The 56,793-nt window shown below is 68.2% G+C and carries 49 protein-coding genes and 1 pseudogene (1 of these 50 only partly in view); 34 read left to right on the forward strand and 16 right to left on the reverse strand.

The features are described 5' to 3' along the window. Positions 1 to 124: 124 nt before the first annotated feature. A complete protein-coding gene (locus D187_RS03930; RefSeq protein ID WP_211241452.1) occupies positions 125 to 1,021 on the reverse strand; it encodes a M12 family metallopeptidase in 897 nt (298 codons plus the stop codon). Positions 1,022 to 1,148: 127 nt separating this feature from the next. On the opposite strand from D187_RS03930, the gene D187_RS03935 reads away from it, so the two are divergent. Beyond that, positions 1,149 to 1,364, forward strand: a complete 216-nt coding sequence (locus D187_RS03935; protein ID WP_002622422.1) for a hypothetical protein — start codon at positions 1,149 to 1,151, stop codon at positions 1,362 to 1,364. 103 nt (positions 1,365 to 1,467) lie between these two features. On the opposite strand, the gene D187_RS49375 is transcribed toward D187_RS03935, so the two are convergent. Further along, on the reverse strand, positions 1,468 to 2,712 hold the full coding sequence (locus D187_RS49375) for a hypothetical protein (protein WP_002622421.1): 1,245 nt from the start codon (positions 2,710 to 2,712) through the stop codon (positions 1,468 to 1,470). A gap of 577 nt (positions 2,713 to 3,289) precedes the next feature. On the opposite strand from D187_RS49375, the gene D187_RS03945 reads away from it, so the two are divergent. The 4 genes from D187_RS03945 to D187_RS03960 all read left to right on the forward strand — a co-directional run bounded on the left by D187_RS03945 (position 3,290) and on the right by D187_RS03960 (position 7,250). Further along, positions 3,290 to 3,589 (forward strand): nucleotidyl cyclase domain-containing protein, encoded by a 300-nt coding sequence (locus D187_RS03945; protein ID WP_002622420.1) that lies wholly within the window; start codon positions 3,290 to 3,292, stop codon positions 3,587 to 3,589. Positions 3,590 to 3,691: 102 nt separating this feature from the next. Next, positions 3,692 to 5,458, forward strand: coding sequence for a hypothetical protein (locus D187_RS03950; RefSeq protein ID WP_002622419.1), 1,767 nt, complete (start codon positions 3,692 to 3,694; stop codon positions 5,456 to 5,458). Between the two features lie 95 nt (positions 5,459 to 5,553). Next, a complete protein-coding gene (locus tag D187_RS03955) occupies positions 5,554 to 5,979 on the forward strand; it encodes a DUF1801 domain-containing protein (protein WP_002622418.1) in 426 nt (141 codons plus the stop codon). 128 nt (positions 5,980 to 6,107) lie between these two features. Further along, on the forward strand, positions 6,108 to 7,250 hold the full coding sequence (locus tag D187_RS03960) for a zinc-binding dehydrogenase (RefSeq protein ID WP_002622417.1): 1,143 nt from the start codon (positions 6,108 to 6,110) through the stop codon (positions 7,248 to 7,250). Between the two features lie 35 nt (positions 7,251 to 7,285). Here the strand turns inward: D187_RS03960 and D187_RS03965 are convergent, their stop codons facing one another. After that, positions 7,286 to 9,118: an Ig-like domain-containing protein gene (locus D187_RS03965; protein WP_002622416.1), complete on the reverse strand. Its 1,833-nt coding sequence runs from the start codon at positions 9,116 to 9,118 to the stop codon at positions 7,286 to 7,288. A gap of 203 nt (positions 9,119 to 9,321) precedes the next feature. Here D187_RS03965 and D187_RS03970 point away from each other — a divergent pair, with 203 nt between their 5' ends. Next, a complete protein-coding gene (locus D187_RS03970) occupies positions 9,322 to 9,558 on the forward strand; it encodes a hypothetical protein (protein ID WP_043428328.1) in 237 nt (78 codons plus the stop codon). 3 nt (positions 9,559 to 9,561) lie between these two features. Here D187_RS03970 and D187_RS03975 read toward each other — a convergent pair whose 3' ends face one another. Continuing rightward, positions 9,562 to 10,254 (reverse strand): hypothetical protein, encoded by a 693-nt coding sequence (locus D187_RS03975; protein ID WP_043428330.1) that lies wholly within the window; start codon positions 10,252 to 10,254, stop codon positions 9,562 to 9,564. A gap of 217 nt (positions 10,255 to 10,471) precedes the next feature. Between D187_RS03975 and D187_RS03980 the strand changes: the two genes are divergently transcribed. The 4 genes from D187_RS03980 to ruvA all read left to right on the forward strand — a co-directional run bounded on the left by D187_RS03980 (position 10,472) and on the right by ruvA (position 13,739). Then, a complete protein-coding gene (locus D187_RS03980) occupies positions 10,472 to 11,599 on the forward strand; it encodes a response regulator (protein WP_002622412.1) in 1,128 nt (375 codons plus the stop codon). Between the two features lie 116 nt (positions 11,600 to 11,715). Further along, positions 11,716 to 12,465, forward strand: a complete 750-nt coding sequence (locus D187_RS03985) for a YebC/PmpR family DNA-binding transcriptional regulator (RefSeq protein ID WP_002622411.1) — start codon at positions 11,716 to 11,718, stop codon at positions 12,463 to 12,465. 93 nt (positions 12,466 to 12,558) lie between these two features. After that, entirely contained in the window at positions 12,559 to 13,131 is a 573-nt protein-coding gene (ruvC, locus tag D187_RS03990) for a crossover junction endodeoxyribonuclease RuvC (protein WP_002622410.1), read from the forward strand. After that, positions 13,128 to 13,739: a Holliday junction branch migration protein RuvA gene (gene ruvA / locus D187_RS03995; RefSeq protein WP_002622409.1), complete on the forward strand. Its 612-nt coding sequence runs from the start codon at positions 13,128 to 13,130 to the stop codon at positions 13,737 to 13,739. Before ruvC ends, ruvA begins: the two co-directional genes overlap by 4 nt. A 37-nt stretch (positions 13,740 to 13,776) precedes the next feature. Here ruvA and D187_RS04000 read toward each other — a convergent pair whose 3' ends face one another. Next, positions 13,777 to 14,424 (reverse strand): TraR/DksA family transcriptional regulator, encoded by a 648-nt coding sequence (locus D187_RS04000; protein WP_002622408.1) that lies wholly within the window; start codon positions 14,422 to 14,424, stop codon positions 13,777 to 13,779. 161 nt (positions 14,425 to 14,585) lie between these two features. Further along, positions 14,586 to 15,647 (reverse strand): MBL fold metallo-hydrolase, encoded by a 1,062-nt coding sequence (locus D187_RS04005; RefSeq protein WP_043428332.1) that lies wholly within the window; start codon positions 15,645 to 15,647, stop codon positions 14,586 to 14,588. A 213-nt stretch (positions 15,648 to 15,860) separates the two neighbouring features. Here D187_RS04005 and ruvB point away from each other — a divergent pair, with 213 nt between their 5' ends. From ruvB to D187_RS04040, 7 genes are all read left to right on the forward strand, one after another. Further along, on the forward strand, positions 15,861 to 16,892 hold the full coding sequence (gene ruvB / locus D187_RS04010; protein WP_002622406.1) for a Holliday junction branch migration DNA helicase RuvB: 1,032 nt from the start codon (positions 15,861 to 15,863) through the stop codon (positions 16,890 to 16,892). Beyond that, positions 16,889 to 18,376 (forward strand): hypothetical protein, encoded by a 1,488-nt coding sequence (locus D187_RS04015; protein ID WP_002622405.1) that lies wholly within the window; start codon positions 16,889 to 16,891, stop codon positions 18,374 to 18,376. The genes ruvB and D187_RS04015 overlap by 4 nt, the downstream gene beginning before the upstream one ends. Before the next feature lie 479 nt (positions 18,377 to 18,855). Continuing rightward, entirely contained in the window at positions 18,856 to 19,785 is a 930-nt protein-coding gene (gene lpxC, locus D187_RS04020) for a UDP-3-O-acyl-N-acetylglucosamine deacetylase (protein ID WP_002622404.1), read from the forward strand. Between the two features lie 50 nt (positions 19,786 to 19,835). Then, positions 19,836 to 20,921 (forward strand): thioredoxin domain-containing protein, encoded by a 1,086-nt coding sequence (locus tag D187_RS04025; RefSeq protein ID WP_002622403.1) that lies wholly within the window; start codon positions 19,836 to 19,838, stop codon positions 20,919 to 20,921. Positions 20,922 to 20,930: 9 nt separating this feature from the next. After that, entirely contained in the window at positions 20,931 to 22,211 is a 1,281-nt protein-coding gene (locus D187_RS04030) for a DUF4388 domain-containing protein (RefSeq protein ID WP_002622402.1), read from the forward strand. Then, positions 22,208 to 22,933 (forward strand): orotidine-5'-phosphate decarboxylase, encoded by a 726-nt coding sequence (gene pyrF / locus D187_RS04035; RefSeq protein WP_002622401.1) that lies wholly within the window; start codon positions 22,208 to 22,210, stop codon positions 22,931 to 22,933. The genes D187_RS04030 and pyrF overlap by 4 nt, the downstream gene beginning before the upstream one ends. Before the next feature lie 92 nt (positions 22,934 to 23,025). Then, positions 23,026 to 23,637, forward strand: coding sequence for a hypothetical protein (locus tag D187_RS04040; RefSeq protein ID WP_002622400.1), 612 nt, complete (start codon positions 23,026 to 23,028; stop codon positions 23,635 to 23,637). A 10-nt stretch (positions 23,638 to 23,647) separates the two neighbouring features. On the opposite strand, the gene D187_RS04045 is transcribed toward D187_RS04040, so the two are convergent. Further along, positions 23,648 to 25,243 (reverse strand): leucyl aminopeptidase, encoded by a 1,596-nt coding sequence (locus tag D187_RS04045; RefSeq protein ID WP_002622399.1) that lies wholly within the window; start codon positions 25,241 to 25,243, stop codon positions 23,648 to 23,650. 117 nt (positions 25,244 to 25,360) lie between these two features. On the opposite strand from D187_RS04045, the gene D187_RS04050 reads away from it, so the two are divergent. From D187_RS04050 to D187_RS04060, 3 genes are all read left to right on the forward strand, one after another. After that, a complete protein-coding gene (locus D187_RS04050) occupies positions 25,361 to 26,254 on the forward strand; it encodes a zinc dependent phospholipase C family protein (protein ID WP_002622398.1) in 894 nt (297 codons plus the stop codon). Between the two features lie 113 nt (positions 26,255 to 26,367). Beyond that, entirely contained in the window at positions 26,368 to 27,144 is a 777-nt protein-coding gene (locus D187_RS04055; RefSeq protein ID WP_043428334.1) for a sulfite exporter TauE/SafE family protein, read from the forward strand. After that, a complete protein-coding gene (locus D187_RS04060) occupies positions 27,123 to 27,569 on the forward strand; it encodes a hypothetical protein (protein WP_002622396.1) in 447 nt (148 codons plus the stop codon). Before D187_RS04055 ends, D187_RS04060 begins: the two co-directional genes overlap by 22 nt. 18 nt (positions 27,570 to 27,587) lie before the next feature. Here the strand turns inward: D187_RS04060 and D187_RS04065 are convergent, their stop codons facing one another. Further along, positions 27,588 to 28,826 carry a serine hydrolase domain-containing protein gene (locus D187_RS04065; protein WP_002622395.1) on the reverse strand — a complete coding sequence of 413 codons (1,239 nt, stop codon included), beginning with the start codon at positions 28,824 to 28,826 and terminating at the stop codon, positions 27,588 to 27,590. Then, on the reverse strand, positions 28,823 to 29,593 hold the full coding sequence (locus D187_RS04070; protein ID WP_002622394.1) for a 3-hydroxybutyrate dehydrogenase: 771 nt from the start codon (positions 29,591 to 29,593) through the stop codon (positions 28,823 to 28,825). Before D187_RS04070 ends, D187_RS04065 begins: the two co-directional genes overlap by 4 nt. 126 nt (positions 29,594 to 29,719) lie before the next feature. Here D187_RS04070 and D187_RS04075 point away from each other — a divergent pair, with 126 nt between their 5' ends. Further along, positions 29,720 to 30,079: a DUF6184 family natural product biosynthesis lipoprotein gene (locus tag D187_RS04075; RefSeq protein ID WP_002622393.1), complete on the forward strand. Its 360-nt coding sequence runs from the start codon at positions 29,720 to 29,722 to the stop codon at positions 30,077 to 30,079. 417 nt (positions 30,080 to 30,496) lie between these two features. After that, positions 30,497 to 34,039, forward strand: a complete 3,543-nt coding sequence (locus D187_RS04080; RefSeq protein WP_043428336.1) for a CHAT domain-containing protein — start codon at positions 30,497 to 30,499, stop codon at positions 34,037 to 34,039. A gap of 917 nt (positions 34,040 to 34,956) precedes the next feature. Here the strand turns inward: D187_RS04080 and D187_RS04085 are convergent. After that, positions 34,957 to 35,763, reverse strand: a complete 807-nt coding sequence (locus D187_RS04085; RefSeq protein ID WP_043428337.1) for a Uma2 family endonuclease — start codon at positions 35,761 to 35,763, stop codon at positions 34,957 to 34,959. A gap of 275 nt (positions 35,764 to 36,038) precedes the next feature. Between D187_RS04085 and D187_RS04090 the strand changes: the two genes are divergently transcribed. The 3 genes from D187_RS04090 (at position 36,039) to D187_RS04100 (ending at position 38,674) form a co-directional block, all read left to right on the forward strand. Beyond that, entirely contained in the window at positions 36,039 to 36,227 is a 189-nt protein-coding gene (locus tag D187_RS04090) for a DUF6184 family natural product biosynthesis lipoprotein (RefSeq protein WP_002622390.1), read from the forward strand. Positions 36,228 to 36,501: 274 nt separating this feature from the next. Continuing rightward, positions 36,502 to 37,401 (forward strand): hypothetical protein, encoded by a 900-nt coding sequence (locus tag D187_RS04095; RefSeq protein ID WP_155893164.1) that lies wholly within the window; start codon positions 36,502 to 36,504, stop codon positions 37,399 to 37,401. 376 nt (positions 37,402 to 37,777) lie between these two features. After that, positions 37,778 to 38,674 carry an OmpA family protein gene (locus D187_RS04100; protein ID WP_020917768.1) on the forward strand — a complete coding sequence of 299 codons (897 nt, stop codon included), beginning with the start codon at positions 37,778 to 37,780 and terminating at the stop codon, positions 38,672 to 38,674. 113 nt (positions 38,675 to 38,787) lie between these two features. On the opposite strand, the gene D187_RS04105 is transcribed toward D187_RS04100, so the two are convergent. After that, a complete protein-coding gene (locus D187_RS04105; protein ID WP_002622386.1) occupies positions 38,788 to 39,810 on the reverse strand; it encodes a hypothetical protein in 1,023 nt (340 codons plus the stop codon). Positions 39,811 to 40,254: 444 nt separating this feature from the next. Between D187_RS04105 and D187_RS04110 the strand changes: the two genes are divergently transcribed. Then, complete coding sequence (locus tag D187_RS04110) at positions 40,255 to 40,797, forward strand: GFA family protein (RefSeq protein ID WP_043428339.1); 543 nt, start codon at positions 40,255 to 40,257, stop codon at positions 40,795 to 40,797. A gap of 248 nt (positions 40,798 to 41,045) precedes the next feature. Here D187_RS04110 and D187_RS04115 read toward each other — a convergent pair whose 3' ends face one another. Further along, positions 41,046 to 41,642 carry a dihydrofolate reductase family protein gene (locus D187_RS04115; protein WP_002622384.1) on the reverse strand — a complete coding sequence of 199 codons (597 nt, stop codon included), beginning with the start codon at positions 41,640 to 41,642 and terminating at the stop codon, positions 41,046 to 41,048. A 189-nt stretch (positions 41,643 to 41,831) separates the two neighbouring features. Here D187_RS04115 and D187_RS04120 point away from each other — a divergent pair, with 189 nt between their 5' ends. Further along, positions 41,832 to 42,416 (forward strand): hypothetical protein, encoded by a 585-nt coding sequence (locus D187_RS04120; RefSeq protein WP_002622383.1) that lies wholly within the window; start codon positions 41,832 to 41,834, stop codon positions 42,414 to 42,416. 985 nt (positions 42,417 to 43,401) lie between these two features. On the opposite strand, the gene D187_RS04125 is transcribed toward D187_RS04120, so the two are convergent. Continuing rightward, entirely contained in the window at positions 43,402 to 44,163 is a 762-nt protein-coding gene (locus D187_RS04125) for a hypothetical protein (protein WP_002622382.1), read from the reverse strand. Between the two features lie 332 nt (positions 44,164 to 44,495). Between D187_RS04125 and D187_RS59495 the strand changes: the two are divergent. Together D187_RS59495 and D187_RS04135 are read left to right on the forward strand one after the other, a co-directional pair. Next, positions 44,496 to 45,339: pseudogene (locus D187_RS59495) on the forward strand (serine/threonine protein kinase); the annotation flags it as partial. Positions 45,340 to 46,393: 1,054 nt separating this feature from the next. After that, positions 46,394 to 46,927: a DUF1801 domain-containing protein gene (locus D187_RS04135; protein ID WP_002622380.1), complete on the forward strand. Its 534-nt coding sequence runs from the start codon at positions 46,394 to 46,396 to the stop codon at positions 46,925 to 46,927. Between the two features lie 13 nt (positions 46,928 to 46,940). On the opposite strand, the gene D187_RS04140 is transcribed toward D187_RS04135, so the two are convergent. Beyond that, positions 46,941 to 47,681 (reverse strand): alpha/beta hydrolase family protein, encoded by a 741-nt coding sequence (locus D187_RS04140; protein ID WP_002622379.1) that lies wholly within the window; start codon positions 47,679 to 47,681, stop codon positions 46,941 to 46,943. Between the two features lie 70 nt (positions 47,682 to 47,751). Here D187_RS04140 and D187_RS04145 point away from each other — a divergent pair, with 70 nt between their 5' ends. The 3 genes from D187_RS04145 (at position 47,752) to D187_RS04155 (ending at position 51,390) form a co-directional block, all read left to right on the forward strand. Then, positions 47,752 to 49,404: a DEAD/DEAH box helicase gene (locus tag D187_RS04145; protein ID WP_002622378.1), complete on the forward strand. Its 1,653-nt coding sequence runs from the start codon at positions 47,752 to 47,754 to the stop codon at positions 49,402 to 49,404. A 238-nt stretch (positions 49,405 to 49,642) separates the two neighbouring features. Next, positions 49,643 to 50,668, forward strand: a complete 1,026-nt coding sequence (locus tag D187_RS04150) for a hypothetical protein (RefSeq protein WP_002622377.1) — start codon at positions 49,643 to 49,645, stop codon at positions 50,666 to 50,668. A gap of 125 nt (positions 50,669 to 50,793) precedes the next feature. Continuing rightward, positions 50,794 to 51,390, forward strand: a complete 597-nt coding sequence (locus tag D187_RS04155; RefSeq protein ID WP_002622376.1) for a response regulator transcription factor — start codon at positions 50,794 to 50,796, stop codon at positions 51,388 to 51,390. Here the strand turns inward: D187_RS04155 and D187_RS58660 are convergent. Next, positions 51,379 to 54,429 (reverse strand): serine/threonine-protein kinase, encoded by a 3,051-nt coding sequence (locus D187_RS58660; protein WP_051256208.1) that lies wholly within the window; start codon positions 54,427 to 54,429, stop codon positions 51,379 to 51,381. The two genes, D187_RS04155 and D187_RS58660, sit on opposite strands and share 12 nt — an antisense overlap. A gap of 143 nt (positions 54,430 to 54,572) precedes the next feature. Between D187_RS58660 and D187_RS04165 the strand changes: the two genes are divergently transcribed. After that, on the forward strand, positions 54,573 to 55,844 hold the full coding sequence (locus tag D187_RS04165; RefSeq protein WP_002622374.1) for a sensor histidine kinase: 1,272 nt from the start codon (positions 54,573 to 54,575) through the stop codon (positions 55,842 to 55,844). Here D187_RS04165 and D187_RS04170 read toward each other — a convergent pair. Beyond that, positions 55,830 to 56,711 (reverse strand): SDR family oxidoreductase, encoded by an 882-nt coding sequence (locus D187_RS04170; protein WP_002622373.1) that lies wholly within the window; start codon positions 56,709 to 56,711, stop codon positions 55,830 to 55,832. The genes D187_RS04165 and D187_RS04170 overlap by 15 nt on opposite strands. Before the next feature lie 80 nt (positions 56,712 to 56,791). Here D187_RS04170 and D187_RS04175 point away from each other — a divergent pair, with 80 nt between their 5' ends. Next, a protein-coding gene (locus D187_RS04175; protein ID WP_002622372.1) for a MarR family winged helix-turn-helix transcriptional regulator crosses the window boundary here: on the forward strand, positions 56,792 to 56,793 show a 2-nt sliver of it. The gene runs 439 nt beyond the window's last position; only 2 of the gene's 441 nt are visible here; its start codon straddles the right edge of the window (only 2 of its three bases are visible, at positions 56,792 to 56,793); its stop codon lies off the right edge, out of view.

The following is a 56,793-nucleotide window of genomic DNA, read 5'->3' on the forward strand; positions in this document are numbered from 1 at the left end:
GGCAACTGCCCCGGTCTACCCGACAGGTACGACTCGGGGAGCGTGAGGTAGCGCCACCTCCTCTGCGGACACCCTCTCGGGGGCCTCCTCGCGCAAGAGGAGGCCGGACGCACGGTGGCGCGAACTACGGGTAGAGCTTGCCGATAACGCTCACGTCCGTGGTGCTCAACGCCTTGCGCTGCCCGATGGACTGACCGCCCAGCGTCTGGATGGTGGGCTGGCCATTCTTGGAGAAGGCCGTGGCGCCGTAGTGCATGATGGAGCCGTAGTCGTAGGCGATCAGATCATCCGCGTCGGTGATGTGCTGATCGAAGTTGTGCTCCTTGCCCGCCTCGATGTTCTCCCAGCGGATGATGACCTTGGCGTCCCGATCCTCACGGCTCTGCTCGTGCCACAGGCCGAGGGCGTGACCGATCTCGTGGATGGTGCTGCCCGTGTTGCACCCGGAGGCGAGGTTGACGAACTGCTGTCCTCCGCGCATGCCCACCGAGGAGCTGCAGCCGGTGCTGGGCCGGAAGGTGATGTAGTTGGGGTAGGTCGCGGCGTTGCTGGCGGTGCGCAGCACGAAGCGCACGCGCGTCTTCTGCTGCCAGTGCGCGATGGCGTCCGTCACCCGGTTCTGGCTGGGAAGGGTCGAGTCCACCGTGTACGGCACCAGGGCGTTGGTCCACCGGTATCTGGTGTTGGTGATGGCCACACCCTGACTGGAGCGCAGGTCCCCGGCGCGCGACTCCACCTCGCGGGTGAAGGCCTGGACCTCCTGCTCGGAACCCAGGAGCATGTCTCCCTCGAGCACGGCCTGCCCATCCACCACCGCGTAGGACACCTGGACCGGCCGGCCCAGGGCGCTCGCGGTGTAGCCCTTGCGCACGGGGGCGTTGGCGGGGACCCAGCGGGTCTCGAGCTCCGCCCCCATCTCCGCGGCCTCCGCTTCGCCCTCGGTCACCTCGGCGCCACAGCCCCCGAGCATCAGGGAAGAGCCCATCACCAGTCCAATCACCGTCTTCGCCATCGTTCGCATGCGATCATCCCGCTTAATTAGGAATTCGAGTAATACGCCCGAACCATGACAAGATGGCGTTCAAAGCTCAAGCGCTTACTTTCCCGGGGATGCGCTGCTGGCGCTGTGGCCCGCGCGAGAGGGAGCGGTGGCGCTCGCGGAGGCCGTGCGGGGCGCGGCGCGGTGTGGCCTCGCGCTCCAGCGGGTGATGCGCGAGCCTCTCATGAGGCAGTTCTTCCTGCGGCTGGATGGGCTGCCGGAAGAGGCCTCGGACGAGCTACTGCCGCGGCTGTCGGACGCCGTGCGCGCGATGCAGGAGGCCGGCCGCTGTTGGGTCACCTGGCCCCGAGCATCGACCTCATAGAGCCGCACCCGACGGTGGCCTCGATACGGGTGCCAAACTGCGCCCGCGAGCACCTGGAGCCCCCTCTCGACGCGCCAACACGGCAACGCGCCGCCGTCCGGGCTCAATGCACCAGGGAGACAACCTGGCAGAGGGACACCCGCACGTTCTCCAGCGAGCCCACGGCGATGTACGCCCGGTAGTTGTAGCTGCCCGGCGGTGTCGAGCCGCGACGGAAGACGACGTTCCACTTGTGGGTCGCATTGGCCGGTCTGCCGCTGTCGGGGAAGGCGAAGCGCCCGTAGCCGGAGCCGGACAGCCCGGACTGTGGCAGGTCCGGCGACCAGGCCCCCATCGCCGCCGCCCCGTCCGGCGTCGACAGCACCACCGGCAGTCCCTGCTCTCCAGGTCCCGCGGACAGGGGCGCGAGCTGACAGGTGCTCGGGTTGAAGGTGTAAAAGGCGGAGAACTCCCCGCCCAGGTAGCCGGTGGGCGCTTCGACCACCATCGAGCCGAGCGTCTCGGGAACGGTGACCAGGGTGAGGAACTCGATGACGTGGCTCAGGCCGCCGTAGCCCACCGTTACCTGCTTGTTGAGGGTGTAGTTGGAGAGCGCGGTGGTGTTACGGGCGCCGCCGCAGGGCCCCGCGCCTGATTCCTGTCCGGGCAGCAGCCAGAAGGCGGCCTTGGACTGCGTCCTATACACGTTGCCCGAGGCGCTGGCGCCCTGGAGCTGGCTGGTGGAGGTAGCATTCAGCCCGTCGTACTCCCCGCCCGCCTCGGTGGGGTTGTAGCACTCGCCCCAACCGTTGCCGGAGAGCGCCATCTGGAGCTGGCGGCCGTGGTCCCACGAGCTGATGAACTCGCGGCCGCCCCAGTAGAGGCTGTCCACCGCGCCCGCCACTCGGTTGGAGCCGCCCACGGCGATGATGTCGTTCTTCACCGTGTACCGGCCGTCATAGGCCCCCACGGACACGCCCACCCGCCCTTCCGACCGTCCATTGTTCAGGTAGTGCTGCAGCGCCGCGCTACAGTCACCGCCCAAGGCGCTCTTCAGGTCCGGGTAGAGATCCAGGTACTGCCGGGTGTGGAAGAGCGGGTGGGCGCGGCGGCACTCACTGATGCCGGAGCTCTGCCAGTGGTTGCGCGCCCCCTGCTCGGTGACGATCCCCGCCTGCAGCAGGTCGGCATGGGCGTTGAGATAGAAACGCCAGTTGAAGACGTCGGAGGCGAAGATGTCTCCGGTGATGGCATGCGTCCTGGTCACCGGCCCGGTCTCTTCCCGCGCGCCGCCCGGCATCTCGCCACAACCCAAGGCCATGAAACTCAGCACCACCATTCCCAAGCCCAGCCCTGATTTCTTCCACATAGCGGTATCTTCCTCGTTCAAGGATTCCACCTTGAATCCAATGTGCCAGAATACTGGAATTCGTGATGAGCTGGCTAGAACAGTTTCCGTACAGCCACCGGTTGCTGGCCGGCACGAGAGATGTCGGGCGGAATGCGCTCGCCGGCTCTCTGGAGTCGAGTGTGGCCTGGATGGCACGCACGAACGTTCGCTGCGTTCCGAAATGTCGGCCGCTCCCGGGCGGACCGCCGGTCACGCTCCTCTGGGGACGTCGAAGTAGTTTAGGACCCAAGAAAGACTGTGACATGAGCCCTCCATCGTCTTCGCCGCAGCGCGCAGCATGCCTCTCAACAGGCGAAGGCAGGTGTCAACGAACTCATTCCTGACACCTCGCGCTCTCTGGCTCGCCCCTATGAGGCCGTCTGATACCCTGACAAGCCAAGCTGGCCTGATCACAACGCAGAGCACGGCGCTGACGAATTCCATCGTCAGTGCATGTGATTCCCTCGACGGCGCGACGGATTCGGTTCCCGCCGCCTCCAATGGCACTGTGCAGGTTCCACAACCGGATGGCGACAGCATCAGGACGTCGGTCTTCATGCCGCTCCTGCGGCTGGACGGGCTGCCGGAAGAGGCCTCGGACGAACTGCTGCCGCGGCTGTCGGACGCCGTGCGCGCGATGCAGGAGGCCGTCTATGGCTTGGGCGGCAGCGTCAACCAGCTCCTGGTGGACGACAAGGGCCTGGTGCTGGTGGCGGCGTTCGGGCTGCCCACGTGCGCGCACGAGGATGACGCGGCCCGGGCGGTGAAGGTGGCGCTCCAGGCGCTCGCGACGCTGCGAGCGCAGGGGCTGAGCTCATCCATTGGCATCGCCACCGGTCGGGTGTGCTGCCACTGAAGCCAGACCCGGTGAGTGTCAACGGAGCACCCCATCGGAGACACGCACGAAGGCTAGGTGAGCGAGTGCTATGGTGCCGACCCTGCTTGAGGAGGGGTGTTCTTGAACGTGAAGACGTTTGGAGTGGTAGTCGGGGCGGCATGCGCGCTGGGTCTGGGCCTCGCTGGCGAGGCCTGGGCGGGCCCGGGCACGGTGGTCATCCCCACGGCGCCGGAGCTGGGTCTGTCGGTGCGCCTCGGTGGACAGGTGCGGATGATCCCGACGCTCGAAAGCAACTGGGACCTTGGCCTGTCCGAGCGGACGCCCATCCGCGGGATGGGGAGCCACGTGAACGAGGCGGGCATCATCGGCCACGACTACGTGCGGACGGAGGATCGCCTCTACTTCAACGTGAGCAAGGGCGATGACTGGGACTTCTTCATGGCGCTCGAGTTCGACAGCGTCCTGAACCAGCGGAGGACCGACCGCATCTCCAACCAGGAGAAGGGACTGTTCGATGACTTCGGCGTGGAGCGGTTGCAGGCCAGCGTGAAGCTGCCGTGGATCTCCTCCCGGCTCCATGCCGGGTGGGACACGGGGCCCTCGGCGGACATGGACGGAGGCGGGTTGCTCTACGTGGATGACGACCCGGGCCTCTGGCTGACGGGCAAGGCCGGCCCGCTGGCATGGAAGGCCGCGTACGTCCTCAAGAACGAGTCGCAGTTCGTCTACGCGGATCGCACCACGAGCGTTCCGGGGGCCTGTCCTCCCGTCATCAACGTGCCGCCGGGCGGCGGAAGCGTCCCCACCGGCTGCGCGCAGTTGCTGCCCATCGGGGCCTTCGATCGCAACTTCGGCGAGCGGCGCATCGGGGTCGGGCGGCTCGACTACACCCCGGTGGAGGGGCTGACCCTCTCGGGTCTCTACGCGGTGAACCACGCGCGCGTGCGCGGCCAGCCCCCCGCCACGGGAATCAACGCCCTCACCTCCGTCACCCACTACCCGGGCCTGTTGATCACCGGCAACCTGGGGGGGTTCAAGCCCATCCTGGAAGTGGCCGGGAGCTATGGCTCGGTGCGTTATCCGGGCACGGCGACAGACATCCCGGACTATCTCGGCAAGCCGATCAACGGCCGCACCTTCCGGGTCCAGTCGTTCGGGGCCTTCGCGGACCTGGCCTACGATGCGAGCGCGGCGGTCGGCTTCAAGCTCGAGCCCCACGTGGGCGCCTATTACCTGAAGGGCGATAGCAACCCCGGGGACGACATCCTCGGAGGCTATACGCCGGTGGTGGGGATGCCCCGGTTCACGCAGCGGTTCGGGGGGGAGAGCATGATCGTCGCCGACGGCAACATCGCCTATGGCAGCACGCTCTACAGCGCCTTTCCCGAGTTGTGGGGCAATCAGAGCAACCTGATGAGCAACGGGGCGGGTCTCTTCAGCAACGGCCGCTCGGACTCGCCCGGCCTGACGATGATCGGCGGGGGGGTGGACACCGAGCCCCTGAAGGGCACGCTGCGGTTCCGGACCAATGCCTATGCGCTCATCTACAACGAGCGTTTCCTGGTCGGCGCGCTCTCCGAGCCCAACAATGCCTCCTCCGTGGGCCTGACCGCCCGGGACTTCGGCATCAAGCGGCTGGTGGACGAGCGCCTCTTCGGCGTGGAGTGGGACAACGAGCTGACCTACATGTTCAACAGCGCGGTCTCGGCCAAACTCCAGTTCTCGTTCCTGTTCACGGGAGCGGCGGCCGAGCAGATCGCGGGTGCGCTCTCCGACCAGGGGAGTGGGGAGGCGGTGGAAGTCGCTGGCGTCTCGTTCGAGCGCGCGCGGCGGAGCGAGGCGGATTCGATGCGTCGAATCGCTGTCGAGTTGCTCTGGAACTTCTGAGGTGCCCGGCGTGGGGGCCCCCTGTGTCAGGCGACAACTCCGTTGACGCTCACCGGTGTAGAGTCCGTGGTCATCGAACATGCAAGGAGTGCATCGTGGCCGCCAAAGCCCCCCGTACGAAGCCCGCGAAGCGCGGCGCGTCCGCGCCTGAGTCCGTCGAGGACTTTCTCGCGGCGCTCGAGCACCCGTTCAAACGGGAGATCCTCACCCTCCGGCAGCTCATCCTCGGGGCCGATCCTCGTATTTCCGAGGGCATCAAGTGGAACGCGCCGAGCTTCCGGACGGAGGAGTACTTCGCGACCTTTCATCTTCGAGCCAAGGAAGGTGTGCAGGTCATCCTGCACCTGGGCGCGAAGAAGCGGAACGACCTGGCCTCGGGCATCGACATCCCCGACCCGGAGTCGTTGCTGGAGTGGCTGGCCACGGACCGGGCGTCGGTGCGGTTTCGTGACATGAAAGACATTGACGCGAAGGGGGCCGCCTTCGCGTCTGTCATAAGACAGTGGATCCAGTGGGTATAAGCCCCTGGCGCTCGATGGGGCTGGCCCGGCGCGGATTCACTTGATTTCACCTGGCTCCCTCGACAAGAGGACGCGCTCACGGCGGTTGCCGCGAAGCGTCTTCCAATAAACAAGAGGAGAAGATCCAGATGAACACCCAGAATCAGGAACAGGGGCTCCAGCTTCGCTCGCGGGTGAGCTCCCAGGGCGAACTGGAGTTGTCGCTGGCGAGGGTCGCGATACCGGAACCCGCTCCGGACGAAGTCGTCATCCGCGTCGAGGCCTCGCCCATCAATCCCTCGGACCTGGGCCTGCTGCTGGGTCCGGCCGACCTGTCCACGGCCCGGGCCGGAGGAACGGCGGAAAGCCCCGTGGTCACGGCGACCATCCCGCAGCAGACGCTGAAGGCCCTGGCGTCGCGACTGGACAAGGCCCTGCCCGTGGGCAACGAGGGGGCCGGCGTGGTGATCAAGGCGGGCGCCAATGTGCGGGAGCTACTCGGCAAGACCGTGGCCGCGCTGGGCGGCGGCATGTACTCCCAGTTCCGGGTCCTCAAGGCGGCCCACTGCCTGGTCCTGCCGCAGGACGCGACCCCGGCCGACGGCGCTTCCTGCTTCGTCAACCCGCTGACGGCGCTGGGAATGGTCGAGACCATGCGCCGTGAGGGCCACAAGGCGCTGGTGCACACGGCCGCCGCCTCCAACCTCGGGCAGATGCTGAACAAGATCTGCCTCAAGGACGGCATCGGGCTGGTGAACATCGTCCGGAGCCCGGAGCAGGTGGCGATCCTGCGCGACCTCGGCGCGGCCCATGTGTATGACAGCACCTCGTCCACGTTCACCGAGGAGCTGACCCAGGCCCTGGTGGAGACCGGCGCCACGCTCGCGTTCGACGCCATCGGTGGAGGGTCGCTCGCCGCGCAGATCCTGACCTGCATGGAAGCCGCGGCCAACCGCACCGCCACCACCTACAGCCCCTACGGCTCACAGGTCCACAAGCAGGTCTACATCTACGGCAAGCTCGATACGCGCCCGATAGAGCTCGCGGGCAGCTTTGGCATGGCCTGGGGCGTGGGCGGCTGGCTGCTGATGCCGTTCCTGGAGAAGATCGGACCCCAGGCCGCGCAAAAGCTGCGGGACCGGGTGGCCGCCGAGCTGAAGACCACCTTCGCCAGTCATTACGTCGCGGAACTCTCGCTGGCGGAGGCGCTGCGGCTCGACGTGATCGCCGTCTACAGCAAGCGCTCCACCGGCAAGAAGTACCTGATCAATCCCAACAAGGGCCTGCGTTAGGCCTCTGGAGCTCGCCCGTCCGGAGGAAGGGAGGCTCAGAGCAGCGCCCAGAGCCAGCGGAGCGAGCCATCGTTGTCCCCGGCTCGCAACGCCCGGAAGGAGACGCCGCTGAGCGTCGAGGGCACGGTCAGCGGCGTGGGCGAGAGCAGGACGGCGTAGGTGCTCGTGCCCACCAGGCGGCTGCCCACCACGGTGTCTCCGGCGGCCTGGCGCGCGGAGAGGAAGGACTGCATGTCCGCGGCGGTGCCCTTCACCACGTACTCGAAGCGTTGCTGGAAGCCCGTGCCCGAGGGGTTGCGCCGGACGTGAATCCGGTAGAGGCCCCGCTGGGAGGCCGAGGCCACGAAGGACACGTCGCGCGTCTTGAGGATGGACGTGTCGCGCAACCTGACGCTCGCCGTCGTCGGCAGGGGAGAGGGCAGGGCGTTGACGTCCTGGGAGAGGCCGGTGTTCACCACATCGGTGTAGGCGCCTTCCGCGCGGTAGTTCTGGCCGCTCACGTTGTTGGCGGAGACGTTGTCATTCAGTCGCAGGTGCGTGAGGGGCTCGGCGGCCGGGTTGCCCCCACTCACGAGGATGCCTGGATGCCCGATGGTGTGCGCGCCGCGGGTGATCCAGTTGCCGCGCACGGTGATGTTCTGGCTGGAGGAGGAGTTGTATCCGCCCTCGGAGGCCACGATGACGCCCGCTCCCGCCACCCCGATGGCCCAGTTGTGGTGGATGTCGATGTCATCGCCGCCGATGACCGCGTAGCCCCGTCCCCAGTCCGAACCCAGCATGGCGTTGTTCCACCACTCCATGGAGCCGCAGCGCGGCGAGGTGACGCCGTAGGTGACGCAGGCAATCCCATCATCTCCCCGGTGCGGCAGTTCGTTGGTGCCAGGCGCCTCGTTGAAGAGGAAGTTGTCCCAGACCCAGGATTGGGTGGCCCCTTGCGTATGGTGGATGTGGTCCGCCCAGGTGTGGTGGATGTAATTGCCCTCGACGTGGTGGCGCTGCGAGCCATAGAAGAAGAGCCCGGTGGCGGCCGAGTTGGTCACCTCGACGCCCACGACTTCCACGTCACTGGCGTGGTCGATGCTGATCTGGTTGTCCTCGAGCGCATCGAAGCGCTCCGTGGCGTCCGAGCGGAACTTCAGGCCGAAGAAACCGCAGCCGGTGTTGCCGCGGCAGAGGATGGACTGGCGCCGGCGTGTGCCATTCACCGTGGCGTTGATGTCCGCCTGGCGGTTGGGTGCCCAGAACTTCACGTGGTTCTTGGTGACGGTGAGGAGGTTCGTCTTGCGGAAGGACTTGCCCGGGGGCAGGTAGACGATGCCTCCCGAGGCGGGCAGGGCATTGACGGTGGCCGTCAGGGCCGCCAGGTCATCGGTGGTGCCATTGCCCACCGCGCCGTGGTTCATCGGATCCGCCACCGACATGACGCTGAGCGGGGACCAGCCCGTCCCGGAGACGAGGTTGAGCCGCACCGAGGCCGAGCGCCACTCGTTGGCGGGCTGACCCGCGGGAGCGTCCCAGGCCTTGGCGAAGACGTCGATGGCGCCTCGTGGCAGGCCGTCGGTGTTCCACGAGTAGGTGCCCACGCCGTCGAGCAGGGTGGCCCGGCCGAGGTACGTCCCGGGAGGCGTCCCCCGGAAGAACTCGATGTTCTGGATGGGTCCCTCGGCCCGGGCCTGGAGCGTCACCGTGCCGTGCACGGAGGCATTCGCGGGCGGCGAGGTGAGGGTCACCGAGGTCACCGCGAGGGAGAGGGTCCGCTCCGTCCCGGAGGTCTCCCCGGCGCTGGGCGAGCCGCCCGCGTCGGACAGGGGATCGCAGGCGCTCAGTGCGAGAAGTGCGAGCGCGGAGAGAGGAAGAGCGAGACGCATGCGAGGAGACCTCGGAGGAGGCAGGGAGGTTTGTACTCCATGCTCTTGTACATGGATTTCACGTTTTTGGCCGTGAAATCCGGGACTCCTGGTCTTGGTGAGGCCTTGGCTTCAAAGGCAATCACCCATGCCCAGACGGTGCGTTGGGCTGTCCTGGGCGGTCGCGTGAGGCGTGGGAGCCCCGGCCATGATTGAATGGCGTCGTGGCCGACTTCACCGAAGAGCAGCTCCACGACGCCCTCCACCGCGCGAGCGCGGAGCTGTCACTGCCTGGCTATTACATGGCGTGTGTGCGCCCCCTCCTGCGTGACGCGGAGGGGCGCTGGCCCCGGTGTTGTGGCGGCGGGTGCGAGCCCTGTACCCAGCAGCTCATCCGCGTGGCGCTGCGGACGCTGGAGCTGCTGGGGAGGCCTCGCGTGGCGCCCCTCCCGGAGGAGTGAACGTCAGAACAGCCGCACGCCCAGGCCCAGCCGTGCGCCGTAGCCCAACCGGCTCTGCGTCACCCCACGCACTTCCTTGAACACGTCCACGCCGAGCTGGCCCAGCAGCGACAGCGTCAGATCCTCGCCGAGGTAGATCTCCGCGCCCACGCCGGCCAGGGGCTTCACCCGCCAGGTGCCGCCCGGGCTCAGTCCGAGGTCATACGGCACTTCCACCGTGCCGAGCGCCGCCACCGTCTCCACCACCCGCCAGGTGGCCACCAGGGCGGGATCCACCCGCAGGAACCAGCCCCGCAGGTTCTGCGCGTCGAAGTAGCGGCTGCCCGGGTTGGCCGTCACTCCCAGTCCCAGCTCCGGCGCCACCGCCCACGCGCCCTCGCTCCACACCGGCCAGCGGCCCACCGCCTCCACCGTCGTCGACAGGTGCAGGTAGTCGAAGCGCGCCCGGGCGCCCAGCTCCCAGCCCGACAGTCCCTGCCGGTAGGACACGCCCACCTCGGGGGCGCCCACCCATCCGGCCACCGCGCTCCCTCCGTCCGGAAGCACCGCCGGGGCCAGCATCGCCCCGAAGTGCCTCTGGCGGTCCTCCACGCGCACTGCTTCCGTCTCCGACGGAGTCGTCTTCTCCGGCGCCGTCGTCCCCTGCGCCATCGCCACCCACGGCACCAGCACCCAGGCCTGCATCAGTCGCTTCATAGGGCCGTGCACTCTGGCGCTTCCTCCCCGGCTCCGTCGAGCGTTTCCTTCGCTGACCTATTGCGCTATACCCAACGATTTCAGGTGCTTGGACTTCACAGCGGGACCATTCCACGTAAAACGTGCGACCCGAGTGTTTCCTGGTAGGCTTTTTACCGGCATCTCGTATTTTTGGGCTGAAAGCGGACAGCGGATCATCCTCGAGCAGGAGTCGTCCATGGCCAACAGCACGCGCGTTGCTTCCGTCCTCGAGCCGGCGCCCACGGCGCCTTGCGCGGATGTCAGCCCCCGGCGCCGCGCCAACCGCTTCCGCCCCCGCGTCCTGCTCGCCGAGTCCCAGGGTGAGGTGCGCACCGCGCTCGCCCAGGAGTTGGTCGGCGCCGGCTTCGAGGTGGTCGCCGCCCCGGTCATCGAGGAGCTGCTCGGGGAGCTGAGCGAGGGCGGGCCGCTGCCGCACCTGGTGCTCGTGCCCACCGAGGCCTCGCCGGACGGTCTGGATGGATTGACGCTGTGCGAGCGGCTGCGCGCGGAGGCTCGCACCGCGTCGCTCCCGGTGTACGTGTTCTCGCGTGACGAGGCGTCCGCCCCGCGAGAGCGCGCCGAGGCGGTGCGCGTGGATGATCTGCTCGTGCAGCCGGTGGATCCCCGGGTGGTGGTGTCGCTGGCGCGGTTGAAGGCCGGACGGGGGGCGTTCGCGCCCGCCTACGAGGCGCATACCGTGCGCATGCCCCTGTCCCAGATGGTGCGGGCGCTCTTGTGCGGCTCGCGCTCCGGCCGTGTCGAGCTGCGGGACAACGAGGGCTGGCTCGCCTTCCGCCAGGGGCACGTGGTGGATGCGTCCTACGAGGGGGAGCGGGGCCTGGTCGCCCTGCGCCGCCTGCTCTTCTTCGGCTCGGGCGCGTACGCGGTGTCCTTCGGGGACGCGCTCGCCCAGGGCAAGCCCCTGCTCAGCCCGCGGGTGTTCACCTCGCTGCTGCTGCCGGCCGTGGAGCGCTTCACGGCCCTGTGCGCCCTGGGCATTCCGCTGTCGGCCCGGCTCTCGGTGGACTTCAAGCGGCTGGCGGACGCGCTGCACTCGCTGCCCGACGACGTGGGGCAGGTCATCCGCCTGTGCGACGGCCAGCGCACCGTGCACTCCACACTCCTGGAGTGCGGGCTGCCGGAGATCACCACCCTGGAGGTGATGACGTTCCTGTACGCGCAAGGGGTGCTGGTGCCGGCCAACTTCATCGCCGAGCGCGAGCCGCCCAGTCCCCGCGTCCCGCCCTTCTTCGAGCCGGGTGGCGCCCTGGACGAGGAGCCGTTCTCGGAGGCGTTCGCGGCCGTGGATTCCCGGGCCGCCTGAGCAGACAGAGGCCCTCGCCCTCCCAAGGGGTTTGACTCGCGCCGCGCGTCCGGGCGACAAGGCGCGGCGCTGTCTCCACCTCGCCGGGGGCATCCGCCTCCAGGAGTGTCATCCCCATGTCCGGTCACAACCGATGGTCGAAGCTCAAGCGGGCCAACGCCATCATGGGCAAGACCAAGGGCAAGCTCTACTCCAAGCTCATCAAGGAGATGACCGTCGCCGCGCGGTTGGGCGGGGGCAATCCGGAGGGCAATGCCCGGCTGCGCGTGGCCATCGCCGCCGCGCGCGAGGCGAACATGCCCAACGACAACATCCAGCGCGCCATCAAGAAGGGCACGGGGGAGTTGGAGGGGGAGAGCTACGAGGAGATCGTCTACGAGGGTTATGGCCCTGGCGGCGTGGCCCTGCTGGTGGAGTGCCTCACCGACAACCGCAACCGCTCGGCGGCCGACGTGCGCTCCATGCTGGGCAAGGAGGGCGGCAACATGGGCGCGGAGGGCTCGGTGAGCTGGATGTTCCACAAGAAGGGCGTCGTCACCGTGAAGCCCGGCCCCAGCGAGGACGTGGTGATGGAGAAGGCGCTCGACGCGGGCGCCGAGGACGTGCTGCCCCTGGGCGAGGACGGCTTCGAGGTGAGATGCGCTCCGGCGGATCTGCACGCGGTGGCCTCGGCCCTGGAGGGCGCGGGCCTGAAGCTCGGCGAGCAGAAGTGGACGTACCTGCCGCAGAACACCGTGCGCGTCGAGGGCGACAACGCCCGGAAGATGCTCAAGCTCATGGAGCTGCTCGAGGACAACGACGACGTGCAGAACGTCTACGCCAACTTCGAGATGGATGACGCGCTGATGGACTCGCTCTCGGGGTGAGGGGGCGGGGGGCGCACGGGTCCATCGACACGGAGCGGGCCGACGCGTTATAGGGCTGGCTGAACCCCTGTTCCGTTGTTCGCGGAGAGTCACGTGCGCGTCCTGGGCATCGATCCTGGCAGCCGCTTCATGGGCTATGGCGTGGTGGAGGATCGGCGCGGCCGTCTGGTCCATGTGGGCCATGGCGTCATCAAGGTGGACCCCGACGCCGCGCTCGAGCTGCGGCTCAAGTCGTTGCACGAGGCCCTCCTGGAGGCCTTCAAGCTCTACCGGCCCGCGTCGGTGGCGGTGGAAGGCGTGTTCACCTTCCGCAATGCGCGCAGCGCGCTCATCCTCGGGCATGCCCGGGGCGTGGCGCTGCTGGCCGCCGCCCAGGCGGGGCTGAGCGTGCACGAGTACGCGCCCGCCAAGGTGAAGCGCTCGGTGGGCGCCGGGGGCTCGGCGGACAAGGACGCGGTGGGGCGCATGGTGTGCACCTTCCTCGACCTGGAGGAACTGGAGCGCTCGGATGCGAGCGACGCGCTCGCGGTGGCGCTCTGCCACCTCAACCACTCCCGGGCGGGCGTTCCGGTGGCGGGCACGCGGGGCCGCACGCGCGCCCGCGCGACCCAGGCGAAGCTGGCCGACAAGCTCACGCCGTCCTACCGGCGTCCGGAGGCGCGATGATCGCGGCACTGCGTGGCACCGTGCAGGAGAAGAGCCTCGAGGAGGCCATCATCGACGTGGGGGGCGTGGGCTACCGCGTCTTCTTCTCCACGCTCACGCTGGGCCGGCTGCCCGCGGAGGGAGAGCCCGTGCAGGTGCGCGTGCGCACCGTGGTGCGCGAGGACGCCTTCGAGCTGTTCGGCTTCCTCTCGCGCCCCGAGGAGGAGCTCTTCCTCCTGCTCAACTCGGTGTCCCATGTGGGGCCGCGGCTGGCGCTGGCGGTGCTCTCCGGCATGGAGGTGGCCGAGCTGGTGGCGGCGCTCGGCCGGGGCGAGGTGGCCCGCCTCACGAAGATTCACGGCGTGGGGAAGAAGACCGCCGAGCGGCTCGTGCTGGAGCTCAAGGACAAGGTGAAGACGCTGCACCTGGAGCAGGTGGCCACGCAGCTGAAGCCGGAGGCCCCCGCGGCCAAGCACCTGGCGGACCTCATCTCGGCGCTCGTCAACCTCGGCTACAAGCAGCCCCAGGCGGAGAAGGCGGCCCAGTCCGCCAGCGAGCGCTTGGGTGAGGAGGCCGCCTTCCAGGCCCTCTTCCGCGAGGCGCTCAAGGTCCTGCGCGCGACGCCTTGAGGCCGGGTGTCGCTCGGAGGGCCGCTCGCATGGCGGCTCAGAAGTAGGTGACGCGCACCTCGGGCTCCGGTGCCTGATCCGGAACGCCCTCGCGCTTGCGCTGGCAGGCGGCGCAGCACTCCGCCCAGGGGACGAGCTGGAGCCGCTCGATGAGGATGATGGCGTAGCAGTCCTCGCACAGGCCGTAGATGCCCGGGGTCACCTCGAGCTTGTGGATGGCCCGCTGCACGCGCGGCAGCAGCTGATCATCCCGCTCCTCGCCGGACTCGGCCGCCTCGCGCAACTGCTCACGCTGGTCCTCGTCGATGGTGGCCCATACCCACTCCGGGGGCTGCTTGCCGGACAGGACGTAATGCAGCACGTGGAGCTGGTGCTCGGCCTCGCGGCGCTGGGCCTCGCGGCGCATGGTGACGAGCTTCGGATTCTCCATGAGGCGCGACAGGCGCTGCTGCACCTCGCGCCGCATCCCGGTGTCCCGGGTGATGTGCTCGATATAGGCCTGGGGCGAGACTTCCGCGGGTCCACACACCTGCTGGAGCACGCGCTCGAAGACGGGCTCGATGCCCACGGTCGCCGCGGTGGCGATCCAACTCGTGGAGGCGTTCAGCGCATCGAGGGTGGAGAGGATCGCTTGATGGATGTCCTTCCACTGCGGCGGGGGGCCTTCTGGGGAACCGGTCGTCATGCCTGGGGGCATCTAACCACAGGGAACCGGGAGACACACGAGCCCGCTTTTTCGCGGAGTTCGCCAGCAGGGTCCACCGCCGGGCCACCCTGGCGCGCCCGGCTGCCCCAGGGGCGAACCCCGAATTCCCAGGCGCCCGAGGAGCCGCGCCCCCGGTGAACTCAAGCGGCGGAGGCCAGGCGGATGCGGCCGTGCGCCGGCGCGGGCAGGGTGAGGGTGGGCGTGAGTCCGGGGGCCACCTTCGCTCCCGTCAGCAGCGACGAGGGGTGGAAGTTCACGAAGCACCCATCCACCCGCGAGGGCCCCGCGAACACCTTCTCGACGATCATCGACGAGTACTGCTCCAGTGAGCTCTCGCGGGTGTTGCCGTTGAGGACGACTTCCCAGCCCATCTGTTCGGCGAAGGCGCGCACGCCGGGGATGCCCGATTGCAGCGGGGTGTAGCTCTCGGTGGCGATGCCGTTCTCGCTCACCACGAAGATCTCCTGGTCCGTGGCCACCGCGAGCGACATGTTGCCCAGCGTGTGCCCGGGCGTCGACAGGAGCGCCACGCCCCGGCCGAGCCACGTGTCCCCGTCCAGCAGCACCACGCGCTCCCCGGGCACACCGTCGGTTCCCCCCGGCACGTACCAGACGCGCTCCAGCGGGTGCAGGTTCTTCACCGACGCCCACTCGGCCCGCTGCACCAACAGCTTCGCCCGGGGGAAGTACGCGGGCTGACCGTCGCCCCCGAGCCAGCGCCGCACGTCCTGCACATGCAGGTGATCGAAGGCGATGTAGTCCACGTCCCCGGGCCCGAGTCCCAGCGCCTCGAGGTGCCCCTGCACGGTGCCGTGCTTGCGCGTCATCACCTTGTCCGCGAGGAAGGCGCCGTACTTGCCGCGCAGCGACTTGTAGAAGGGCGCCTCATGCCCGCGCTCATAATCGCTCGGGTTGAAGAGCAGCACGCGCGTGGTCCCGTCCTCCTCGAACTGCACCACCTGCATGCGGTTCATGATCATCACGTAGGGCGCCGGAGAGAGCGCCGCGCCGCTGAAGGCGAACAGGGCCGGATAGGGGAAGGTGATGAGATCGCAGGTGGCGAGTGCCTGGACCGGGCCGTCCGCCGCGAAGGCCTCGCGCGCCTGCCAGGCCGCCCGGCGCAGCTTCTGCAACCGGGAGCTGGCGAGGGGCTCGGCGCGGGCATCGGAGAGGAAGGGCAGGGGGCGGAAGGAAGGAGTCATGGGGTTCACCGGGAAAACGCACGATCCAGGGGGAATGTGTCGCACGTTTCGAGGGGCGGCTGGATGCTCCCGGGCGCGGCGGGGGGGCCTCGGGTTCACTGGTAGACGGGGCCTGCGGGCAGGCGGCCCGGCGTCCGGTGAGCATCGGAGCGCATCATGTAGAGAGCCCTCCACCCGAGGGCCATTCTGGTAGGGTGGGGACAGAGGACTGGCATGGCGAAGCGGAAATCGGAAGACGCGCTCTCGGGCGAGGCGCTCAACGACGAAGTGCGGGTCGAGGCCTCGCTGCGTCCACGCTCCTTCGACGAGTACGTGGGCCAGAGCGCCGTCGTCGACAAGCTCCGGGTGTACGTGCAGGCGGCCCGCAGCCGTGGGGAAGCGCTCGATCACTGTCTCTTCTCGGGGCCTCCCGGTCTGGGCAAGACGTCGCTCGCCTACCTCATGGCCACGGAGCTGGGCGTGGGCATCCACGTCACCAGCGGACCGGCGCTCGAGCGCAAGGGGGACCTGGCCGGCCTGCTCACCAACCTCAACGAGCGTGACATCCTCTTCATCGACGAGGTGCACCGCCTCAACGCCGCCATCGAGGAGTACCTCTATCCGGCGATGGAGGACTTCCGGCTGGACATCACCATCGACACCGGCCCCGCCGCGCGCGCGATGAAGATCGATCTGCCGCCCTTCACCCTCATCGGCGCCACCACGCGCACGGGCCTGCTCACCTCGCCCCTGCGTGACCGCTTCCAGATCCAGGAGCGGCTCGAGTACTACGAGCCCAAGCACCTGGAGATGATCCTCAACCGCTCCGCGCGCATCCTGGGCGTGAAGCTGGATCGCGACGGCGCCCGGGAGATCTCCACCCGCGCCCGGGGCACGCCCCGCATCGCCAACCGGCTCTTGCGCCGCCTGCGCGACTTCGCCCAGGTGGAGGGCGATGGCACCATCACCAAGGAGCTCGCTTCCCAGGCGCTCACCCGCCTGGGCGTGGACGCCTCGGGCCTGGACGCCATGGATCGGAAGATCCTCCTGGCCATCCTCGAGAAGTTCGGGGGCGGGCCGGTGGGCGTGGAGACGATCGCCGCGAGCGTGGGCGAGCAGCGCGACACCATCGAGGATGTGTACGAGCCGTACCTCTTGCAGGAGGGCTTCCTGCAGCGCACGCCGCGGGGCCGCACGGCCACGCACCGCGCCTACACGTACTTCAACAAGAAGGCGCCCGAGTCGGCGCAGGGGACCCTCTGGTGAGCACCGCGCCCGTCGTCCATCCTCCTCGTGCCTCGCGGGTCCCCCGCGACTTCTATGAGGACTTCGTGCGCTTCTCCCAGGGCAGCCAGGCCGGCTTCCTCGCCGAGCGCGAGCGCTGGCTGCGCGCCCTGCCCGTGGAGGCGCGCGAGGAGCTGCTCTTCGAGTTCGAGATGCTCCTGCGCGGCCTGGAGCGCTATGTCCACCAGGAGGACAACGGCGTCACCGATGCCCAGGAGCAGCCGCTCGTCACGCGCGACTTCCGCGAGGAGCTCAAGGACATCCGCGCCACGCTCAGCCAGGCCATCCGCCTCGCCCGGCACCTGTTGGATCCGGACTCGGACCAGAAGCTGCAATTCCGCCGCTACGTGGAGACGCAGCTCGCCGATGACCGGGGCATGCGCTCGCGCATCGAGGGCGAGCGCAAGCAGGAGACGCCCCAGGAGAGCCTCTTCGTCCTGCGCCAGTCCTTCGAGTCGCTGCGCAACCTCATCGATCACCTGCTGCAACTGCCGGTGTGCGGCCTGAGCCTCTTCACCGACGTGGGCAACCTCGTGCTGCGCGAGATCGTCCTCAACCGCTACTTCCGGCCCTGCCGCCTCACCGAGTTCCGCCTGGAGTACGATCGGCTGCGCTCACCGCGCCTGCTGGAACTGCTCGCCACGGTGCCCGCGGAGACCCGGCCCCTCTTCACCACCGTCTACCTGGGCCTGTTCCGCCTGCTGCACTGTCTGGCCTACGTGAGCCAGGACGCCCAGGGGCCCATTCCCCGGCGCGTGCGCGTGCTGCTCGCCCTGGTGCGCAGCGAGGCGCTCAGCCTCGTGGGCTACCTGAAGAACGAGATCGCTCCCCGGGCGGGCCCCAAGCCGCTCCAGGCCGCGTGCCTGCGCGCCGCGCGCGACATCGCCCGCGAGACGGAGCGCATCGCCCGCGACATCCTCGTGGAGCTGGACAGGGATCGCGCCGCCGCCGCGCGCGCCTCCTACGCCTTCACCCAGCTCTTCCAGGCCCAGGTGGTGGCGCTCACCGAGGCGCTCTCCCCCGGCTCCGCCTCTGGCGAGGCCCCCTACGAGCAGCTCGTCTCCGCCACCGAGAGCGCCGAGCGGTTGCGCCGCGACCTGTGGGTCTTCTCCCAGTTGTGCCGCGCGGCGGAGGGCCACCTGCGCAACGACAACGTGCCGTCGGCCGAGGCCGTCATCTCCAGCATCGTGGCCTTCCTCGGCTACTTCCAGGACGGCAGCTACCAGTTGCTGCGCTACGTGGACTACGAGGCCTTCGATCGTTTCTCCGCGCTGCTCACCGAGCTGCCCTGGCCTCCCGAGGGGCCCGCCGTGCGCACCCGGCTGATCGAGGATCTGCGCGGCTTCTCCCAGGTGCTGGAGAACACCTTCGCCGCCGTCAGCCGCCGCGCCCAGCTCCGGGGCTTCAACTTCGACCGGGAAGAGGCGGAGCGTCTGCGGGATCGCTTCCTCGCCGAAGGCAGCTGAGCCGGTGGGGCCCGCAAAGGGCCCCGGTGGACGGTTTCATCCAGTGCGGGTTTCGTCCGGTTCGCGGCATTGCAACCGCGCTGGACTTCACGCTTTTTGCCCGCCGCCGTTTGATTCCGGCCCCCCGTCTGCGCTATCTGCGGGGCGTCCGTGACGCGCCAGGACGGCGCGTCGGCAAGTAAAAGTCCGGACACATTTGTCACGGTGGCGGGGCTGGTGCACGGCGGGTCGAGGGGCTGTCGGAGTTCCCAAGGACGGGGGAATTCCAGCGGGACGCCCGAAAACTCAATGAGTTCAAGCCCTTGGACGAGGGTTGACTCCCCACGGTTCTCCTCGCAGGTTGAAGGGGGGCCTGGTTTGGGTTTTGCATCGATACGCGGCGCGTCAGATGGGCAGTGAACACAGTGAAGGCCCGATCCCGGAGGTGGAATCCGGGGTGGGGCAGAGAAGCATCCGCATCGGCGAGGCGACAAAAGAACATGCCTTACACCTCCTTCAACCAGCGCACCCTCCTCCAGCCCGTCCGTTGCCAGGGGGTGGGACTCCACTCCGGCGCCCCGGTGAACCTGTCCCTGCTGCCCGCGCCGGTGAACCACGGCATCGTCTTCGTGCGCACGGACACGCCGCGCCCGGTGGCCATCCCCGCGTTGACGGAGTACGTGGTGGACACGTCCCTGGCCACCACCCTGGGCAAGGACGGCGTGAAGGTGAGCACGGTGGAGCACCTGATGTCGGCGCTGGCCGGCATGGGGCTGGACAACGTGCGCGTGGAGGTGGATGGCCCCGAGGTGCCCATCATGGATGGGAGCGCCGCGCCCTTCTCCTCCCTCATCTCCGAGGCGGGGGTGCGCGAGCAGGAGGAGCCGCGCCGCCTGCTGGTCATCAAGAAGACGGTGACGGTGACGGACGGGGACAAGGAGGCGAGCCTGTCGCCCGCCAAGGGCTTCCGCATCTCGTGCACCGTGGACTTCAAGCACCCGCTCATCACCGAGCAGTCCTTCGAGCTGGAGTTCTCCGACCGGTGCTTCGCCCGGGAGATCTCCCGCGCGCGCACCTTCTGCTTCCGCCGGGACGTGGAGATGCTGCAGAAGATGGGCCTGGCGCGCGGCGGCTCGCTGGACAACGCCATCGTGGTGGATGAGTTCTCCATCCTCAACCCGGACGGCCTGCGCTTCGCGGATGAGTTCGTGCGTCACAAGATCCTGGACGCCATCGGGGACATCTCCCTCTTTGGCCGCCCCGTGATGGGCCACCTCAGGGCCTTCAAGACGGGCCACGCGCTCAACCAGAAGCTGGTCAAGGCGGTGCTCGCCGACCCCAGCTCTTACGAGATCGTCCCGGCGCGCAAGCACCTGGAGCTGCCCGAGCTGCGTCTGCCGGAACTCGGGCTCGAGCCCATGGTGGCGTGAGAAATTTCTTTGCGACTTCGGGGTTTTCTCGATTAAGGACCCCAACCCATATGCTCATGCGCTCGACTTCCACCCTCCTGGCCGGTCTGCTGGCGGCCTCCCTGTTCTCCGGATGCAACAAGGAGAAGGCCCCGGCGACCGCCGGCGCTCCCACCACCTCCGCCTCCTCCACGGAGCCCGCGCCCGACACCGTCGTGGCCACCTTCGGCGACGGTCAGAAGATCACCTTCGGTGAGCTCAACGAGCGCATCAAGGAGCCGCTGGCCAACCTGGAGAAGCAGAAGTTCCAGACGCGCAAGCAGGGCCTGGATGGCTTCGTGGTGGAGAAGCTGGTGAAGGCCGAGGCCGCCAAGCGCAACCTCACCGAGGAGCAGCTGGTCAAGGCCGAGGTGGACGACAAGATTCCCCAGCCGCCCGACGCGGAGATCCAGAAGCTGTACGACGAGGCCAAGGAGCGGCTGCCCCCGGGCACCACCTTCGAGCAGGTCAAGCCGCAGATCGTCGACTTCCTCACCGGCTCGAAGAAGCAGGAGCGCGCGCGCGAGTACTTCGCCGAGCTCAAGAAGAACGCCAACGTGCAGATCACCCTGCCCGAGCCCCCGCGCCCGCCCGCCGAGCGCAAGGAAGTGGCCGCCACCGGCCCCTCGCGCGGCCCGGACGGCGCCCCCATCACCATCGTGGAGTTCAGCGACTTCCAGTGCCCCTTCTGCAGCCGCGCCGTGAAGACGGTGGAGGAAGTGCTCAAGGCCTACCCGGACAAGGTGAAGCTGGTGTTCCGCCAGTTCCCCCTGGACTTCCACAAGGAGGCCCCCAAGGCCGCCGAGGCCTCGCTGTGCGCCCAGGATCAGAACAAGTTCTGGGAGTACCACGACGCCCTGTTCGCCAATCAGAGCGCGCTCAAGGTGGAGGATCTCAAGGCGCACGCCAAGACGGTGGGCCTGGACACGGCGAAGTTCGACAAGTGCCTGGACTCGGGTGAGAAGGCCGCGGTGGTGAAGGCCGATCAGGAGGCCGGCTCGAAGGTGGGCGTCACGGGCACCCCGGCGTTCTTCATCAACGGCATCCTGCTGTCGGGCGCCCAGCCGGTCGACGAGTTCAAGAGCATCATCGACAACGAGCTGAAGGCCAAGCAGTAGGGAGTCCGCGTGGCGGCTCGTCCCAAGGCCTCGCTTCGTCCAGGGCAGGGCGGTGAGCCGGCGGTGCTCGAGTTGGAGCGCCCGCTCGCCGCCAGCCTCACGCCGGGCCAACCCCTCGTGGCGCATTTCCACTCGTCCGAGGGGGTGGTGTTGTTGCGCGAGCCCGCCGCCCTGGGCGGCTTCTTCGCCGGCAGCCTCAGCTCGCTGTCCGTGGAGGAGGTGCTCGGCCATGTCGTCTCCGGCATCCGCAGCGGCCAGCTCACCCTCCAGAACGGTCCGGTGCAGCGCACCGTCACCTTCCGGGACGGCCAGCCCACCTTCGCCGTCTCCAGCGTGCACCACGAGCGGTTGGGCTCCGTGGTGGTGCAGCTGGGGCTCGTCACGCCCGAGCAGCTCCACCTCGCGCTCGGCAAGGTGACGCCCTCGCTGCGCATCGGCGCGGTGCTCACCCGCGAGGGCTTCCTGTCCGAGGCCAACCTCTACAGCGCCATGACGTACCTGGTGCGCGAGGTGATGCTCAACCTCTTCGAGATGGCCGAGGGCAGCTTCCTCTTCCTCGAGGGGCGTCAGCCTCCGGGAGATCAGGTGAAGCTCCAGGAGCGCACGAGGGATCTGGTCATCCAGGGCCTCAAGCGGGGCGAGGCGGTGGCGCGGCTGCGCCGGCGCTTCCCGGATGAGCTGATGGTCACCACCGGTGCCGAGGCGCCTCCTCCCGGAGAGGAGTCGCTCTTCGCCCAGGCGGCCCCTGGCACCTCGCTGGGCGCGCTGCGCTCCTTCTGGGAGGGCAGCCTCTTTTCCTTCCTCACCTGGGTGGAGGAGCGCATGCGCGATGGCGCGCTCGTCATCCAGCTCAGGACGACCGTGCCGGCCGTGGCGCCCGTGGCGCCCATGCCCCGGCGGGCCTCGGGCACCTTCGCGGCGATTCCCCCGCCCGTGGTGGCCCCCATGAGCCCCGAGGAGCGCTTCAACTCGCTGCTCGCGCAGATCCACACCGCCATCCGCCTCGCGGGTGCGAACCCGGACCTGCTGCGCGGCTTCCTCGAGTCGCCCCAGCCCGGGCTGGAGGCGGCCTACGAGGGCGTGACGCTCGGGCCGGATGGTCGCCTGGACGTGGAGCGCATCCGGAGCAACGTCTCCAGTGGTGGAGAGGCGCTCGCGCGCGCCATGACGCTCGAGGCGCTCGATGCCTTCGTGTCCTACGCGCTCTTCTCCGCGCGCAACGTGCTGCCCGGAGAGATGTCCGAGCGGCTCTACCGCGGCTACCGCGACCTGCAAGAGGGACTGTCATGACGGAGGTACTCCCCGCGCGGGAGCGGATCGCGCTCGCCGCGGATCTCCCCCTGGACGAGGGCCTGCGCCTCTATGAGCGCGTGGCGCCCCACGTGGGCTACGCCAAGGTGGGTCTGTCGCTCTTCGTGGAGCATGGGCCCCCGGCCGTGGCGGCCTTCCAGCGCCTGGGCGCGCGCATCTTCCTCGATCTGAAGCTGCACGACATCCCCAACACCGTGGAGCTGGCGGCCGCGCGCGCCGGAGCGCTCGGCGTGTCGCTGCTCACCGTGCACGCGGCCGGAGGCGAGAGCATGCTGCGCGCCGCGGTGAAGGGCGCGCGCGAGGGGGCTCTCGCCAAGGGACACGCGGCGCCCCGGGTGCTCGCGGTGACGGTGCTCACCTCCCTGTCCGCAGAGGAGGTGGCGGCGGTGGGCCTGCCCGGCACGCCCGAGGAGGCGGCGCTGCGGCTGGCGCGGCTGGCCGTGGGCGCGGGGGTGGACGGGCTCGTGTGCTCGCCCCGCGAGGCCGCCGCCTTCCGCCGCGAGCTCGGGCCCACGCCCTTCCTGTGTACCCCCGGCATCCGCCCCGCGGGCGCGGCCGCGGGGGACCAGAGCCGCGCGGAGACGCCCGCCTTCGCCCGGCGCGCGGGGGCGGATCTGCTCGTGGTGGGCCGCCCCATCCACACCGCCCCCGAGCCGCTGGCGGCCGCGCGCGCCATCGCCGAGGAAGTTTCCTCCGCCTGACATCTCGCGGGGGCCCTCCCTTTCATCCCCCTGGCCGCTTCCGCTCCCCGTCCCCAGCTTGTGTCCCAGGCTATCCGGCCAGGGGAGAAGACATGGACGCAAGGCGGTTGTTGGGGTGGGGCCTGGTCGCACTCTGCACGGCGTGCAGCGGGGCGAAGCAGGCGGTGCGGGCGTCGTCCGATGAGGCGGTGGGCGGTTCGGGTCCCGTGGCGGAGCGCTCCCAGGGGTCGCAGCTGCCGCCGGAGTCCCGGCGCTACGTGGATCAGACCCTGGGCTTCGAGCTGACCCAGCCGGGCGGCGACTGGCTCCTGGATGAGACGGACGAGCAGACGCCCGAGGGGCTCGCCATTCCCGTCGTCCTGCGCCACCGCACGAGCGGTGCCCAGGTGGTGTTGCAGGTGGCGCCCGCGGTGGCCTCGCCCATCCAGTTCGCCGAGCGGCTGACGCTGGGACTACGCAGCCAGCCCGGCTTCGTCACCAGCGATCCGGAGCCGCTGCCCCTGTCCGACAGCGCCGTCGGCTTCCAGTTCGCCGTGGGTGACAACGTGCGCGGCCGCGTGGTGGTGCGCGACGGCAGCGAGGGCCACGTCTTCATGATGCTCGCCACGTGGCCGTCGGCCGCGCCGGACGACGTGCCCGAGACGGTGAACACCCTCTTCGAGAGTGTTCACCCGCTGCCCGTGGAGGTGCCCGAGCAGCTCTGAGTCCGGGACTTCAGCTCCGGGCGCGCCCGCCACGCGCGGGCTTCGCCTTGGGAGCCGGAGCCGTGGGGGCCTGCGTGGCCTCGCTGCCCTCGAGCTGCGCGGCGCGGCGCCGCACGTACTCCACGAGCGTGCGCACGCCCACGCCCGTGGCGCCCTTGCCGTTGTAGCCGCGCTCCTTGGGGCTGATGGAGGGGCCGGCGATGTCCAGGTGCACCCACGGCGTCTCCCCGACGAACTCCTTGAGGAAGAGCGCCGCGTTGGTGGCGCCGCCCCAGCGCTCGCCCGAGTTCTTCATGTCGGCGATCTCCGAGCGCAGCGCGTCCTTCTGCAGCTCCGTCACCGGCATGCGCCACATCTCCTCGCCCGCCGCGCGCGCCGACTCCAGCACCTCGTTCACCGTCGCGTCGTGGTCGCCGAACGCGCCCGTGAGGTAGTGGCCGAGCGCCACCATGCACGCGCCGGTGAGCGTGGCCAGATCGATGAGCGCCGCGGGCTTGTGCTCGGTGGCCCAGGTGATGATGTCGCCGAGCACCAGGCGGCCCTCGGCGTCCGTGTTCGTCACCTCCACCGTCTTGCCCGAGCGCGACACGAGCACGTCGCTCGGCCGGTAGGCGGTGCCAGACGGCATGTTCTCGCACGCGCCGATGAAGGCGTGCACGGGGAAGGGGGGCTTCATCGCGGCGATGACCTTCATGGCCCCGAGCACCGCGGCCGAGCCGGCCATGTCCGTCTTCATGTCCACCATGGAGTCGGAGGGCTTGAGCGACAGGCCGCCGGAGTCGAAGGTGATGGCCTTGCCCACCAGCGCCAGGGGGGCCTGCTTCGCGTGCCGGGCGTTCTTCGGCGTGTACTCGATGTGGATGAGCTGGGGCTCGTTCACGCTGCCCCGCGCCACCGCGAGGAACATCCCCATCTTCAACCGCTCGATCTCCTTGCGCCCGCCCACGCTCGCCTTGAGGCCTCCCTGGCGCGCCATCTCCTGCGCCGCGCGGGCCAGCCGCTCGGGGTTGACGACGTTGGGCGGCTCGTTGATGAGATCCCTCGCCCAGTTGGTGGCCTCGGCCACGCGCTGCGCGAGCGCCACCGTCTGCTCGAGCTCCTTCGTCTTCTCCCCCTCGGCGAGCGCCAGCTTCACCGTGGTCAGCCGGGGCGCGTTCTTCTCCTCGCGGGCCGAGGACTTGTAGTTCTCGAAGCGGTAGGTGCCCAGCTCCAGGCCCTCCACCACGGCGCGCACGCTGGCCGTGGCGTCCTGCCCTCCGGGCAGCGCGAACACCAGCGAGCGCACCTTGAGCCGCTGGGCCGTCTTCGCGGCGCGGCCCGCCGTCAGGCGCAACACCTCGGGGGTGAACCGGGCACGCGGGCCCAGGCCGAGCAGCAGCACGCGCTCCGCCTCGAACTTGCCGAGCGTGTGCATCACGAAGGTCTGCTCGCTCTTGCCCTTGAAGCCCTCCTGGGTGGCGGCCGGCAGCAGCCGGGCCTCGAGCGCGGCGTGGGCCTGGGCGAGCAGGCCGGGCGAGCCTTCCCCGGTCTCGCCTTCGAAGAGGGGAATCACGAGCAGCTCACCGCTCGCGCGGGCGAGTTCGCCGGAGATGAAACTGAAATTCATGCGGGGGGACAGCTCCTGAAGAAGGGGCGCGGGACTGTATCGCCCGGAATGTTTCAAGCAAGAAGGGTCGATCACTCCCGCGTTGCATTGCCCCGTGCGGCTGACTAGGTCCTGCCCATGCCTTCGCTGTTGCTCCACCTCACGGCCATCGAGCGGCTGGCCGCCAACCCCGGCGAGCTGCCCGAGGACTTCATCCGCGCGCTCTCCGAGGATCTGGCCTACGCGCGCTTCGGCGCCGCCCTGCCGGACCTGCCCCTGTGCGAGGGGCTCGTCGGGGGGCTGGGCGCCCACTTCTCCGGGCGGGACTGGCCCCCCTTCGCGCGCATGTTCCACGAGCGCGCCCCGGTGGCCCTGGGCCTGAAGATGGCCGAGCTGGTGGCCGCCGGCGCCCTGGTGGGCACCGAGGCCGGGCTCGCGATCCTCGCCGGCTACTTCACCCACCTGTGCCTGGATCGCGCGCTCCACCCCCGGGTGGATGAGCTGGTGCTACGCCACCGGCGCCGGGGCGAGCACGCGCTCGTCGCCCACCGGCAGATAGAATGGACCCAGACGCTCTTCTACCTGCGCGAGCTGCATGGGGCGGACCTCATGGGCAGTCCGCGCCTGCGCTCGCGCTTCCAGGTGACCAAGAGCGCGGGCATGCCGCTCAAGGGCATCGGCCGGGGCATCTACGAGCTGGTGCGGCTCGCCTCCCAGGAGACGCTGCAGCAGGCGCCCACCAAGGCCGAGCTGGACGGGTGGGTGCGCGGCCTGTACCTGGGCGGGCTCTACCTCTCCAGTCCCCTGGGCCGCATGCGCGCCCTGCCGGCCTGGTCCCAGTTGAGCTTCCAGGAGCTCTACCGCAACGACTCCTTCGACTTCGCCGCCGAGGTGGAGCGCGCCGTAGAGCAGTCGCGCGCGGTGCTGCGGCGGCTGTTGGCCTTCATGGCCCGGGGCATTTTCACTCCCCGTGCCCGCTCGCGCTTCCTCTCCGAGTTCCCAGAAGGCAACATCGGCGCGCGCGCCGCCTAGGGAGAGCCCCCCGACCTTGTCCCACGGTAGGGGGCAGACGGCCGATCGAGCCCGAATCCCGGGGGGAATGCTCCTATCCGAACGTCAAGGGGGCCCCTATCCTCTTTTTGGGTATGACGCTTCTCCTCTTGATCGCAGCGGGTGTGTTCGCGGGCACCATGGGTTCACTCCTGGGGGTCGGAGGAGGTGTCATCCTGGTTCCAACGCTCGTCCTGGGGTTCAAGGTGCCGCTGGAGGACGCGGTGCCGGCGAGCCTGATGTGCGTGGTGGCCAGCTCCTGTGGCGCGTCGGCGCGCTATGTGGAGCGGCGGCTGAGTGACATCCGCCTGGGGCTGACGCTGGAGCTGGCCACGGTGACGGGCGCCATCGTCGGCGGGCTGGTGGCGAGCCTGGTGGCTCCCGCCTGGGTCGCCCTGGTGTTCGGCCTCTTCACGCTCTACGTGTCGGCGCAGATGCTGCTGGCGCGCGCGGCTCAGGAGCAGGGGCTCGACGACTACGAGCCCACCAACTATCCGCTGGGCATCTCCGGCTCGTTCGTGGCCGGGGGCCTGTCGGCGCTGCTGGGCGTGGGCGGTGGTCCACTCAAGGTGCCGCTGATGAACCACGGCATGCGCGTGCCCTTCAAGGTGGCCAGTGCCACGAGCAACCTGATGGTCGGCGTGACGGGGGCCGCGAGCGTGGCCGCCTACGCCTGGCGCGGACACGTGAACCTCGCGCTGGTGGCGCCGCTGGTGGTGGGGGTGTTGGCGGGCGCCTCGGTGGGCAGTCGGCTCATGCCGCGCCTGCCCACGGCCGTGCTGCGCCGGATGTTCGCCTGTGTGCTGCTGGTGGTGGCGGCACAGATGCTGTGGAAGGGAGTGGATGGGATATGGCCGAGCGTGGCGAGGTGATGACGAAGAATGTGTCCGTGCCCGTGGCGCAGTGGGTTCCCCAGGAGGTGCCCCAGCGAGTCATCTCGGGCTCCTTCCCGGTGGTGCCCCATGTTCCCGCCACCACCCCCACCCCCGAGCACATCGCGCGCGCGGAGGCCGGGGAGCGGTGGATCTCCCGGCTCCTCCGGGGGGGCGCCGCCTGCAGTGGCGCGCTCTTCCTGACGTCCCTGGCGCTCGAGTCCCTGCCGGACAGCGAGCCCGTGCACGTGGCCATCGACGTGCTGCGCAAGGGCGCCGCGTCCGCGCTGCTGGTGACCCCGGTGGTGCGCCTGGTGGTGGCGGGCACCACGCTCGGCATCCGCGGCGAGTGGCGTTACGCCGCCTACGCCGCCGGGGTATTGGGCCTGCTCGCGGTGGCGGTGGGGGCCGGCTTCCACGCCTGAGCCCCGGCGCCTGGGCGCTCAGTCGACGAGCGCTTGATAGACGAGCTGGCGCAGCTGCGAGCGCAGGGGGTAGGCACTCGACGGCATGAGCTGGGTCATGAGGACCACGGTCAGGTGCTCGGCCGGGTCGACCCAGAACGCGGTGCTCGCCATGCCGCCCCAGTGGTACTCGCCCACGCTCGTGGGCGTGCGGTAGGCCACCGGATTGTCGACCACGGCGAAGCCGAGCCCGAAGCCGACTCCGTCGAACCGGGTCTCGGCGAACAGCGGCCGACCAAAGGTGGCCAGGTCCGCCTTCCCCGGCAAGTGGTTCTGGGTCATGTAGCGCACGGTCCTCGGGGACAGCAGGCGCGCGCCGTCGAGCTCTCCGCCCCGCAGGAGCATCCAGGTGAAGCGCGTGTAGTCGCGCGTCGTCGACACCAGCCCGCCTCCGCCCGACAGCCACACCGGAGGCCGCATCACCTCCTGGCCGATCGCGTCGATGCGCGCGGTGCCCGGGGCTCCGGGCGCGCGGGTGTACAGCGCCGCCAGACGATGCCGCTGGGTCTCGGGACACCAGAAGGCGGTGTCCGTCATCCCGAGCGGCTTGAGGATGCGTTCGGAGAAGAAGGTGTCGAGCGACTGGCCGGAGACGACCTCGACGAACCGGCCGAGCACGTCCGTGGCCACCGAGTAGTTCCACTCCGCCCCGGGCTGGAACGCGAGCGGCAGCTTCGCCCACCCGCGCACGCGCGTGGCGAGATCGGCGCTGCCCATGTCGGCTTCCTGGAGCCGGTAGAGCTCGTCGGTGACGTGCGTGCGGTGGAAGCCGTACGTCAGCCCCGCGGTATGGGTGAGCAGGTGCCACACGCGGATGGGCTCCGTCGCGGGCACGGTGACGGGTCTGGCCGCGGGCCCTCCGGTGTAGACGCGCGGCTCGGCGAACTCGGGCAGCCAGCGGCTGACGGGATCGGACAGCTCGAAGGCGCCTTCCTCCCAGAGCATCATCGCCGCGACGGAGGTGAGGGGCTTCGTCATGGAGTAGATGCGCCAGAGGGTGTCCGTGCGCACCGGCACGCCCGCCTCCTTGTCGGCGAGCCCGTGGGACGTCAGGTGCGCGACCTTGCCGCGGCGCGACACCATCACCTGCCAGCCGGCGAGCCGCCCGTCGTCGACGTAGCGGCTGAAGTGCGTGTCGATGCGCCGCAGCCGCCGCGCGTCCAGGCCCACCTCGCCCGGATCCACGTTGACGCCAAAGCCCATGCTGGAGTCCGTCATCGCGCCGTCCACCCGCAGTCCATCATCTGGGCGGCGCCGGTGATGCCGCCCGCCGCGTCCGAGCACAGGAAGGTCGCGTAGGCGGCTACCTCCGAGGGCTCCAGGAGCCGTTTGACGGCGGCGGGGGCGAGCATGATCTTCTCGATGACGTCCGTCTCGCTCATGTGGTTGACGCGGGCCTGATCGGCGATCTGCTTCTCCACGAGCGGGGTGCGCACGTAGCTGGGGCACAGGGCGTTGACCGTCACGCCCTTGTCCGCGGCCTCCAGGGCCACCGTCTTCGTGAGCCCCATGAGCCCGTGCTTGGCGGAGATGTAGGCGGACTTGTACGGCGAGGCCACCACGCCGTGCAGCGAGGAGATGTTGAGGATGCGGCCCCACTTGCGCGCGTACATGAGGGGCAGGGCGTAGCGGGTGAGGAGGAAGGGCCCCACGAGCATGATGCGGATCATCAGCTCCCACTTGTCCTCGGGGAACTCCTCCACGGGAGACACGTGTTGGAGCCCCGCGTTGTTCACCAGGATGTCGAGCCGGCCCCACTCCTTCTGCGCCCGCTCGACGAGGAGCCGGCAGTCCTCGCGCGAGGACACGTCGGCCCGCTGCGCGATGGCGCCCGGGATGCGCCCGGCCACCGCGCGCGCGCCCGCCTCGTCGAGGTCCGAGACCAGCACCCGGACTCCTTGGGCGCCCAGCGCCTCGGCGATCGCCTGGCCAATTCCACTCGCCGCGCCCGTCACGAGCGCGCACCTGTCCGTCAACGTTCCCATGGGTGCTCCTTGCATGGGGGAATCATCCCCAGTGCGAGGAGCACCGACAAGCCCGGCCCTCGGGTTTCGCGAGGGCCCTCTTGTCTCTTGCCGGTATGACGCGAGCGCGCATAAACCCCCGCCCCCATGAACCTGAACAACAAGTGGCTGTGGATGCTGGGCGTGGTGGGACTGATGGGCTGCGGCGTGAGTTCCCAGTCCGATGCGGTGACCGTGGCGGCTCGGAACTCCTGCGAGGCCTACGAGGACTGTGAGCAGATTGGCAGCGGAAAGAAATATGCGAACGCCGACGACTGCATGACGAGGGAGAAGGCCTTCTGGAACAACCTCTGGTCGGTGGAGGCCTGTGACGAGCACATCAACAGCAAGAACTTCGACTCCTGCCAGGATGCCATCAAGGTTCTGTCGTGTGGCAGCATCGTCGATCAGGCCCTGCTTGTCGCCGAGAAGTGCCCCCGGAACAAGGTCTGCAGCGGCAATCCGTAATCCGTAGAGCCGAGCGGAGCGCTCGCGCCGTCACCCGGGCCCACGGGTGAACGGCGTGGGGGCTGGCACTAGCGCTTGAGGCCGTAGTGCAGCACCACCACGCCACGCGGGTAGGGCGGCTGTCGTCGGGGAGGTGAAGTGCTGGCGCGAGTGGTACGCGTGCACCCGCGCTCCTATGCTCCAAGGGCTTCATCCGCACCAGGGTGCTCGTAGACATTGGTCCTCGCACTGGAGGCACCCGTGTCTGGCGGACTCAATTCAAATGCCGTATCGAGCCTCAAGAGCTGAGTGCGGACAGTCTGCGGTGGAGTCCGCTCGGCATGTGTCCGCCAGTGGTCCCTGTGCGCCATTTTCTTCTCCAAGGTCACAGCCCCAAGGCCCCAGTGTGGGACGACAAGGAATGCCCGAGGAGAAGAGATGCGCCGCGCTTTGGAATGGATGATGCTAGTACTCCTTTGCTGCTGCTGTGTGACAGCAAGGCACGCCGGAGGGACGCCGGACTCACGGTTGGTGGAGGCGCAGGTAGCATTTGACGAGGGGGTCACGCTCCTCAACGCGGGCAGGTATCCCGAAGCCTTGACCCGGGCCGAGCAGGCCCTCACGCTCCGGGAATCCATTCTCGGCGCCGAGCACCTCGACGTGGCCAACTGCCTGCGTCTGATGGGAAACATCTATCAGCGCCAGGGCAATATGGCACGGGCCGAACCCCTGCTTCAGCGCGCGCTCTCTCTCCTGCAGCTTCTTCCAGGCAAAGCAGACCACGCCACCACCCAAACACTCCTCAGCCTCGCCATGCTTTATACAAAGCAACTGCAGTACGACAAGGCCGAGCCGCTCTGCCTGCGCGCGCTCGCCATTCGAGAGGCGGCTCTCGGCAAGAGCCACCCCGACGTCGCCGAGGCTCTTCACGTCCTGGCCGTCCTCTACACGGAGCAGGAGCGGTACGACCAGGCCGAGCCACTTTACCGGCGCTCGCTCACCATTCGCGAGGCGGCTCTCGGCAAGAGCCACCCCGACGTCGCTAAGACCCTCCACGGCCTCGCCGCTCTCTATTCCAGCCAAGGCTTGTATGATCAAGCCGAGCCGCTCTACCGGCGCGCTCTGGCCATTCGTGAGCAGTCCCTCGGCAAGAACCACCCCGACGTCGCCGAGTCTCTTCTCGGTCTCGCAGCCTTCGCCTACACGAAGGGGTTGATTGATCAGGCCGAGCCACTCTTCCAGCGAGCGCTCGCCATCCGCGAGGCAGCCTTCGGCAGCGAGGATCCTGACGTCGCCGAAGTTCTCAATAACCTCGCCATTCTCTACCTGGTGAAAGGGCTTTACGATCAGGCCGAGCCACTTTTTCAGCGAGCGCTCGCCATTCGCGAGAATGTCCTCGGTAAGAGGCGCCCCGAGGTTGCCGAGGTACTCGGCAACCTCGCCACCCTTTACATGGGTAAAGGGCTTTACGACCAAGCCGAGTCACTTCTGCAACGCGCGCTCACCATTCGCGAGACGGCCCTCGGAGCGCGTCAATCCGACGTCGCCAATACCCTCAACACCCTCGCCAGGCTCTACGTGGAAAAAGGGTCGTACGGCCAGGCCGAGCCCCTCCTACAACGAGCACTCGCCATTAGCGAGGCGGCCCTTGGTAACAACCATCCTGTCATCGCCGACTCCCTTGGCCGTCTCGCTGAAATCTACCAGACACAGGGGTTTAACGATCAGGCCGAGCCCCTCTTACAACGTGCGCTCGCCATCCGCGAGAATGCTCTCGGCAAGAGCCACCCCGACGTTGCGGTTTTGCTCACTGGTCTTGCTTCTCTTTATTTGGACCAGAAGTCATACGATCGCGCCGAGCCCCTCTTCCAGCGAGCGCTCGCCATCCGCGAGAATGCCCTTGGCAAGAGCCACCCCGACGTCGCGATTTCGCTCTCTGGCCTCGCCGCCATCTACATGGAACACGATCAACTCGATCGAGCCGAGCCACTGCTCCAGCGCGCGCTCGCCATCAATGAGGCCGCATTCGGGGAGAGCCACCCTGCTGTTGCCGTTTGTCTGCGCAATCTCGCAATGGTCGACCTCGAGCGGGGATTGCGCGACCCGCGATTTTACGACCGGGCCGAGCCACTGCTCCAGCGCGCGCTCGCCATTCGCGAGGCCTCTCTTGGCGCCAGTCACCCCGACATCGCAATCTCGCTCGACGACTTGGCCCGACTCTACCTGAGAGAGAATCGCCTCGCTGACGCACTGCCCCTCCTCAGGCGCTCCTTCTTCATTTCCGAGCAACGCTTGCGTTGGGAGGCGCTCGACTTCTCTGAAACGCGCCTCCTCGGTTTCCTCTCCACGACCGTGAGTGCGCCCGAGAAGACCCTTTATCTCCTACTAGAATCTAACATTGAAGACTCTGAGCTTCAACGCATGGCACTCAGCGCCGTGCTACTGCGAAAGAACCGGTCCCTCGACGAAGCAGCGACCATCTCACACACCGTCTACCGAAAGTTGAGTCCTGAAGACCGCGACACCTTCGATCAATTGCGTGGCTTGCGCACTCAATTGGTCGCCCGTCTGCAGAGGAGTTCCGAATCGCGGATCACCGAAGCGCCCCCACGCCTGAGTCTCAAGGCATTGGCTACCCGGGGCGACTCGCTCGAAGCGGAGCTCGCAAGACGCTCCGCCCCCATGCGCGCGCTCCTCGCCCCACCACACCCGGACGAAATCATCCGCCGAGTCGCCAGTGAACTTCCCAAGGACGGAGCGCTCGTCGAATTCATCGTCCTTGAATACGACATCCACCGCTTCGCACCCGTTCTGCCTCCGCAGATCATTCCCAACCAGCAGGATTATCTTGCGTTGGTGCTCCTCCCCGATGCGTCCGTTCGCGCCGTGAACCTCGGACCGGCTGAACCCATCGACGCGGCCGTGTCGCGTCTGCGCACCCTCCTTGCCCAACCCCGAGCCTCCGTCGAAGCCGCAGCCCAGGACGTCTACGGGCGAGCCTTTCAACCCCTGCGCTCCGCTTTGGGCTCTACTCGCCGCCTTTTCGTCTCTCCCGACGGCCAACTGGGCCTGATTCCTTTCTCCGCCCTCCACGATGGCCACGATTTCCTCCTCGACTCCTTCGACTTCATCTACCTGAATTCTGGAAGGGATTTATTGACGCATCCTCAAGATGCCCCCCCGTCTTCTTCCGTTGTCGTCATCGCCAATCCGGACTTTACTGCCTCACCTCTCGCCTCATCCAACCCCCGAGGCCTTTCCCCACTGGCGGATCGCTCCGGCGCCCTCGAACGTTTCTTCTCTGTCGTGCAAATGCCTCCTTCGAAGGAAGGCTGGCGCCCCCTTCCAGGTACGGATGGGGAGGCCGACAAGATCAAGTGCGTCCTGCCCCAGGCTCAACTCATCCTCGGCCTGGAGGCGACAAAAGAGCGACTGCTCCACCTGCCTCCCCCTGGAATCCTTCACATCGCCACTCACGGATTCTTCATCCCTGACGAGCCCCGTCTGGAACTCTTTCAACCCCCGTGGACGGCGTCGCTGTTACGCTCGGGTCTCGTCATGGCAGGGGCCTCCGTGGGCCCACCCGTCAACACCATCGCGACTGCACTTGAATTGTCCGGCATGGACCTGTGGGGCACGCAGCTCGTCGTCCTCTCGGCTTGCGACACGGGCAGCGGATGGGTCCAATCCGGCCAGGGGATTTATGGCCTACGACGCGCCATGGCCGTGGCTGGCGCGGAGACGGTGCTCATGAGTTTGTGGCCGGTCAGTGACGAAACCACTCCGCTGCTCATGTCCATGTACTACCGCCACCTCCTGCTGGGCGAGGGCCGAGCGTCTGCCTTGCTCGCGGCCATGCGCGAATTCCGGGCGTCTTCCAGCCATCCTCCACCCCATGAGTGGGCTCCATTCATCTCCGTAGGCAGCAACGCCCCCCTTCGTGCCATCGCTCCCACGGGTGTGCAGGCCCACTGCCCCTAAGTAGGTGACCAAAAGTTCCTTTACACAAAGGGCTCATTCCCAGAGGGAAATGGGCCCTGTAGGTGTCGAGGACTTCTCGCTACCTACTTAGGCAGACCGAACCTTGGTGCGCTGCGCTCCAGGAGAGTCAGGGACCGCGCCGCGTGAGCCTCAGCGCCAGCGAGGATGCCTCAGGTAGCCCGAATGCCGGGGGGAGGGCGGCCGTCAAGCCCCCTCCCGTTGTCGTTGGGAGCGTGGTTCGCCCGCGTGGGGCTCGCCCTCGTCATGCTCGACGGGCTTGGTCAGGGGGCGAGGGCGACACTGCCCAGCGCGGCCAGCCCCGAGTCGGCGCATCCCAGGCGCAGCCCAAGCCCAGATAGCCCGGCTCATGCACGGACTTCGTGGGCGCCACGTCCAGACACACCGGGGCGCATTGGCGGACGTTCCCGAGAGAGTCGAACACGCGCCAGGCCACACTGGGCGTGGCGGTGGTATTCGCCTTCAAGGGCAGTTCGAGGAGGTTCTCCAGGGGCTCGCCGCCACTGCTCCTGTTTTCTTGAAAACCAGCAATAGCTGCCATGCCAGGAGTCCTGGCGGAGGCATGATGTCTCAAGAGAGCCATTCCGGGGGGAAATCTTCTACGGAGCGTGAAAAGAGGAGGAGGTCCCATGTTGCTCGTTGGGCTGGGCCGCCGCGCCGTTCCTTCGCACTGGATGCCATTCGGCTGGCGATGCACCAGCCATCGCGCTATCAGGACTCGCTCCCATTCGGGCGTATCCCCGCGCATTTGCATTTTGTGTTTGATGAAGGTGTTTGGCTTGACTGGTGGCCACATCCGCGTCGAGCGCGTGCAGGGCGAGGGCTCGCGCTTCACGGTCGAGCTTCCGGAGAGGGTGGAGGACCGAGGGGCAGCCATCCACCCAGGATGGCCCGTGGAATCAGGAGGGAGGGCGAGTCCCAGGCCCTCTCAGTTGCTCCAACTCGGCCTGGAGCTTCACCAGGCGCCGCTCTGCCTCCTCGCGCTTGCGCGACTCCTCCTCCGCACGCCGCTCTGCCTCCTCGCGCTTGCGCGATTCCTCCTCCGCGCGCCGCGACTCCTCTTCCAGCAGCTCATGGGACTTCAGCAGCAGCGCGTTGCCCGCCCACAGCCGCAGCTTTCCCCCCGCCAGCTCGAACTCCAATCCCAGCACCTCCGAGCGGTAGCGGCCCTTCTCTGGAGCAATTCGCTCGTACCGGCTCGCCTCGGGCGTGGGCAGCCGATACGCCTCCAGCCGCTCCCTCGCCCGGTCATAGATGAAGTACTCGGCGACCCTCAGCCGGGCGTAGCGCTCCACGTTGTACTCGGCGTCCTTCTTGCGGTCGCCGCCGACGTGGACCTCCATCACCCACTCCAGCCCCTTGCCCTCGTGGCTCACCACCCATTTCTGGCGCGGGTGCGTCTCCACGTCCCGCACCGCCAGCAGATCCGGCGCGAAGCGCCTCTCGTCCGGGTAGTACACCGGCAGCTCCGTGCCCAGGTACACCCGCCGCCCCTGCGGCGAGAAGAATCCCCGGAGCACGTCCAGCGTCTCCAGCTTCGCCTGGGAGTGCAGGTCCCCCTCCGGCATCGCCATCTCGTCCCACGTCACCTCGCCGGGAAGTGACTCCACCACCTGCGCCCGCTCCTCCGTGCTCATCCTCTCCCACTCTTCCTTCGTGGGCGCCCGGGGAAAGGCGTCTCCACGCTCCTGTGCGCGCTGTGGCATGCCCGGAAGCCTGGGAGCGGCTGCCGCGCGCGTCAATTGCCCCCAGCGCGCCCACCCAGCAAGTGTCGGGCCGGACACCAAGCCCCTCGCTGCGAGTGGAAGGCGCCCGTAACCATCTCCGGCCCCGTCCTCAGCGTTTCTGTCCGCGGACGCCCCGGCCGCCCTGGCCACGTTGCGGAGAGGGGGTCCGGAGAGGGTGTCAAAGGATTGGAAACAGCTTGGCTTGAGCGCGTGGTTCCTCTGCGTGGCTGTGGATGTTGGGAGAGGACGACTGCATGACGAGGGAGAAGGCCCTCTGGAACGACCGTTGGTCGGTGGCGGCCTGTGACGCTCACATCAACGGCGACAACTTCGACTTCTGCCAGGACTCCATCAAGGTCCTGTCGTGTGACAATATCGTCGATTGGGTCGTGCTCGTCGCCGACAAGTGCTCCCGGGACAAGGTCTGCGGCGGCAATCCGTAATCCGTAGAGAGTGGTACGCGTGCACCCGCGCTCCTACGCTCCACACCCCCAGGGCTTCATCCGCACCAGGGTGCTCGACAAGTAGGGAGCGCGGGTGTCAACCCCTCGAGGCAGGCGCCCGTCACCTTCGAGCGCCGGGTCGGCGGACCCGCGCCTGGGCGATGTCACTGCCTCCGAGTAGACTCTGGTCCTCGCACTGGAGGCACCCGTGTCTGGCGGACTCAATTGGAGGTTCTTGTGGGACCCGGTCGGATTCGCCAGGAGTCACGTCCTGGTGCCCCACGGGAATCTGATGCCCACCGTGAAGACGCACCAATCGGCTGGCGTCACGACCCACTTCTCCATCGACTCCGCGGAGCGGGTTGCCTGGTGCAACATCGAAACGGAGGGACTGGGGCTGTACAAGGGGAAGAAGAACATCCATGCGATCAGCATCTCCACGCAGCGCGCGGACCACTGGTTTCCGTGCTTCTGGCTCCCCTGGGGCGGAGATAAAACCTACAAGGTGACGTTGGTGGACAAGCGTCCCTTCAAGGTCGGCGGTGAGCCGAAAATCTTTCTCACCGCGGCGGTGGATGGCTGCTCCGTGTTCGTGGAGGGAACGGAGGAGGAGCCGACCGTCTATCACGCCAACGCCATGGGTCAGAACCCGAGTGGTTTCGATCTCAATACCCAACGATACGCCGTCCGGGTGGACCGTTCCATGCTCATGAGGGATCGACTGCTCGCGATTCCCGAGCCCAAGCGGGGAACGGGGAGCGGGCTTCGTGTCGCCGAAGGTGGCGACTACATGATCGACTTCCTGCAAGCGCTACCACCGCAGGAAGAGCAGCGTCTCAAGGATGAAGCAGCCCAGTGGTTGCGGAAGAAGAAGATCCAGCCCGGTCAAGGCACCGCCCAGGGAGCGAATGGGGCCGTTCGGGACATGGGCATCCAGGTCGAGGCTCACCAAGGGACCGTCTTCGGCGTGAAGAAGAACAAGCGCTGGTCCTTCTATTATCAGCGACGGGTGAGCATGAAGTACTCCACGCCGAAGTCGGGTCGCACCGACTTGAGCAAGACCAAGAACTGGAACACGTATTCCATGTGGCTGTCCGCGGAAGTGGTCAAGTTCTGGCCCACCGGGGGCAACGAAGTCCCACGGATCACTCCGCTCCCCAACTGGCCGGGCTGAGGCGACCCCGGGCGTCTTTCAGCGCAAGCAGTACTCGTCGCTGTTGCCTTGAGGACATAGAGACCGTTCGAGAAGGCCTTCGTGTCGAGATACCAATCATGGAAAGTTCTCGATGTGAAACGTTTGGGCTTGTAGCGGATTTTCGACCGGGAACCCGGATTCTTCGAGCTTCAAAAGATGAGAATCGCGCGGGGTCGGTCCTGGGCTCCTGTCCCGCGACCAGGTGCTCTCCTGACGAACTCGTTTCTCCGATGGAAGTTTTCGCGTGACACCGTCGTGTTTCCCCACGTTCGACTCCGCAGGTGGGGAACACACGCCCTCCCGCTTGGCTGGGCCCGGAGGTATAAGAGCACTTCTTCAATCCAAGGAGCCTCGAATGCGCATGCATTGGTGTGTCGTCCTGCTGGTTCCGTTGGTCGGGTGCGTCTCGCAGAAGGCGTTCGACTCGAAGTCGAAGGAGGCGCTCACCCTCAAGCAGCAGTACGACGAGCAACAGGAGCAGCTGAAGGCCCTGGAGCAGCAGCTTGGCGAGAGCCGCACTGCGGCCGACAAGACCCAGAAGGAGAACGCGGAGCTGGAGTCCTCGCTCTCCAGCAGTGACGCCGAGCGCCGCGCGTTGCGCAAGCGCGTGGACGAGCTGTCGGATCTCAACCAGGAACTGTCCCGCAGTACCGAGAAGCTCGCCGCGGCGAAGGAGGCGCTCGAGAAGAAGTCCAGCGAGTACGAGAACCTCGCCAAGAGCCTCAAGGAGGAGATCAAGACCGGGAAGATCGAGCTGTCCGAGCTGAAGGGCCGGATGGTGGTGAAGATGAAGGACAAGATCCTCTTCTCCTCCGGCAGCACGAAGCTCAACAAGGAGGGCCAGGATGCGCTGGCGAAGGTGGCGCAGGCACTCAAGGACGTGCAGGGGAAGATCATCCGGGTCGAGGGCCACACGGACAACGTTCCGGTGCCGACGGACGCGAAGACGGAGTTCGACTCGAACTGGGAGCTGTCCACCACGCGCGCGCTCGTGGTCGTGAAGCTGCTGCAGGAGCAGGGCGTGCCGCCCACGATGCTCTCCGCGCTGGGCTATGGCGAGTACCAGCCCATTGCCTCCAACCAGACGGCGGATGGGCGGAGCCTGAACCGGCGCATCGAGATCGTTCTCGCGCCGGCCGAGCAGGCTCCGTCCGCGGTGGTGGCTGCCTCGGTGAAGAAGGCCCCGGCGCCGACTCCGGCTCCCGTGGTGAAGCCGGCCTCCGGCACCAAACCCGCCGCGAAGAAGAAGTAGCGGCACGGAAGAAGGCGCGGCGCTGACGCCAACCTTGTTTCCTGCCGTGAGCAGCACTTTCGTCGCGGCGGGACGCGGGGAGGTGAGGGTGAAGACAATCTCTTCTCTGCCCGCTAGAAGCCGATGAAGGCGTACAGCGCGCGGTGGTTCGACTTTGTACTGCTCACCGTGTAGTCGATCGGCGACGGTTGCACGGCCCCTTGGACGAACAGGTAGTCGATCTTCGCTGCCCCGTGCGTGGCGGCCGTACCGTAGCCGGTCATGCCCTGACCGCTGAGCGTGGTCGAGGGGATGTTCCTGCGGTTCGCGTCGATGCCCACGATGCGGATCGTCGATGCGTTCATCAAGCTGGACGCGTCCGCTCCGAGGTGGATACCGGTACCGTTGATGCCGGTGTCCCCATTACCCGCGCACGCGTTCGCCGAGTTTTCCTCCGGAAGGTGCAGGGTCGCCGCGAACACCGTGGTACCGGTCGCCTTGATGGTGAAGCGCGCGGCGATGGCGCTGGTGCGCTTCCACTTGTACTGATAGGTGGTCCCGGAATCGCTGTTCGGCGGCTTGTACAGGGTACATCCAGCCCCCCCGTTGTACGCCGTTCCTGGCTTGAGCCACCCGGCGCTCCAGTAGGCCGAGATGTCGCCGGTGGCCAGGCTCAACCGCCCGGTGTTGTAGATGATTCCGTTGGTCTGCTTCTTCTTCAGGTCGCCCAAGGACTGATCACTGCACTTGTGGCTGCCTCCCCAGGGCTCGGGGTCGTCCCAGGCAACGAGCGCCTTGTACGTCCCCACCGGCAGCCCGAACATGGCGGAGAGCTGGTCGGCGTAGGCCTGTGCCTGCCCGATACCGCGGACCTGCTGCACGATGAGCAGATCGGGGGCGACCACTGCGGAGGTACCGGTCTGCCCAGCGTCGTCGACGAGTATCGACCTCAGGTGGTCCGTACCCGAGACCCGGGTGCAGGTCCCGTCGGCGTTGTTCAGGACCAGGTTCTCGATGTTGTTGCTGTACACCCGCAACACCCGATCCGTCGGCTGTCCCGAGATCATGGCGTCCGCGTCCGCGGGCTGGAGCGCGGCGAATACCGCGAACAGCGCGAGGCTTGAGAGCACGGCCAGTCTTCTTCGATAGATGGACACTGTTTCTCCTTCTCTGCGGTAGAAGCGCTCGGGCCAGGGCCACGGGGCTGGGCAGGCCGAGCTCGTGTTCGAGCACGCCCCATTCGCCCCCGGGGTTGACCTCCAGGAAGATGCGTACGCGCCTGGGCGAGTACCACCCGCCCATGGCGCTCAGCGGCTGACGGCTCCCCAAGCAGGGGCGAGGCCGGAGCCGGAGGAGAGGAGCGCATCCCCCCATGGGACCAGGCCGGGCTGCGACGCCGGACGAACGCGCTGGACGTGTTCGCGTGCTGGAGGTGTGGAGGCAGGCGCCGGGTGTTGGCGGACGTGACCGCATCCAGCGGAGTGTGCGCTATTCTGGAGCACTTGGACAGAGGTGCGCTTGGCTCTCCCTCTCTGGAGTGGCGGTTTCTGGGCGGGAGTGTAGTACCTGGACGGTCTGGTTTGACTCGAGGATGAGGCGATATGAGCGTTGATTCGGGTAGGTCCCACCTCGTCGCGTGCGCATGCGGCCAGGTGGTATTCGAGGCGGTGGGGGCGCCGATCCTGACCACGGTGTGTGATTGTGCGAGCTGCCGCGAAGCGGGCCGGCGGATCGAGGCGCTTCCCGGCTCGGCACCGGTGCTCGATGCCGATGGCGGCACCAGCTTCGTGCTCCATCGCAAGGACCGCGTGCGCTGCACGAGGGGTGGGGAGCAGCTCAAGGAATATCGCCTCAAGCCCGATTCGCCGACGCGGCGGGTGGTGGCCACCTGCTGCAACTCGGCGATGTTCCTCGAATTCAACAAAGGCCATTGGCTGAGCCTGTACCGGAACCGCATCCCCGGTGCGCCGCCGGTGGAGATGCGGGTGATGACCCGGGACCGCCCCGATGGCGCGCCCCTGGACGGAAACGTGCCTGCCTATGCCACGCATTCGGTGGCATTCATGTGGCGGCTGTTCGCGGCGTGGTTCGCGATGGGACTGCGCACTCCGCGCGGCATCGACGGCACGAAGAGCGCGGCATGAGCGGTGCCAACGCCGAGCTGGCGACTGAGAAAATCAACGGCCCGAGCCCACGCCGTCAGGAGTGCTGTGCTTCGCCTTGGATGGGAAGGGGGCGGAAGGGACAGCCGAGAATGAACTGGTGGCCCCAAGACTCCCGCCGCCGTCAGACGCAGTGGGCCTCGGTTCCCCCGGGCGTCTGGCCCCGCTCGCGCGGCGCCGGATCCTTGCTGATTGGAACCCATGGCTCCCTGTCGCTCCTGGGTGGGCACTCAGCGCTTGACGGCGTAGTGCAGTAGCACCACGCCACTCAGGTACGTGCGGGTGCCGAGCAACTCGAGCCCGACGAGCTGGGAGAGCCGCGGGGCGACGGCCTTGCCCGAGCCAATCATCACCGGGTTGACCTTGATGAGGACCTCGTCGATGAGGCCCGCGTCGAAGAGGGTCTTCGCCAGAACCCCTCCGCCGCACAGGTAGATGTCCTTGCTGACGCGCAGTTGGGCGGCGCGCACGATGCGGCTCATGTCCTTCTGCTGGCCCGGACGCGATTTGAGTTCCCTCACGAAGCCGACGACGTCATCCCGGACGAGGTTCACACGGGGGGAGGGACTCTCCTTCATGGAGCGCGAGCAGACATGGGTCTCCATGGACGGGTACGGGTCCGTGACGCCCACCTTCAGACCGAACTCGTAGGTGCTTCGCCCCATCACCACGGTGTCGTACGTCGAGGCCAGGTCATCGAGGTAGTCCATGACGTGGTCGGGGGGGGAGAGGTGGGGGAAGAAATCGGTCGAGTCATCCTCGCGGGCGATGAAGCCGTCGAGGGTCATGGCCACGTGGTACTTGAGCTTGCGCATCTGGGCCTGCATGAGAACTCCACCGGGGTCCAGGACTCCGGGATGAAGGGTGGGGGGGGAGACCGGCTCGTGCAGCTTACTGGACCGCCAGCCCCGCGAGGGCCCGCTGGGCCCCTTGCCCCTGGGCGTGACAATGGATTCCTCCGTCCTGCGTACTGCTGGAGGACAGGAGCATCGTGCTCCGAATGGAGGATTCGCACCATGCTGGACCTGCAGATTGATCGGCGCTTCAAGCGCACCTGGGACTTCTTCGTGGGCAACGCCACCGCTTTGCTCCTGGGCAGCCTCGTGGTCCTGGCCGGCTTCCTCGTCGTCATTCCGGGGCCGTGGTTCGCCTTCAACCTGCTTCAGGAGACCCTCGAGTGTGTGCGGACGGGACGCCCCATGCGCTGGCAGGCGGCCTATGACCGGCCGGGCAACTTCCTCAAGAGCTGGGGCCTCACCCTGGCCATGGGTATCCCCATCACCCTGGGCTTCATGCTCTTCGTGGTGCCGGGTGTGCTCCTGACGCTCTTCTGGTTCCATGCGCCCCTGCTCGCCGCCGAGGGACGTCCGGTCCTGGAGTCCCTCGCCGAGAGCGGCCGCATCTTCCAGCGCCGCAAGGACTGGGCCTCGTACTTCATCAACTTCCTCGTCCTGGTGGTGCTGTCGGCCGTGGCGGGAGTGACGTTCCTGGCGTGCCTCGTCACGCTGCCGCTCTCCCTCATCTATCTGGCCTACTGCCACACCGACGAACTGGGCCTGGGGACGATGCCGCCGCTGTCCGAGCGGCGGATCATCGTGTGACCAACCGACCTGCAACTGCTGCTGCAAGTGGCGTCCCGCGTGCCTCGCCGTGAGCTGCTTCCACGGGAGAAGTCAGCTCACTCCTTCTCTTGTCATCTGGGCTGTAGCTCCTCCATGCAGACGGGGAGGGTGTGGGGCGTCATGAGGTTGGAACCGCCAACGGTCCTGGAGTTGGCGCAACAAGCACCGTTTTGGCAGACGTAACCAGATTGGCACCGGTTGCGGTAGATGCAACCACCCCGAGGATCACATCCCTCGCTAATCATGCATTCTTCGAATAGGTCCGGGCAATCGGTTGCAGTGCCGCCGGAGCATGTGCCTTTGCCGTCGCAGGTGTCTTCCGTGCACAGATTGCCCGTCTCACAAGCGGTTCCAGCCGATTGGGGCACGTACTCACACGCCCCAGAATTGACATTGCAGGTGCCACTCGCTTGTTGATAGCACGTTGGCGGTGAGTTGCACGCCTTGGTCTTCCCAGCGCAGATGCCCGCGCTGTTGCATTGATCGGTTTCGGTGCAGGGATTCCCATCGTTGCAAGACGCGCCCACGGTCTTGAGCTTGTAGGTACAGGTGTTGTTGACGCAGGTCCCAGCGGCCTCATGGCATTGGGTGGGAGGGGCGTCGCAGACGAATGGCGAGCCGCCGATGCACTTGCCCGCCCCGTCACAGGTGTCGTTGACGGTGCACAACTGGCCATCCTCGCAGGCCGCACCGGTCTGCTTCAGCGGATACGTGCACGTGCCCGCGACGCATTCTCCCAGCGGTTCGTGGCACGAACTGGGCGGCGTGGTGCATCGGGTGGATGCGTTACAGGACGAGGTGTCTCCTCCGTCCGAGGAACTGGGGGATTCGGAGGTCCTGCCACAGATGGCCTCCTGTTGCGCCGTACTCGCGTTCTCGCAGAAGTCCTCTTCGACGTCGAAGGGGATACAGGCCACCACGAACAGCACGGGCAGCAAGCGCAACACCCAGGTCCTCGGTTGCTTCATGGTGTGCTCCAGGAAAGGGAGACATGGGCCCCGCCATCCGTCGGAACCGCGCTGAGGGCGGGCGTCGCCGCGGATGGCCGGAGGAACAGGAGGCTGCCAATGCTCGCCGCCGCTCCGGCTCCCACGAGGATCCACCCGGCGGTCTCGAAGGCCCTGCCCTGGCCCACGGTGGCGTTCAACTGTTCCCGCGTGGTGATGGAGGCATCCCCCTGGCGGAGCTGCTGCTCCAGGGACTTCGCCCGGACCCAGGACAGCACGCCCACGACGGCGACGCCCCCTCCCGCGATGGCCACCGGCACCCGGTAGGGCGAAAGACGATCACCCAGGGTGGGTTGCGAGGAGCCGCTGAGCATGAGCACCTCCGCGGGCTTGTCCGGAGGGGGAGGAGACTTCGCGGCCAGGGAGGCCTTCACCCGGGTGCGGACCTTCTCCAACTGGTCGGTGATCTTGGGCGAGACATCCAGGGGAATCTGCGCATCCGGGGAGAGGGTCAACGCGCGCTCGAAGCACTGTTCCGCCAGCTCGGGCCGCTGCGCCGTCTCGTAGCGCAGCACGCCCTCCAACAGGGAGATGGTGACCACCTGCTCGGGTGTATTGGAGGGCCACTTCGCCGCCTTCTCGAGCATCTGCAGGGCGTCGTTGTATTTGAACTTCTCCCGCAGTTGCGTGGCCTTGGCGATATAGGGGTTGTCGCGCTCCTTGGCCGCGGCCCAGGACGCGCTCCAGGGGGCGCTCAGGACGAGCAACACTCCACACACCGCTGCCTTGCTCCTGTTTCCTGGACCTCGAGAATGGCTGTTCATGTCGTTGGGGCAGGCCCCCCCTGCACGGGCCTTTAAGTGGTTGTCAGTGAGCCCATATCCCCATGCCGGAGTACAGTCCATCACCCCGCGTGGTTTCGAAAACAGCACAATCATCTATTCCTGTGGCGAACACTGCCCTGGTCTGGCGGCCCGTGGCGGGGCGAGTCCGGGTGTTCCCGCCATCTTCCCGACAGTGTGTGGACGTGGGTGACTCCCTGCCCGGCCTCTGCTAACTAAGGTCCGAGGAGTCCCCCGCTCGTGGTGCATGGAAGGAGTGGTCTGTCCGAATGAACCTGGGCAGGTACCAGTTGATGGGCAAACTGGCCTCTGGCGGCATGGCGGAGGTGTACCTCGCCAAGGCGGCGGGCCCCATGGGCTTCGAGAAGAAGCTCGTGGTCAAGCGCATCCTCCCCCATCTGGCCGAGGACGAGTCGTTCATCGAGATGTTCTTCGCCGAGGCCCGGCTCGTCGCGCGGCTGGACCACCCCAACATCGTGCAGATCTTCGACTTCGGCGAGGCCGATGGCTCGTACTTCCTCGCCATGGAGTACATCGACGGGCTCAACCTGCGCGTGCTCCTCAAGCGGGTGCTCGCGGCCGGAGAGCGGCTGCCCGTCGCGTTGTGCGCGAAGATCGTCTCCGCGGCCTGCGAGGGGCTCGCCTACGCTCACGAGTTCGTGGAGCCCGACACGGGGACGCCGCTGCGCCTGGTCCACCGGGACATCAGCCCCGACAACATCCTCGTGTCCACCCATGGGGCGGTGAAGCTGGCGGACTTCGGCATCGCCAAGGCGGCCAATCAGATGCACCGCACGCAGACGGGCATCGTCAAGGGCAAGGTGGCCTACATGCCGCCCGAGCAGCTCCAGGGCAAGTCGCTGGATGCGCGCACCGATATCTTCGCGCTGGGCGTGGTGCTCTACGAGTTGCTCAGCGGGCGCAGGCCCTTCGCGGCCGAGAACGAGACGGGAATGATGCTGGCCATCCTCCACGAGGAGCCCGTTCCCGTGACGCGCTACCGGGAGGATGTTCCCCCGCGCGTGCAACAGATCCTCGAGCGGACCCTCGCCAAGGAGCGGGACGCGCGCTACGCGAACTGCCGCGAGCTGCAGATGGACCTGGAGCGCTACCTGCGCACCGTGGACGAGCCCGTGGGACCCGTCGACATCTCCCGCTGGGTCGCGCGCTTGTCCTCGCCCGGAGCGGCCGAGGCCAACAAGACGCCCAACGCGAAGCTGCTGCTGGAGACTCCTTCCGCGCCCTCGCTCGCGGCGCCCGCGAGCACCCGGGTTTCCTCCTCGTCCCGTGAGCGCACGCGGCAGGGGAGCGACACCGGATCGCCAGCGAAGGTCCCCACGCTCGTGGAGGAGCCCCTCACCGTGGGCGATACCACCCGGACCGATCCGGCCCAGTCCCGGCCTCCAGGCGGTTCTCCCTCCCGCTGGACGGGGAGGGTGGTCCTGGGTGTGTCGGTGCTGGCCCTGGCGTCGGCGGGGTATGGTTTCTGGCGGGTGACCCGGTCGGCTCCGGCCCCCGTTGCTTCCGTGGCCCAGGTGGAGTCCGCGAGCCCTCGTCCCGAGAACCCGACCAGGCCCGAGGCCGGGGCGAATCCTTCGTCCACTCCTCCCGTGCCCGTCCCGTCCCCGCCTGACCCGGACCCGAAGAAGAAGGCGTCCGCCTCCGCCGAGGCCCAGCCACCCCCGGCCCTCGAGCCCCATCCGCCGGCTCCCGAGCCGCCAGTCTCCCCCGCGCCCCTTCCCGCCTCCTTCCGGGTCGAGTCCAACCTCCCCGGCTCGGTGCGGGTGGGAGGCAAGCCCTTCGGGTCTACCCCCGCGGACGTGAAGGGCCTCACGCCGGGCCGGGTGAGCGTGGAGGTGTTCGACAAGCAGCAGGGCTTCTCCAAGAAGCAGACCTTCGAACTCAAGCCCGGCGACAATGGCGTGCTGCGGTTCACCATTGGCAAGGGTCGCCTGTCATTCCTCGTGCTGCCCTATGCCACCGTGGTGCTCGACGGCAAGACCCTGGGGGATACGCCCCTGCCTCCCGTGGAGGTCTATGAGGGCCGCCATGTCATCAAGCTCATCAATGACAAGCAGGGTGCGCCGGTGACGCGCGAGTTCGTGGTCAAGCCGGGCGACAACCCGTTCATGTTCAACTACAACGCCCCGCGCTGACCCCACCGCCCATGCAGAGCAAGGACACCACCGTCGACCAGTACCTCGCCTCGCTTCCCGAGGAGCGCCGCGTGGCGCTCTCCGCCGTGCGCGACGTCATCCGGAAGAACCTCGATGGGGGCTACGAGGAGGGCATGCAGTACGGGATGATTGGTTATTACGTCCCGCACACGGTGTTCCCGGCGGGCTACCACGTCGATCCGAAGCAGCCGCTGCCGTTCGCGTCACTGGCCTCCCAGAAGAACCACATGGCCGTCTATTTGATGTGTGTCTACGGCCAGCCAGAGCAGGAGCAGTGGTTTCGCGAGGCGTGGGCGAAGACGGGCAAGAAGCTCGACATGGGCAAGTCGTGCGTGCGCTTCAAGAAGCTCGAGGACGTGGCGCTCGACGTGATTGGCGAGGCCATTCGCCGCATGCCCGCGAAGAAGTACATCGCGCACTACACGTCCGTGATCCCGCCTCCGGAGAAGAAGAAGGCACCCGCCGCCGCGAAGGGCAAGCCGGCGGCGAAGCGGAAGCCGGCGGCGAAGAAGCGCGCGAAGTGAGCGTCATGACGACTCACCCCCGATGGAGATAGCGCTGGAGGAAGCCCAGCGTCCGCTCCCAGCTGTCCTCCCAATCCTGCTGTCTCATCATGTGGTCCGACTCCGGGTACTCGAAGTACTCGACGTGGGAGCCCCAGCCAGGCAGTCCCTGCCAGAGCGTGTGGGCGAAGTCGCGCGCCTGGTGCGGCGGGACGACGCCATCCCGGCCCGCGTTCACCATCAGCAGGGGATTGCGCGCGCAGTCCCACGGACGGTGGACGGGCGCGTGGCGCATCAACTCGCCAATCTCCTCGGTGACGGGTCCCTCCCGGGGCGTCCAGTCCGGCGAGCCGAGCAGGGACACCGTGGCCTGGACCCGCGAGTCCTCCATGGCCACGGCCAGCGCGGTGTACGCCCCGAACGAGATGCCCACGAGCCCGATGGGGCCATGGCCCTCGTACACCACGTGGTCGATGACGCGGGACACATCCCGGGCGGCCTCGCGGATGGCATGCAGCAGGCGCGCATGGGACTCGCCAGGGCCGAGCTGCTCCATTTCATCCAACCACGCGTCGCGCCGGGCCCCGTGGTGCGGGGCGTCCACCCCCACCGCGCTGAAGCCCCGGTGGGCGAGCAGGTTCAGCTCCCCCCGCTGGATATCCGCGTTGGCGCCCAGCCCGTGCAGGACGAGGACGGCCGGAGCGGGCCGGGGTTCGACGTGCAGCTTGAGTACGGGAATGCGGCCATCCACCTGGAAGCGGTATTCGTCGGGCATGTGGCGAGTCTAAGGGGGGAGCCGCGAGGCATGCATCGCCCCTGGCGCCCGGGTGTGATAGCCCGTCCGGGTGAGCTCTTCCTTCAAGACCCTCGGCCTCTCCGATGAATCGCTCGATGCGGTGCGGCGTGCCCGCTTCGCCTCGCCCACTCCCATCCAGGCCCAGGCCATCCCTCCGGCGCTCGCCGGACGGGACGTCATCGGCTGCGCCGCTACCGGCACCGGCAAGACCGCCGCCTACCTGCTGCCCCTCGTCGAGCGGCTGGCCGGGGCGCCCGGCCCGGCCGGAGTGGTGCTCGCCCCCACGCGGGAGCTCGTCCAGCAGATCGCCGACGAGGCCACCTTCTTCGGCCAGCCCCGGGGCCTCGCCCAGGCGGTCGTCATCGGCGGCACGGACGCGACGGCCCAGGTCGAGGCGCTCCGTCAGAACCCCTCCCTGGTGCTCGCCACCCCGGGCCGGCTGGCCGACCTGCTCCAGGCGGGCGTGGTGAACCTCTCCACGGTGCGCATGCTCGTGCTGGACGAGGCGGACCGCATGCTGGAGATGGGCTTCATGCCCGAGTTGGAGAAGATCCTCGCCGCGCTGCCCCGCGAGCGCCAGACGCTCCTGTTCTCCGCCACCCTGGGCCACAACGTGACGCGCTTCGCCCAGGAGGTGCTGCGCAAGCCCGTCCGGGTGGAAGTCACGCCGAGCGGCACGCCCGCCGCGCGCGCCGTGCAGCGGCTGTACGACGTGAAGTCCGAGGAGAAGTACCCCCTCCTGCTCACGTTGCTCGCGAGGGATCAGCTCAGCGCCATCGTCTTCACCCGCACCCGCGAGCGCGCCGAGAAGGTACAGGGCTACCTCAAGGAGGCGGGCCACAAGGCCGCCCTCATCCATTCCGATCGCACCCAGGGACAGCGCCGTCAGGCGCTCGAGGGCTTCCGCAAGGGGCAGTACCGGTGCCTGGTGGCCACGGACATCGCCTCGCGCGGGCTGGACGTGGAGGACATCGGCCACGTCATCAACTTCGATCTGCCGCACTCGCCCGAGGACTACGTGCACCGCATCGGCCGCACGGCGCGAGCGGGCGCGAGTGGGCGGGCCTCGACCTTCGTCACCGAGCGGGACGCGGAGACGATGATCGCCATCGAGCGCATCACCCGCATGAGCCTGCCGCGCACCGAGGTGCCCCGGAAGGATGCGGTCTACCTCGAGGCGCTGGAGGCGTTCCGGGCCCGGAAGGGGGACGACGAGTTGCTGGACGCGCTGGACGCCCCGCGCCCCCGTGCGGCCGAGAAGGCGCCGGCCCGTCCCGCCCGTGCGAAGGGGGCCGGGAGCGAGGCACGAGGCTCGAGCCATCCGCGCGAGCGCTCGGAGCGAAGGGGAGGGGAGTCCAGCCGCCGGGAGGCCCCGGGCCGGGGCGGAGGGGCTTCTCGGGGCACGGGCCGTGCCAAGGGCCGGGAAGAGTCGCGCGAGCGCGGCGAAGGCCGGAGCACGGGCCGCGCCAAGGGCCGGGAGGAGTCGCGCGAGCGCGGCTTCGGCCGGAGCGCGGCGCCTCGTGGCGCGGCGAAGGCGGGGGGCAAGGCACCTCGGGCCGCGGGGGGCCCGGGACGGAGTGGTCCCCGCGGTGCCAGCGCGGCTCGCCCGGGTGGCCGGTCGGGTGGGCGCAAGGGAGGACCCGCGCGTGGGTCGGGTGCGCCTTCTCGAGGACGGGGCGGCGGGGGACGGGGGCGCCGGTAGCCGAAGTTGATTCTTCGGGCACGTCAAGGGACATGGGCTGACACGTCAAAGGATGGCTTGACGCATCGGCGGTGCTGGCTGACACGTCAAAGCCATCCATGGGGACCATGCCTCTCCTCTGCCAATGAGAGGCATGGTTGTTGCTGAGCCCCCGCCCCGAGAAGCCGCGCACCGTATCCGGCCGCGTTCTGGTGGAAGACAACCTCCAAGAAACGATGGACCCCCCATGGAGAGGACCATGAAGAACATGAGACGTCTTGCGAATTCCCTCACGCTTTGCACCGGCATGTTGCTGCTGGCGGCGGCCCCCGCGTGGGCGCAGAAGGAAGAACTCTGGCTCGAGTCCCAGAGCGGCACCCCCATCCGCGGCACGGCGGTGCTCAAGCGGGGCACGCCGTATCTCCTCACGATGAAGGGGACCTACAACACGTGGAAGACCCTCGCCAACACCGGCTCGAAGTCAGGCAAGCCGGAGCCCACGCCATTGTTCCCGAGCCCGAAGGGCGCGAACAAGCAGGTGGGGATCGACCCCGAGTTCGTCTTCGCGTGGCCCGCGGGCTCCAGCCTGGATAAGAGCTCGCAGCCCTCTCCCGCGAGAGCGAGCAGCATCCAGGTCAGCTTGGATGGTGGGAAGACGTGGAAGCACCCGTCCAGCACGGCGCCCTTCAACGCGACCGATCACGCGTACAACTACGAGCTGGCTGGAGACGACAATGCGCTGCAGGTGCGCTTCGTCGACAATCCCTACAGTGACAACTACGGGCGCGTGCAGATCTCCGTGCAGCCCGCCGAGGAGCTGTGGCTCGACTCCCGGAGCGGTGCCCCCATCCGCAGCGAGCTGGTGCTCGGGAAGGGCAAGCCGTATCGCTTCACGATGCAGGGGACGTTCAGTGCGTGGGGTGGCTTCACCGCCGCCGGCGCGAACTCGGGCAAGCCGGAGCCCACGCCCATGTTCCCGAGCCCCAATCGAGCGAATCAGCAGGTCGGCATCGACCCCGAGTTCGTCTTCGCGTGGCCCAAGGGCTCCGGTTTGGAGAAGAGTCCGGAGCCTTCTCCCCGGAGAAACACCGGCTCCATCGAGATCAGCCTGGACGGGGGCAAGACGTGGAAGCACCCGTCCAGCACGGCGCCCTTCAACGCGACCGACCACAAGTACACCTATGAGGTGAGTGGGGACGGCAACGCGCTGCAGGTGCGCTTCCTCGACAAGCCCTACGGCGACAACTCCGGACGCGTGCGGATCTTCCTGCTGCCCGGTGCCTAGCCTCCTCCGCCCGGCCGTGGGGAGGCTGCTTCATTCCGGGCTCATCAATCGTGGTAGCGTGTGCCATTTGGTACGACCAGGGGGCCACCACGTTGCACGGTCTTTCGAGCCAAGAGCGTTCCACGGTGTTCGTCGTGGATGACGATCCCTCGGTGCTGCGCAGCCTCTCGCGCATGTTCCAGCTGGAAGGGTACGCGATCGAGGGCTTCGACCACCCGCGGCAGATACTGGAGCGAAAACCCGGAGGGCGTCCGGGGTGCGTGGTGCTGGACCTGCGCATGCCGGAGCTCAACGGGCTGGAACTTCAGGAGGAGATGCGGCGCGCGGGGTGGAAGCAGCCCATCATCTTCATCAGCGGACACGGGGATGTGCCGGCGGCGGTGAAGGCCATGAAGGCCGGTGCCGTGGACTTTCTGCCCAAGCCGGTCGGCATGGCGGAACTGCTGGAAGCGGTGGAGCGGGCGTTGGCGCGGGACCGGGCGGCGGTCGCCTCCGAGCAGGAACTCGAGGCGCTGCGGGTCCGCTTCTCCACGCTGTCGCCCCGCGAGAGGGAGGTCTGCCAGGGGGTGGCGCGGGGGCTGCTCAACAAGCAGATCGCCGCCGAGCTGGGCACCGCCGAGCAGACCGTGCGCCTGCAGCGCGCCCGAGCCATGGAGAAGCTGGCGGTGGACTCGGTGCCCGAGCTGGTGCGGCTGCTGGAGCGGCTGGGCTCACCGTCGTGAAGCCAACCACTGGGACACTTCCGTCAGTCGGGGGGCATTGCCGCGGCGTTGCCAGTCCTTCTGGGACCGGGTGGCCAGCTCGAGGGCACGAGGACGCTCCTGCTTCGACTCCCAGAGGGCCTGGGCCAACACGAACCGCGTCTCCGTGGCCGCCTCCTCCGGCGCGAGCCGCAAGGCCCGCTCGAGCAAGGGCACGGCGGCCGCGGGCTTGCCGCGCGCCAGTTGGAGCAACCCCAGCCCGGTGAGCGGTTCCGCCAGTCCGGCGTGCTCTTGCGGCTGTTGTTGCAGGGCCAGCGCGCGATCCAACTGCGGCTGCGCCTCCTCATACCGGCCCAGCCGCGTGAGGGCTCGGCCCAGCAGGGTGCGCGGGATGGAGAGCATCGGGTGCTGCGGACCCAGCGCCTTCTCCAGCACCGCCAGCGCGCGCTCCAGTCGGGCCTTGGCCTCTTCATTCCGGCCCAGGTCCGCGAGCACTCCCCCCAGGTTGGTGAGCATGGCCGCCACATCCGGGTGCTCGGGCCCAAAGGTCTTCTCCTGAATGGCCAGCGCGCGCTCGAACCGCAGCCGCGCGTCTTCATACCGGCCCAGGCTCGCCAGATCGATGCCCAGGCTGGCGAGCACCTTGGAAACGTTGGGGTGCTCAGGGCCCAGCGCCTTCTCCAGGATGGCCAGGCCGCTCTCATGCCGGGCCCGGGCCTCCTCGTACCTTCCCTGCTCCAGGAGCACATTTCCCAGCTGGCTGAGCAGGGTGGCCGTCTGGAGATGATCGGGGCCCAGGGCCGCCTCCACGATGTCCAGGGCGCGCTCGTGCCGGACCCGGGCCTCCTCGAACTGGCCCAGCTCCTTGAACACGATGCCCAGGGAGGCGAGCGTGTGGGCTACCGACAGGTGCGTGGGCCCCACCGTGTCCCGCTGGATGGCCAGGGCGCGCTCGAGCCGCTCCCTCGCCTGCGCGTACTGGCCCATGCGCCGCAGCACGTTGCCCAGGTCCATGAGCGCCAGGGCCACCTGGAGGTGGCTCTTTCCGTGGAGCTTCTCTCGAAGGGACAAGACGCTCTCATAGTGCTCCCGGGCCTGCTTGAACTGGCCCACGTTCTCCAGCAGCCGACCGCGCACCTGGAGCGAGTCGGCGCGAGTCGCCTCGTCTCCCGCCAGCTCCACCACCGTCTCCACCATCGGCTCCAGCCACTCGGCGTCCTTGGGGCGGGCCTGGCGGATGCCCACCAGCAGCAGCCGAAGGTTCCAGGCTCGCGCCACCAGCACCGCATCCCTGCCCCTGGCCGCCTCGGAGATGGCCCGCAGCGCCGTGCTCTCGCTGCCCTTGTAGTCGCCCGCGCCCTCTTGCAACTGGGCCCGGAGCAGCAGGGCTCGCGCAAGCAGGGGCGCATGGCCCACCGGCTCCACCTGGGGCAGCAGCTGCTCGCTCAGCGCCAGCCCCTCTTTGTACTTTCCCGCCGAGAGCAGCACCGCCAGCGGCTCCACCCGCGCCCGCAGCGCCTCCACCCGCGCGCGCACCTGGGGATCCTCGGGAGGCGGCACCGCCGCCAACAGCGCCTGGGCATCCGCGCAGTACTCCAGCGGCGGCAGCGCCTGCGCCACCGGCACCGCCTTGTCGACGAGTTCCGGATCCGGCCCGCGCCCCAGCAGTCCGGTGAAGGTCTGGAGCTGGCTGCGCCGCTGCTCCAGGCAGGCCTCCCGCAGGAGCTCCAGGCGCTGGGCGCGCGGTGCCTCCGCCGGGTGCGCGGCCGCCACCTGGCACACTTCAATCCGCTGTTTCACCCAGGCCTGGGCGTACCCATCCAGCAGCCGCTCCACGCGCCGCGCGGTGTCTTTCGCATACGGCAGTCCCGTGGCCTCCAGGGCCTGGGTGACGCGGGCCTTCACCGGCGCGTCCCATACGCCCTCCAGGCGGCGCTCCAGACTCTCGCAGCCGGGGCCCTGCTGGCGCCCCCACGTCCAGACCGCCAGCCCCGCGAGCAGCGCCACCGACGCGGCCAGTCCGCCCATCCGCAGCCAGGTGCGGCGCCGCACTTCGGGATCGTCCTCCAGCCGCCGCAACACCTGCTCCAAGGAGCCAGGTCGCTGCAGCGGGTCGGGGTGCAGGCCCTGCAAGACCGCGCGAGAGACCCAGGCCGGTACCTGTGAGTCCTCGGGAGGAACCGGTGGCTGGCGCTCCTTGAGCCGGAGGATCGAGGCCATCGAATCCATGGGGTATGGGACCCGCCCATGGAGCGCCTCATGGAGCGAGGCACAAAAGGCATACACGTCACTGCGCACGTTCGCTGTCTGGCCTTGGAGCAGCTCCGGAGCCATGTACGCGGGCGTTCCCAGCACGGAGCCCGGCAGGGTGAGCGGCGCCTGCATCGCCGAGCTGGGAAGGGCGGTGACAGGCGGCTTGGCGTCGTCCGGGACGGACCCGGCACGTGCCAGACCAAAGTCCGTGACGCGCACCCGGCCGTCCTCGCCGACCAGGACATTGTCCGGCTTGAAGTCGCGGTGAACGAGGCCCGCCGCGTGCGCGGCCGCCAGCCCGCGCCCCGCGTCCAGATAGGCGTCAATCACCTTGCGCCAGGGCCGGGGCGGGGTGTGCTGGCACCAGCTGCGCAACGTCTGTCCCTGGACGTATTCCATGGCGATGAAGACGGAGCCATCCTCGAGCTTCCCCGCGTCATAGACCGCCACCACGTGGGGGTGATTGAGGCGGGCCATGCTCTGCGCCTCACGCACCATGCGGACCTGAGCCAACCCATCGCCGCCGCGGTCCGCCTCGCGCGAGTGCACCAGCTTCAGGGCCACGCGCCGATCCAGCCTCGCATCATAGGCGGCCAACACCACGCCCATGCCGCCCTGACCCAAGACGTCCAGCACGGTGTAGCGGCCCGCCAGGGTGCGCCCGGGAGCCACGTGCAAGCCCTCCCCCCCTGACACGGGGGGGGTGGGCCGCTCGCCCTCCGAGGGGGCGGGGCCTCGCCGCGGGCTGATGACCGTGCGGGCTTCCCCGGGGGCCGCCGTGCGCTCATCCTGCTCGGGCTCACTCATCCACGCAGCTCCTCGTCTGGTCCGCGAATGGAAGACAGCCCATCCACAACTCCGCGTGCCTGTCAATTCGACCTGGAGCGTACGGGATGGAATGATGGGAGCGAGCGCAGGAGGGGAGGTTGCGGCCTGCACGGAGAATGGGGATGCGCGCCCTGGGCGTTGTGATGCCGTGGCTGATGGCCACCCCGCTCGCGGCCGCCGAGCCGGGCAACACGGTGCTGCTCGCGGTGGTGGCGGCGGGCGTGCTCCAGGCCGTGCTCATCGTCGTGCTGTCGCTGGAGCGGCGCAGGCGCAGGGGGGCCCAGCGGCTGAACCTGGCGGTGCTGGATTCGCTCCCGGGCGCGGTGGCCATTCTGGACAGGCAGGGCGCGGTGCTTCGGGCCAGCGCCCCCTCGGCCCAGCGCGAGGGGCTGGGCGCGTTGTCCACCCAGAGGCTCCTCTTCGCGGGCAACTCCTTCCTGCGCTCCCTCCAGAAGTTGGCGCACGAGGGAGAGCTCGAGACGGCGGGGGTGGCCACGCTGCTGGAGGACGTGCTCTCGGGTCGGGTGGAGGAGGGCATGGTGGAGTTCCGGGGCCCTCGGGCGGATACCTGGTTCGAGCTGCGCGCCCGGCGGCTGGAGCTGCCGGGCGGCGGCGCCGTGGTCACGGTGGTGGACGCGACTCCGCGCAGGCTCGCCGAGCTGGAGACACGCCGCGCCCGGGACGAGCGGGCCCACATGGAGCGGGTCGCCGCGGTGGGCGAGCTGGGGGCCTCCATCGCCCATGAGCTGAACCAGCCCCTGTCGGCCATTCTCACCAACGCCGAGACGGCGCGGCGGCTGCTGCAGCGCTCGCCGGTCGATCTCTCCCTGCTGCGAGAGATGCTCGATGACATCATCGCCGACGACAAGCGGGCCGGAGAGATCATCCGCCGCACGCGGGCATTGCTGAAGAAGGACCAGGGGCCCTTCGTCTCCCATGACTTCAATGCGCTGGTCCGCCAGGTGGCGCGGCTGGCCGGCAATGATGCGCAGCTTCGGGGAGCCACCCTCACGCTGCAACTGGCGGACACGCCGCTGCCCGTGAGGGGAGATGGGGTTCAGCTCCAGCAGGTGGTGCTCAACCTGATCATCAACGCGCTGGATGCGGTGAGCCCGTGCCCGCCCGGGGAGCGGCAGGTGTGGGTGCGCACCCAGCGGACGGAGGGACGCGTGGAGTTGGTGGTGGAGGACACGGGCGTGGGCTTGAGCGCGGAGGCGCGTGAGCGCCTCTTCGAGCCGTTCTTCACCACCAAGCCGGCGGGACTGGGCATGGGCCTGTCCATCAGTCGCTCCATCCTCGAAGTGCACCAGGGCCGGCTGCAGGCGGAGCCCCGGCCGGGTCGCGGCACCCTGTTCCGGTGCTCCCTTCCGTCTGACCTGTTAGCGGGTGTTTGACCGCGAGAGCCCGAAGAGCTCGCGCAACCCCTCCGGGAGCCGGGTGGGCGCGCGCCCGAGCAGCGTCTCGAGGTCGGAGCTGGTCTCGTCCAGCTGATTGCTTCGGATGTCGGAGAAGAAGCCGAGGAACCGGCGGGCGAGGTGCTCCGGCAGGCCGGCCCGCGCGGCGTCCGCGACGTACTCCTCGTCGGAGATTCGTGTGTAGTCGACGGTCCTGCCCGACACCTCGGTGAGGGCGGCCGCCACGTCGTCGAAGGTGTAGCCACGGGAGGCGGCGACGACGTAGGTGCGGTCCGCGCCCTCGTGGTCGAGCATGGCGTTGGCGAGGGCCTCGCCCATCTCGCGGCGCAGGGCGTAGGCGACCTTGCCGTCGCCGGCCGGCAGCCGGATGCCGGTCTCGAAGACCCGCGGGCCACCGACGTAGTGCGGAACGGTGTCGAGGTACAGAGCGTCGCGGAACAGCACGTGGGGCAGCCCGCTGCACCGGATGCGGTCCTCGGTCTCGAAGTAGTCGTGCATGAGCGTGTTCTCCGAGGCCTGGATGTCCCTCAACGATCGGCTGGCGAACCCGATCAGCCCGACACCGGCGCGCCGGGCCGCGTCGATGACGTTCTGGTGCTGCTGCACGCGGCGCTGGGGGGTGTTGCCCGCGATGAGCAGGACGCGGTCGACGCCGGCCATCGCCCGGTCGAGGGCGGCGGTGTCGTCGTAGTCGCCAACCCGGACCGAGACGCCGCGCGCCGCGAGGTCCCCAGCCTTGCTCTCGTCGCGCGCGAGCGCGGCGATGTCAGCGCCGGCGGTGCGCTCCAGCAGGCGGCGGACGACGGCGGACCCGAGCTGTCCGGTGGCTCCAGTGACGAGGATCATGAGCGTTTCTCCCTGACGAGGACCAGATACATAGCGTGCTATGTGAGTGGATAGCACGCTATGTGATAGAGCGGCAAGCAAT

The organism is Cystobacter fuscus DSM 2262, from assembly GCF_000335475.2.
Lineage (GTDB): Bacteria > Myxococcota > Myxococcia > Myxococcales > Myxococcaceae > Cystobacter > Cystobacter fuscus.

Bases quoted from the DNA above. Each gene is read 5' to 3' on its own strand.
- D187_RS04045 (WP_002622399.1), bottom strand. From the start codon at position 25,243: ATGAATTTCAGTTTCATCTCCGGCGAACTCGCCCGCGCGAGCGGTGAG.
- D187_RS04065 (WP_002622395.1), bottom strand. From the start codon at position 28,826: ATGACGGACTCCAGCATGGGCTTTGGCGTCAACGTGGATCCGGGCGAG.
- D187_RS04170 (WP_002622373.1), bottom strand. From the start codon at position 56,711: ATGATCCTCGTCACTGGAGCCACCGGACAGCTCGGGTCCGCCGTCGTC.
- D187_RS04060 (WP_002622396.1), top strand. From the start codon at position 27,123: ATGGCCGAGCGTGGCGAGGTGATGACGAAGAATGTGTCCGTGCCCGTG.
- lpxC (WP_002622404.1), top strand. From the start codon at position 18,856: ATGCCTTACACCTCCTTCAACCAGCGCACCCTCCTCCAGCCCGTCCGT.
- D187_RS04000 (WP_002622408.1), bottom strand. From the start codon at position 14,424: ATGACGACCGGTTCCCCAGAAGGCCCCCCGCCGCAGTGGAAGGACATC.
- D187_RS49375 (WP_002622421.1), bottom strand. From the start codon at position 2,712: ATGTGGAAGAAATCAGGGCTGGGCTTGGGAATGGTGGTGCTGAGTTTC.
- D187_RS03975 (WP_043428330.1), bottom strand. From the start codon at position 10,254: ATGAAGCGACTGATGCAGGCCTGGGTGCTGGTGCCGTGGGTGGCGATG.
- D187_RS04085 (WP_043428337.1), bottom strand. From the start codon at position 35,763: ATGCCACAGCGCGCACAGGAGCGTGGAGACGCCTTTCCCCGGGCGCCC.
- D187_RS03945 (WP_002622420.1), top strand. From the start codon at position 3,290: ATGCCGCTCCTGCGGCTGGACGGGCTGCCGGAAGAGGCCTCGGACGAA.
- D187_RS04075 (WP_002622393.1), top strand. From the start codon at position 29,720: ATGAACCTGAACAACAAGTGGCTGTGGATGCTGGGCGTGGTGGGACTG.
- pyrF (WP_002622401.1), top strand. From the start codon at position 22,208: ATGACGGAGGTACTCCCCGCGCGGGAGCGGATCGCGCTCGCCGCGGAT.
- D187_RS58660 (WP_051256208.1), bottom strand. From the start codon at position 54,429: ATGAGTGAGCCCGAGCAGGATGAGCGCACGGCGGCCCCCGGGGAAGCC.
- D187_RS04100 (WP_020917768.1), top strand. From the start codon at position 37,778: ATGCGCATGCATTGGTGTGTCGTCCTGCTGGTTCCGTTGGTCGGGTGC.
- D187_RS04165 (WP_002622374.1), top strand. From the start codon at position 54,573: ATGCGCGCCCTGGGCGTTGTGATGCCGTGGCTGATGGCCACCCCGCTC.
- D187_RS04050 (WP_002622398.1), top strand. From the start codon at position 25,361: ATGCCTTCGCTGTTGCTCCACCTCACGGCCATCGAGCGGCTGGCCGCC.
- D187_RS04080 (WP_043428336.1), top strand. From the start codon at position 30,497: ATGCGCCGCGCTTTGGAATGGATGATGCTAGTACTCCTTTGCTGCTGC.
- D187_RS04150 (WP_002622377.1), top strand. From the start codon at position 49,643: ATGAAGAACATGAGACGTCTTGCGAATTCCCTCACGCTTTGCACCGGC.
- D187_RS04140 (WP_002622379.1), bottom strand. From the start codon at position 47,681: ATGCCCGACGAATACCGCTTCCAGGTGGATGGCCGCATTCCCGTACTC.
- D187_RS04040 (WP_002622400.1), top strand. From the start codon at position 23,026: ATGGACGCAAGGCGGTTGTTGGGGTGGGGCCTGGTCGCACTCTGCACG.
- D187_RS04110 (WP_043428339.1), top strand. From the start codon at position 40,255: ATGAGCGTTGATTCGGGTAGGTCCCACCTCGTCGCGTGCGCATGCGGC.
- D187_RS04120 (WP_002622383.1), top strand. From the start codon at position 41,832: ATGCTGGACCTGCAGATTGATCGGCGCTTCAAGCGCACCTGGGACTTC.
- D187_RS03985 (WP_002622411.1), top strand. From the start codon at position 11,716: ATGTCCGGTCACAACCGATGGTCGAAGCTCAAGCGGGCCAACGCCATC.
- D187_RS04005 (WP_043428332.1), bottom strand. From the start codon at position 15,647: ATGACTCCTTCCTTCCGCCCCCTGCCCTTCCTCTCCGATGCCCGCGCC.
- D187_RS04090 (WP_002622390.1), top strand. From the start codon at position 36,039: ATGACGAGGGAGAAGGCCCTCTGGAACGACCGTTGGTCGGTGGCGGCC.
- D187_RS03930 (WP_211241452.1), bottom strand. From the start codon at position 1,021: ATGCGAACGATGGCGAAGACGGTGATTGGACTGGTGATGGGCTCTTCC.
- D187_RS03960 (WP_002622417.1), top strand. From the start codon at position 6,108: ATGAACACCCAGAATCAGGAACAGGGGCTCCAGCTTCGCTCGCGGGTG.
- D187_RS04135 (WP_002622380.1), top strand. From the start codon at position 46,394: ATGCAGAGCAAGGACACCACCGTCGACCAGTACCTCGCCTCGCTTCCC.
- ruvB (WP_002622406.1), top strand. From the start codon at position 15,861: ATGGCGAAGCGGAAATCGGAAGACGCGCTCTCGGGCGAGGCGCTCAAC.
- D187_RS04025 (WP_002622403.1), top strand. From the start codon at position 19,836: ATGCTCATGCGCTCGACTTCCACCCTCCTGGCCGGTCTGCTGGCGGCC.
- D187_RS04115 (WP_002622384.1), bottom strand. From the start codon at position 41,642: ATGCAGGCCCAGATGCGCAAGCTCAAGTACCACGTGGCCATGACCCTC.
- D187_RS03980 (WP_002622412.1), top strand. From the start codon at position 10,472: ATGGCCAACAGCACGCGCGTTGCTTCCGTCCTCGAGCCGGCGCCCACG.
- ruvA (WP_002622409.1), top strand. From the start codon at position 13,128: ATGATCGCGGCACTGCGTGGCACCGTGCAGGAGAAGAGCCTCGAGGAG.
- D187_RS04055 (WP_043428334.1), top strand. From the start codon at position 26,368: ATGACGCTTCTCCTCTTGATCGCAGCGGGTGTGTTCGCGGGCACCATG.
- D187_RS04070 (WP_002622394.1), bottom strand. From the start codon at position 29,593: ATGGGAACGTTGACGGACAGGTGCGCGCTCGTGACGGGCGCGGCGAGT.
- D187_RS03965 (WP_002622416.1), bottom strand. From the start codon at position 9,118: ATGCGTCTCGCTCTTCCTCTCTCCGCGCTCGCACTTCTCGCACTGAGC.